The organism is Segniliparus rotundus DSM 44985, from assembly GCF_000092825.1.
Taxonomy (GTDB): Bacteria; Actinomycetota; Actinomycetes; order Mycobacteriales; family Mycobacteriaceae; genus Segniliparus; species Segniliparus rotundus.
Window position 1 is genome coordinate 1,851,209 of the sequence record NC_014168.1, and the last position, 57,306, is coordinate 1,908,514.

At 66.7% G+C, this 57,306-nt stretch carries 49 protein-coding genes, 1 tRNA gene and 1 riboswitch (2 of these 51 only partly in view); of the genes, 12 read left to right on the forward strand and 38 right to left on the reverse strand.

Going from position 1 to position 57,306, the window contains the following annotated elements:
• From SROT_RS09205 to SROT_RS09230, 6 genes are all read right to left on the reverse strand, one after another.
• Positions 1-487, reverse strand: the beginning of a protein-coding gene (locus SROT_RS09205) for a hypothetical protein (RefSeq protein ID WP_013138752.1). It extends 896 nt beyond the left edge of the window; only the first 487 of its 1,383 coding nucleotides appear in the window; the start codon lies at positions 485-487; its stop codon lies beyond the left edge, outside the window.
• Positions 488-769: 282 nt separating this feature from the next.
• Positions 770-4,285: a chromosome segregation protein SMC gene (gene smc / locus SROT_RS09210; RefSeq protein WP_013138753.1), complete on the reverse strand. Its 3,516-nt coding sequence runs from the start codon at positions 4,283-4,285 to the stop codon at positions 770-772.
• A gap of 143 nt (positions 4,286-4,428) precedes the next feature.
• Positions 4,429-5,655: a lipase family protein gene (locus SROT_RS09215; RefSeq protein ID WP_013138754.1), complete on the reverse strand. Its 1,227-nt coding sequence runs from the start codon at positions 5,653-5,655 to the stop codon at positions 4,429-4,431.
• Positions 5,636-6,997 carry an NAD(P)(+) transhydrogenase (Re/Si-specific) subunit beta gene (locus tag SROT_RS09220; RefSeq protein ID WP_049773422.1) on the reverse strand — a complete coding sequence of 454 codons (1,362 nt, stop codon included), beginning with the start codon at positions 6,995-6,997 and terminating at the stop codon, positions 5,636-5,638. Before SROT_RS09220 ends, SROT_RS09215 begins: the two co-directional genes overlap by 20 nt.
• An 81-nt stretch (positions 6,998-7,078) precedes the next feature.
• Entirely contained in the window at positions 7,079-7,396 is a 318-nt protein-coding gene (locus tag SROT_RS09225; protein ID WP_013138756.1) for an NAD(P) transhydrogenase subunit alpha part 2, read from the reverse strand.
• Positions 7,397-7,406: 10 nt separating this feature from the next.
• Complete coding sequence (locus tag SROT_RS09230) at positions 7,407-8,546, reverse strand: NAD(P) transhydrogenase subunit alpha (RefSeq protein WP_013138757.1); 1,140 nt, start codon at positions 8,544-8,546, stop codon at positions 7,407-7,409.
• A gap of 206 nt (positions 8,547-8,752) precedes the next feature.
• Between SROT_RS09230 and SROT_RS09235 the strand changes: the two genes are divergently transcribed.
• Both SROT_RS09235 and SROT_RS09240 read left to right on the forward strand, forming a co-directional pair.
• Positions 8,753-9,409, forward strand: a complete 657-nt coding sequence (locus SROT_RS09235; RefSeq protein WP_013138758.1) for a hypothetical protein — start codon at positions 8,753-8,755, stop codon at positions 9,407-9,409.
• Between the two features lie 7 nt (positions 9,410-9,416).
• A complete protein-coding gene (locus SROT_RS09240; protein WP_013138759.1) occupies positions 9,417-9,866 on the forward strand; it encodes an HIT family protein in 450 nt (149 codons plus the stop codon).
• Between the two features lie 89 nt (positions 9,867-9,955).
• Here SROT_RS09240 and SROT_RS09245 read toward each other — a convergent pair whose 3' ends face one another.
• The 4 genes from SROT_RS09245 to nusA all read right to left on the reverse strand — a co-directional run bounded on the left by SROT_RS09245 (position 9,956) and on the right by nusA (position 14,689).
• Entirely contained in the window at positions 9,956-10,393 is a 438-nt protein-coding gene (locus SROT_RS09245) for a ribosome-binding factor A (RefSeq protein ID WP_013138760.1), read from the reverse strand.
• 11 nt (positions 10,394-10,404) lie between these two features.
• Positions 10,405-13,146, reverse strand: coding sequence for a translation initiation factor IF-2 (gene infB / locus SROT_RS09250; protein WP_013138761.1), 2,742 nt, complete (start codon positions 13,144-13,146; stop codon positions 10,405-10,407).
• 146 nt (positions 13,147-13,292) lie between these two features.
• The gene (locus SROT_RS09255; RefSeq protein WP_342626112.1) at positions 13,293-13,736 is read right to left on the reverse strand and encodes a YlxR family protein; all 444 of its coding nucleotides are present in this window, start codon (positions 13,734-13,736) and stop codon (positions 13,293-13,295) included.
• Positions 13,661-14,689 (reverse strand): transcription termination factor NusA, encoded by a 1,029-nt coding sequence (gene nusA / locus SROT_RS09260; RefSeq protein ID WP_013138763.1) that lies wholly within the window; start codon positions 14,687-14,689, stop codon positions 13,661-13,663. The genes SROT_RS09255 and nusA overlap by 76 nt, the downstream gene beginning before the upstream one ends.
• Positions 14,690-14,810: 121 nt before the next feature.
• Here nusA and SROT_RS09265 point away from each other — a divergent pair, with 121 nt between their 5' ends.
• Positions 14,811-15,323: a hypothetical protein gene (locus SROT_RS09265; protein WP_013138764.1), complete on the forward strand. Its 513-nt coding sequence runs from the start codon at positions 14,811-14,813 to the stop codon at positions 15,321-15,323.
• Complete coding sequence (locus SROT_RS09270; RefSeq protein ID WP_013138765.1) at positions 15,320-15,766, forward strand: DUF4439 domain-containing protein; 447 nt, start codon at positions 15,320-15,322, stop codon at positions 15,764-15,766. The genes SROT_RS09265 and SROT_RS09270 overlap by 4 nt, the downstream gene beginning before the upstream one ends.
• Here the strand turns inward: SROT_RS09270 and SROT_RS09275 are convergent.
• The 12 genes from SROT_RS09275 to mqo all read right to left on the reverse strand — a co-directional run bounded on the left by SROT_RS09275 (position 15,763) and on the right by mqo (position 27,371).
• Positions 15,763-16,194, reverse strand: coding sequence for a CD225/dispanin family protein (locus SROT_RS09275; protein ID WP_013138766.1), 432 nt, complete (start codon positions 16,192-16,194; stop codon positions 15,763-15,765). The genes SROT_RS09270 and SROT_RS09275 overlap by 4 nt on opposite strands.
• 21 nt (positions 16,195-16,215) lie before the next feature.
• Positions 16,216-16,677 carry a CD225/dispanin family protein gene (locus SROT_RS09280; protein WP_013138767.1) on the reverse strand — a complete coding sequence of 154 codons (462 nt, stop codon included), beginning with the start codon at positions 16,675-16,677 and terminating at the stop codon, positions 16,216-16,218.
• A gap of 157 nt (positions 16,678-16,834) precedes the next feature.
• On the reverse strand, positions 16,835-17,227 hold the full coding sequence (locus SROT_RS09285; RefSeq protein WP_148223406.1) for a DUF2752 domain-containing protein: 393 nt from the start codon (positions 17,225-17,227) through the stop codon (positions 16,835-16,837).
• A 70-nt stretch (positions 17,228-17,297) separates the two neighbouring features.
• Positions 17,298-17,825, reverse strand: a complete 528-nt coding sequence (locus tag SROT_RS09290) for a DUF4190 domain-containing protein (protein ID WP_013138769.1) — start codon at positions 17,823-17,825, stop codon at positions 17,298-17,300.
• A gap of 82 nt (positions 17,826-17,907) precedes the next feature.
• On the reverse strand, positions 17,908-18,396 hold the full coding sequence (locus SROT_RS16500; RefSeq protein ID WP_148223407.1) for a DUF4190 domain-containing protein: 489 nt from the start codon (positions 18,394-18,396) through the stop codon (positions 17,908-17,910).
• Positions 18,291-18,632, reverse strand: coding sequence for a hypothetical protein (locus SROT_RS09295; RefSeq protein WP_013138771.1), 342 nt, complete (start codon positions 18,630-18,632; stop codon positions 18,291-18,293). The genes SROT_RS16500 and SROT_RS09295 overlap by 106 nt, the downstream gene beginning before the upstream one ends.
• A 47-nt stretch (positions 18,633-18,679) precedes the next feature.
• Positions 18,680-19,378 carry an O-methyltransferase gene (locus SROT_RS09300; RefSeq protein WP_013138772.1) on the reverse strand — a complete coding sequence of 233 codons (699 nt, stop codon included), beginning with the start codon at positions 19,376-19,378 and terminating at the stop codon, positions 18,680-18,682.
• Between the two features lie 28 nt (positions 19,379-19,406).
• The gene (locus SROT_RS09305) at positions 19,407-21,206 is read right to left on the reverse strand and encodes a proline--tRNA ligase (RefSeq protein ID WP_013138773.1); all 1,800 of its coding nucleotides are present in this window, start codon (positions 21,204-21,206) and stop codon (positions 19,407-19,409) included.
• A 46-nt stretch (positions 21,207-21,252) separates the two neighbouring features.
• Entirely contained in the window at positions 21,253-22,764 is a 1,512-nt protein-coding gene (locus SROT_RS09310; RefSeq protein WP_013138774.1) for a flavin-containing monooxygenase, read from the reverse strand.
• 139 nt (positions 22,765-22,903) lie between these two features.
• Positions 22,904-24,613, reverse strand: a complete 1,710-nt coding sequence (locus SROT_RS09315) for an MFS transporter (RefSeq protein ID WP_013138775.1) — start codon at positions 24,611-24,613, stop codon at positions 22,904-22,906.
• A gap of 11 nt (positions 24,614-24,624) precedes the next feature.
• Complete coding sequence (gene cobA / locus SROT_RS09320; RefSeq protein ID WP_013138776.1) at positions 24,625-25,857, reverse strand: uroporphyrinogen-III C-methyltransferase; 1,233 nt, start codon at positions 25,855-25,857, stop codon at positions 24,625-24,627.
• On the reverse strand, positions 25,854-27,371 hold the full coding sequence (mqo, locus tag SROT_RS09325; protein WP_013138777.1) for a malate dehydrogenase (quinone): 1,518 nt from the start codon (positions 27,369-27,371) through the stop codon (positions 25,854-25,856). Before mqo ends, cobA begins: the two co-directional genes overlap by 4 nt.
• Before the next feature lie 60 nt (positions 27,372-27,431).
• Here mqo and SROT_RS09330 point away from each other — a divergent pair, with 60 nt between their 5' ends.
• Together SROT_RS09330 and SROT_RS09335 are read left to right on the forward strand one after the other, a co-directional pair.
• Positions 27,432-28,448 carry an alpha/beta hydrolase gene (locus SROT_RS09330; RefSeq protein WP_013138778.1) on the forward strand — a complete coding sequence of 339 codons (1,017 nt, stop codon included), beginning with the start codon at positions 27,432-27,434 and terminating at the stop codon, positions 28,446-28,448.
• The gene (locus SROT_RS09335) at positions 28,445-28,732 is read left to right on the forward strand and encodes a hypothetical protein (RefSeq protein WP_041407144.1); all 288 of its coding nucleotides are present in this window, start codon (positions 28,445-28,447) and stop codon (positions 28,730-28,732) included. Before SROT_RS09330 ends, SROT_RS09335 begins: the two co-directional genes overlap by 4 nt.
• A 37-nt stretch (positions 28,733-28,769) precedes the next feature.
• Here the strand turns inward: SROT_RS09335 and hisG are convergent, their stop codons facing one another.
• Complete coding sequence (gene hisG, locus SROT_RS09340; RefSeq protein WP_013138780.1) at positions 28,770-29,624, reverse strand: ATP phosphoribosyltransferase; 855 nt, start codon at positions 29,622-29,624, stop codon at positions 28,770-28,772.
• A complete protein-coding gene (locus tag SROT_RS09345; RefSeq protein WP_013138781.1) occupies positions 29,624-29,896 on the reverse strand; it encodes a phosphoribosyl-ATP diphosphatase in 273 nt (90 codons plus the stop codon). The genes hisG and SROT_RS09345 overlap by 1 nt, the downstream gene beginning before the upstream one ends.
• A gap of 63 nt (positions 29,897-29,959) precedes the next feature.
• Between SROT_RS09345 and SROT_RS09350 the strand changes: the two genes are divergently transcribed.
• The 3 genes from SROT_RS09350 (at position 29,960) to SROT_RS09360 (ending at position 34,973) form a co-directional block, all read left to right on the forward strand.
• The gene (locus SROT_RS09350; RefSeq protein WP_013138782.1) at positions 29,960-32,248 is read left to right on the forward strand and encodes an FdhF/YdeP family oxidoreductase; all 2,289 of its coding nucleotides are present in this window, start codon (positions 29,960-29,962) and stop codon (positions 32,246-32,248) included.
• On the forward strand, positions 32,248-33,090 hold the full coding sequence (fdhD, locus tag SROT_RS09355; protein WP_013138783.1) for a formate dehydrogenase accessory sulfurtransferase FdhD: 843 nt from the start codon (positions 32,248-32,250) through the stop codon (positions 33,088-33,090). The genes SROT_RS09350 and fdhD overlap by 1 nt, the downstream gene beginning before the upstream one ends.
• 119 nt (positions 33,091-33,209) lie before the next feature.
• Positions 33,210-34,973, forward strand: a complete 1,764-nt coding sequence (locus SROT_RS09360) for an N-acyl-D-amino-acid deacylase family protein (protein WP_013138784.1) — start codon at positions 33,210-33,212, stop codon at positions 34,971-34,973.
• 395 nt (positions 34,974-35,368) lie between these two features.
• On the opposite strand, the gene aroQ is transcribed toward SROT_RS09360, so the two are convergent.
• The 11 genes from aroQ to SROT_RS09415 form a co-directional block, all read right to left on the reverse strand.
• On the reverse strand, positions 35,369-35,824 hold the full coding sequence (gene aroQ / locus SROT_RS09365; protein ID WP_013138786.1) for a type II 3-dehydroquinate dehydratase: 456 nt from the start codon (positions 35,822-35,824) through the stop codon (positions 35,369-35,371).
• A gap of 22 nt (positions 35,825-35,846) precedes the next feature.
• Entirely contained in the window at positions 35,847-37,127 is a 1,281-nt protein-coding gene (gene clpX, locus SROT_RS09370; protein ID WP_013138787.1) for an ATP-dependent Clp protease ATP-binding subunit ClpX, read from the reverse strand.
• Between the two features lie 92 nt (positions 37,128-37,219).
• Positions 37,220-37,852, reverse strand: coding sequence for an ATP-dependent Clp protease proteolytic subunit (locus SROT_RS09375; RefSeq protein ID WP_013138788.1), 633 nt, complete (start codon positions 37,850-37,852; stop codon positions 37,220-37,222).
• A 30-nt stretch (positions 37,853-37,882) separates the two neighbouring features.
• The gene (locus SROT_RS09380) at positions 37,883-38,485 is read right to left on the reverse strand and encodes an ATP-dependent Clp protease proteolytic subunit (RefSeq protein WP_013138789.1); all 603 of its coding nucleotides are present in this window, start codon (positions 38,483-38,485) and stop codon (positions 37,883-37,885) included.
• A gap of 119 nt (positions 38,486-38,604) precedes the next feature.
• Complete coding sequence (gene tig / locus SROT_RS09385) at positions 38,605-39,972, reverse strand: trigger factor (protein ID WP_013138790.1); 1,368 nt, start codon at positions 39,970-39,972, stop codon at positions 38,605-38,607.
• A 118-nt stretch (positions 39,973-40,090) separates the two neighbouring features.
• A tRNA-Pro gene (locus tag SROT_RS09390) sits at positions 40,091-40,164 on the reverse strand.
• A 161-nt stretch (positions 40,165-40,325) separates the two neighbouring features.
• On the reverse strand, positions 40,326-41,156 hold the full coding sequence (locus tag SROT_RS09395) for an acyl-CoA thioesterase (RefSeq protein WP_013138791.1): 831 nt from the start codon (positions 41,154-41,156) through the stop codon (positions 40,326-40,328).
• Positions 41,153-44,017 (reverse strand): excinuclease ABC subunit UvrA, encoded by a 2,865-nt coding sequence (uvrA, locus tag SROT_RS09400; RefSeq protein ID WP_013138792.1) that lies wholly within the window; start codon positions 44,015-44,017, stop codon positions 41,153-41,155. The genes SROT_RS09395 and uvrA overlap by 4 nt, the downstream gene beginning before the upstream one ends.
• 65 nt (positions 44,018-44,082) lie before the next feature.
• Entirely contained in the window at positions 44,083-44,772 is a 690-nt protein-coding gene (locus SROT_RS09405) for a DUF8185 domain-containing protein (protein ID WP_013138793.1), read from the reverse strand.
• On the reverse strand, positions 44,765-45,625 hold the full coding sequence (locus SROT_RS09410) for a cytochrome c biogenesis CcdA family protein (RefSeq protein ID WP_013138794.1): 861 nt from the start codon (positions 45,623-45,625) through the stop codon (positions 44,765-44,767). The genes SROT_RS09405 and SROT_RS09410 overlap by 8 nt, the downstream gene beginning before the upstream one ends.
• Positions 45,626-45,643: 18 nt before the next feature.
• Positions 45,644-46,837 (reverse strand): NAD-dependent formate dehydrogenase, encoded by a 1,194-nt coding sequence (locus SROT_RS09415; protein ID WP_013138795.1) that lies wholly within the window; start codon positions 46,835-46,837, stop codon positions 45,644-45,646.
• Between the two features lie 192 nt (positions 46,838-47,029).
• Between SROT_RS09415 and SROT_RS09420 the strand changes: the two genes are divergently transcribed.
• On the forward strand, positions 47,030-47,917 hold the full coding sequence (locus SROT_RS09420; RefSeq protein WP_041407873.1) for a LysR family transcriptional regulator: 888 nt from the start codon (positions 47,030-47,032) through the stop codon (positions 47,915-47,917).
• 144 nt (positions 47,918-48,061) lie between these two features.
• On the opposite strand, the gene SROT_RS09425 is transcribed toward SROT_RS09420, so the two are convergent.
• The 3 genes from SROT_RS09425 to SROT_RS09435 form a co-directional block, all read right to left on the reverse strand.
• Positions 48,062-49,066, reverse strand: a complete 1,005-nt coding sequence (locus SROT_RS09425; RefSeq protein WP_013138797.1) for an adenosine deaminase — start codon at positions 49,064-49,066, stop codon at positions 48,062-48,064.
• Between the two features lie 131 nt (positions 49,067-49,197).
• A complete protein-coding gene (locus SROT_RS09430) occupies positions 49,198-53,940 on the reverse strand; it encodes an NAD-glutamate dehydrogenase (RefSeq protein ID WP_013138798.1) in 4,743 nt (1,580 codons plus the stop codon).
• A 105-nt stretch (positions 53,941-54,045) separates the two neighbouring features.
• Positions 54,046-55,263, reverse strand: a complete 1,218-nt coding sequence (locus SROT_RS09435; RefSeq protein WP_013138799.1) for an NADP-dependent isocitrate dehydrogenase — start codon at positions 55,261-55,263, stop codon at positions 54,046-54,048.
• Positions 55,264-55,401: 138 nt separating this feature from the next.
• Positions 55,402-55,519, forward strand: a riboswitch (SAM riboswitch).
• A gap of 114 nt (positions 55,520-55,633) precedes the next feature.
• Between SROT_RS09435 and SROT_RS09440 the strand changes: the two genes are divergently transcribed.
• Together SROT_RS09440 and metX are read left to right on the forward strand one after the other, a co-directional pair.
• Complete coding sequence (locus tag SROT_RS09440; protein ID WP_013138800.1) at positions 55,634-56,938, forward strand: bifunctional o-acetylhomoserine/o-acetylserine sulfhydrylase; 1,305 nt, start codon at positions 55,634-55,636, stop codon at positions 56,936-56,938.
• Positions 56,939-57,032: 94 nt separating this feature from the next.
• On the forward strand, positions 57,033-57,306 hold the start of the coding sequence (gene metX, locus SROT_RS09445) for a homoserine O-acetyltransferase MetX (RefSeq protein WP_013138801.1). It continues 869 nt past the right edge of the window; 274 of the gene's 1,143 nt are visible here — the first part of the coding sequence; it begins with the start codon at positions 57,033-57,035; its stop codon lies beyond the right edge, outside the window.

The window sequence follows — 57,306 nt, forward strand, 5'->3', positions numbered from 1 at the left end:
GCTGCGCGCCTTGCATACCTGACTGCATGGCCTGTTGCGCCCCGCCCATGCCGCCGCCTGATCCGCCGCCGGAGCCTTGCGAGGCGGAGGATTGGGCCGTCTTCTTGTCAGCGCTTCTGGCCGTGTCCTCAGCGTGCTTGGCAGCGTCCTCGTCGACTGCTTTGTCGATGTGCTTGCCCGAATCCTCGTCCTGGTCGAAAAGCTTCTGCGCGCCGCCGCGGAGGAGCTTCTTGTAGCTCTCAATCGTCTTCTTCTGCTCTTCGGCGCTCTTTTTCAGCCCGTCCGCGTTGCTCCCCGAGGTCGTGTACTCGTGCAGGTCTTGCGCCATCTTGCTGCCGTCCGGGCTCGAACCCCACCCGCTGGACTGACTGGCCCCCGCCAAAGCGTCCACATCGCTGTCGATCTTGCTCAAGTGATTGCTCAACTCGTCGCACGCTGCGATGACCCGTCTGACCGCTTCTTCGTTGACATCGGTTCTCTCCGCCATGGAAGCGCTCCTTTCTCCGTGTGGCATGGCCGCTCCCGCAAGAGCTTTCCGATGAGCGCCTCGCCGTGCCCCGTTTGTTTCTCGCAACCAGGACATGCGCTCGCCTGTTTAGACGCTTCCCAACACGATTTGGTTCCCTCGCGTTGGTTTCCTCGCGCCGCGCTGCGCGAGTCCCGTATTCAGGGTTTTCAGAGGCGCCACTCAAGTCACGTCCGGGGAAGTGTACCGCACACGCGCTGCCCGCCAGTATCGGAACCGAGGCCGCAGCAGCCCGCAGCAGCGTTAGGAAGCGGTTTTCTGGGAGACGACGTGGGTCACCCCGTCCCCTTGCATGCTCATGCCGTACAGCGCGTCGGCGATCTCCATCGTCGGACGTTGGTGGGTGATGATGATGAGCTGGGCAGAACGCGCGAGATCTTCGAGGATCACGAGCAGACGGCGCAAATTCACCTCGTCGAGCGCGGCCTCCACTTCGTCCAGGATGTAAAAGGGCGAAGGCCGGGCGCGGAAAATCGAGACCAGCACGGCGAGCGCGGTGAGCGATTGCTCCCCGCCGGAGAGCAAGGACAACCGCTGCACCTTTTTCCCCGCAGGCCGGGCTTTGACCTCGATCCCGGTGGCCAGCAGATCGTGCGGCTCGGTCAGCTCCAACGAACCCTCGCCGCCGGGGAAGAGCGTCCGGAAGACTTCGCCGAACTCGCGCGACACGTCCTCATACGCCTCGCGGATCACCTGCACCACGAGGTCGTCCACCTCCTTGACCACATCGAGAAGGTCTTTCCTCGCCTTCGTGAGGTCGTCCAGCTGCGCGGTGAGGAACGCGTGCCGCTCTTCGAGCGCCGCGAACTCCTCGAGCGCGAGCGGGTTCACCTGGCCGATTGCCGCGATCTCGCGTTCGGCCAGCCGCACATCGTGCGCGAGCTGGTCCTGGTCGAAGCCGGCGGGGTCTTCTTCGGCGAATTCCGCCACGAGGTCGGCGGGTGTCATGCCGAACCGCTCGATCACTTCGGTCTCAGCCGCCTTGGACCGCTCCTCGGCGGTGGTCGCGGCGAGCTCGGCGGCATGCGCCGCCCGCTCCGCCGCCGCCAGCCGGTCCCTGGCCGCCGCGACCTGCGATTGCCCTTCACGCATGCTTTCGATCTGTTCGGCGACCCTGCGCCGCAGACGCTCGTGGCGGGCCTGCGCCGCTTCGCAGACCGTTTGCGCGCGGTCGCCGAGCCGAACCGCCACAGCATGCGCGGCGGCGGCTCGCAGCCGGGCCCGCTCCTGGCGCAACGCCTCCTCCTGCGCGGCCTTGAGCCGTTGCTCCCGAGCTTCGAGCTCCGCGTTTCTGGCCTTCGCCGCCACGGCGCGCTCGCGCAGAGCGGCATGCTCCGACTCAGCCGCCCCGCGGCGAGCCTGGAGCTCCTCCAAGGCCGCGCTCGTCTGCTGGCCCAGCACGGACTCCTGCTCCACACGGGCGGCGAGCTCCTCCGCGTCGCGCTGCGCCTGCTGATAGGCCGCCTCGGCCTGTTCGATGGCCTCGTGGAGGTCCTGCGCCTGCTGGGCCAATGCCTCAGCTCGGGCCGCTGTCCTGCGCGACTCCATCTCGAGGGTCTCCACCTGCGTGGCCGACCGGGCAAGGGACTCGCCCGCGACCGCGCGGTCAGCGGCTGCCCCCGTCAGCTCGGCGCGCGCCTGGACGCTGGCCTGACGCGCTGCGGCCAGCTCCGCACGGAGATGCTCGGCCGCCTGCTGGGCTTCGCCGAGTTGGCGCTCCGCGTCGGCGAGCTCGTCGCGCGCCCGGACGATCTGCGCCCGCACATCGAGCACGCCCGTGCTGCGGCCCACTCCGGCGAGCGTCCAGCCGAGGCCGATCAGATCGCCGGACTTGGTCACCACCTTGGCGCGCGGGTGCTGGGCGAGCACAGCCCGCGCCTCTTGGGGGGCGTCCACCACGACCACGCCCGCAAGGAGGGCGAACAGGGCGGGAGCGAGTTCGTCGTCGGCTTCGACCAAGGCGAGCAGCATGCGCGCGCCCTTCGGGAGCGAGCCGTCGAACTCGGCTCGTCCTGGGGATGCGGCCGAGCGCTCCCCCGCCTTCGTGTGCGCCTGCCCTGGTGGGAACACCAGCGCGGCTTGGCCTTCGCCAGCCTCGCCGAGCGCCGCGGCGGCCGCGAGCGCGGCCTCCGACGAGTCCATGACGACTGCTTCCGCGAACGCCCCGAGCGCCGCCGAAAGCGCCCGCTCGTATCCGGCGGTCGGGGCGAGGCGTTCGGCCAGGACGCCCGTCGGCTTGGCCGACGCGTGCGCGAAGAGCCACGCGGCCCCGTCCGCCGGGGCCACGGTCGACTCCAGCGCCTCGATCCGCGCGGCGAGCGCCGCCGTCGTGCCTTTGAGCCCGGCAGCCGCGGCGGTCGCCGCCTCCGCCCGCTCGACAAGCAGGGACTCGGTCCGGCTGGCCTCATCCGCGCGCAACTGGGCTCCTTGCCAGGCGAGATCGCGTTCTTCTTGCTCCGCCCGCAACCCGGAGGCGTCTGCCCGCGCGCGCTCGGCGCGCCCATGCGCTTCCGCGCTGGCGTGCCTGGCGTGATCGGCCTCCGCGAGCAGCGCCTGCGATTTCCCCGCCAAACTCGCCGCCTGCCCCGAAGCCTTGGCCGCTTGCGCCCGCAACTGCTGCAGCTTCTGCTCCTGCTCCCGCTGCCGCTGCGCCACCTGGCTCGCTTCGGCTTTCGCGGCGCGCTCCGCCCCCCGCGCGGCCTCCAGCTCCGCCGCCGAAACCGCCAATTGGCCCTCCAACTGCGCGTGTGCGGCGATCAGCTCGGCCCGCTGGTCGGTCAGATCTTCTTCGAATTGCGGGGCGGCGGCGTGTTTGGCGAGCTGCCGGGCGCGTTCATGCGCCACCCGAGCGGTCGCGCGCACCCGTTCGACGACGAGGCCTAATTGCTCCGCTTGTTCGCGCGCCTTCCCGGCAGCGGCCCGGACAACACGAAGCGCCTCCTCGTCAGCGCTGGTCAAGGACAGCTTCGCGTCAAGCTCCCGCTGTGCGGCTTCTTTGCGCGCCGCTGTTTCCCGCGCCGCAACCCCGGTGGCGGCTGCGGCCTGGTTCGTGCGCGCGATCTTGGCGACCGCGAGACGACGGCGCGCGTCGCGGAGCTTCGCTCCTGCCGCGTGGGCCTTTTTGGCCGCCTCCGCCTGCCTGCCGAGGGGCTTGAGCTGTCTGCGCAGCTCGCCGACCAAGTCGCCGACCCTGGTCATATCCGCGCTGGTGGTCTCCAGTTTGCGCAAAGCGCGATCTTTGCGTTTGCGGTGCTTGTGCACCCCGGCGGCCTCTTCGATGAGCTCGCGCCACTGGTGCGGCCGGGCTCCGAGCATCGTCGCAAGGCGGTTTTGGCCGACGATCACATGCATTTGCGAACCGATGCCCGAGTCGGACAAGAGCTCCTGGACATCCATCAGCCTGCACGAATCGCCATTGATGAGATATTCCCCGCCGCCGTCGCGGTACATTCGCCGGGTGATCGCCACTTCGGTGTAATCGATCGGGAGAGCGCCGTCAGTGTTGTCGATGACGAGGGTGACTTCGGCCCGGCCGAGCGCGGGGCGCTTGCTGGTGCCCGCGAAGATGACGTCGTCCATCTTCGCCCCGCGCAGAGACTTCGCGCCTTGCTCCCCCATCACCCAGGACAACGCGTCCGCGATATTGGACTTGCCCGACCCGTTCTGGCCCACGACGGCAGTGACCCCCGGCTCGAAAACAAGCGTGGTGGGAGCGGCAAAGGATTTGAAGCCTTTCAGGGTGAGGCTCCGCAGGTGCATAGGTGTTCAGGCTACCGCGCGCCGTGATGAGATCCAAGGCGGCCAGGCGCGGAGCACGCTGCTCGAACAGGAAATCGACCTGTGTTCGGGCTTCCCGGTCTCAGCGCGCAAGGGGCTGGCGGCAGCCGTCGCCGTTCGCATGCTCAGCGCCGTCCGGCGAACCTGTCCCCGATCCATGCGATGGCCTCGGCGGAGTCGTCGAACTCGTGATGCAATCCGCCGTCTTGGACGACCAAGCGCATTGGAGCCGACCGTCGCGCCTCCTCTTCGGAGGCAGCTCGGCGGACGGAGCTGATCGGCACAACCTCGTCCTGCGCCGAAGCAGCGACGAAAAACGGGACTGGCGCGGGCTCCGCCCCAGACGGGGCCGTCTCGGGCAGAGGCAGCCGCCAATCGGCCAGCCATGCTGTGAGTTGTCGCGCCTGCTGCGGGGACAGCGCCGTGTCGTTCGGCCGCAGCCGGCGGGCGATCGCGACGACTTCGTCGCCGCTCTGGGCGAAGCACCGAAAGAGCACGTCCTGGTTCGCCTTGTCCGCCAGCGGGCCGCGCACGTATTGGTCGAGCGCGAGCTCCGGACGCACCACCTGGAGCCCGCGCAGCAAACGCAGATACGAGATCTGCTCGCCCTGGCTCAGAACGCCTGCGGCTGCTCCGTCCACGAGCCAGGTGAAATCAGTCGGCGGCTTCTCCGCTGCCACGCCGACCAAACGCAGCCCCGCACCGCCAGCGCTGGCGGCCAGGTCGCCCGCCGCCCAGGCCGCCTCCCCGCCCTGCGACTCGCCGTAGGCGGCCCATGCGCCCGAGGCGGCAATGCCGAGCTTGTCCAGGAGCGCTTTGGCGGCGTGGGCCGCGTCGATCATGTTGTGGCCGAGAGTCTTCGGCTCACGGAACGGATGGCCGCCGCTTCCCTGGTGCTCTGCGCCCGCGCCAAGGCCTTGATAGTCGGGGACGGCGACGACGTAGCCGGAGTCGAGCAGCGCGCCGACACGAGGCGCGTCGTCCGGGCCGAGGTCCTTCGTGGCCGTCGGCCCGCAAGCTGGGTCGAAACCGACCGCGCCGTGCCCGTAGGAGACAAGCGGGTAGCCCCCGGGCGGCGGGGCGGCGTGCGGGATGAGCACCCTCGCGCTCACTTCGACAGTTTCGTCGCGCGCCGCGGATGTGGAGCCGAACCTGATGAACCGGGCGTCCGCCTTGGCTCCGAGCGCCGCGCTGGCCCCGGCGAGCTGGAACGGAGCGTCCTGGACCAGCGCGCCCGGCGTGAGCGCGGACCGGGCGTGCTCATTCGAGCAGCCGGAAAGCAGCGCTCCCGCCAGGATCAGTGCCGCCGCGGGCGCCGCGCGCAGAGTTTTTTCAGAGCGCTTTGAGCTCATCGATCAGCTCGCCGACCACTTTCTTCGCGTCGCCGAAGAGCATGGTGGTGTTGGGAGCGTAGAACAAGGGGTTGTCGATCCCGGCGAAACCCGAGCTCATACCGCGCTTGACCACGATGACCGACTTGGCCTCGTCCACATTGAGCACGGGCATGCCGTGGATCGGCGAGCTCGGGTCGTTGCGCGCCGCCGGGTTGGTGACGTCGTTGGCCCCGAGGACGATCGCGACGTCGGTCCGTTTGAACTCGTCGTTGATCTCGTCCATCTCTTTGAGGGCCTCGTACGGCACATCCGCCTCGGCGAGAAGCACGTTCATATGCCCTGGCATACGGCCCGCCACCGGGTGGATGGCGTATTTGACCTCGACGCCTTTGCTCTCCAGGATCTTCGCCATGTCCTTCACGGCGTGCTGCGCCTGCGCGACAGCCAGACCGTAGCCGGGGACGACGATGACCTGGTTCGCGTACGAAAGCAAAATCGCCGCGTCCGAGGGGTTGGTGGCCTTGGCCTGCTTGTCGCTGTTGTCGCCGCCCGCTGCCCCGGCAACGCCGCCACCGCCGCCGAAACCGCCCGCCACGATGGAGGGGATCGAACGGTTCATAGCCTTGGCCATGAGGTTGGTGAGGATAGTGCCCGAGGCTCCGACGATCATGCCCGCGACCACCAACGCGATGTTGTCCAACGCAAGGCCCGCAGCTGCGGCGGAGAGGCCGGTGAGCGCGTTGAGCAGCGAAATCACCACAGGCATGTCCGCGCCGCCGATGGGAAGCACGACGAACACGCCGAGCGCGCCCGCAGCCACGAGCAGCACGATGATCCACCACCAGTCCGCTCCGCCCGAGCTCGTCTTGAGGCCGATGACCACAGCGGCGGCGATGGCGACCAAGAACAGCGCCAGGTTGAGCGGTTGCTGGAGCTTGCCGATGGTGATGGGACGGCCTGAGAGGATCTCTTGCAGCTTCGCGTAGGCGATGATCGAGCCCCAGAAGGAGACCGAGCCAATGATCGCGCCGAAAAGCGAGCCGCCGATCTGCGCGGCGCCGGACCCGGAGTCCGAGAAACCTTCGCTCGTGATGAACTCCGACCACGCGATGAGCGCGACGGTGCCGCCGCCCATGCCGTTGAAGAAAGCCACCAGCTGCGGCATCGCCGTCATCTTGGTTTTCAGCGCGGACGGCACGCCGCCCGCGACCCCCACGACAGCCCCTGCCGCGATCACGACCCAGGCGAGCTTGGTCGCGGTCGGGTAGATCTTGACCAGCGTGGCCACCACAGCGAGGACCATGCCGACCGCCGCGATGTAGTTGCCGCGCACAGCGGTCTTCGGTCCTGTCAGACCCATGAGGCCGTAGATGAACAGGGCGAAGGCGACAATATACAAAGCGTCGACCACCAGGTCGAGCGTCGTCACGTTCGTCACGGGTCAGGCCTCCTTCGAAGGGGTCTTGGACTTGCCTTTGAACATGCCCAGCATTCGGTCGGTGACCACGAAGCCGCCGACCACGTTGAGCGTGCCGAAGACCAAGGCGAGGAAAGCGATCACCCACACCCCGACAGGCGTGTCGTCCTTCAGGTCGCCCAGGACGACCAGCGCGCCGAGCACCACAATGCCGTGGATGGCGTTGGTGCCGGACATGAGCGGGGTGTGCAGGGTGTTGGGCACCTTCGAAATGACGGAGAAGCCAACAAAGCCAGCGAGGACCAGCACCGCAATGCTGTCCAGCAAATGTTGCGTGTTCAACGTTGCCGCCTTATGCAGAAATGGACGCAGCAGCGGGCGCGCCCGCCACAATGGACTTGGCCAAAACTTCGTCGGAGAAGTCGGGGTCGAGGCGCAGCGCCCCGTCCTCGGACTTCTTGACGAGCAGTTCGAGCAGTGCCGAGATGTTGCGGGAGTACAGCTCGCTCGCGTGCTCGGGCATGGTGGCCGGGAGGTTCAGCGGCGACGCGATCGTCACCTCGTGCTTGACCACGGTCTGGCCTGGCTCCGTGAGCTCGCAGTTGCCGCCGGTCTCCCCAGCCAGGTCCACGACCACGCTGCCGGGGCGCATCCCTTCGACAGCCGCCGCGGTGACCAGGCGCGGAGCCGGACGGCCCGGCACCAGCGCGGTCGTGATCACCACGTCAAAGCCCTTGATCGCGTCCTCCAGCGCTTGTTGCTGTTGCGCCTTCTCCGCATCGGTGAGCTCGCGGGCGTAGCCGCCCTCGCCCGCCGCCTCGATGCCGAGGTCCAGCCACTGCGCGCCGACGGAGCGGACTTGGTCGGCCACCTCCGGGCGCACGTCGTAGCCGGTGGTTCGGGCTCCGAGGCGCTTCGCGGTGGCCAGGGCCTGCAAACCAGCGACGCCGACCCCGAGCACCAGGACCGTTGCGGGCTTCACGGTGCCCGCGGCGGTGGTGAGCATCGGGTAGAACCGGGTGAGCAGGGACGCGCCGAGCAGCACAGCTTTATAGCCTGAGACGTTGGCCTGGGACGAAAGCCCGTCCATGACCTGCGCGCGCGAGATACGGGGAATCGCCTCGATCGCGTAGGCGCGCACGCCCTGAGCGTCGAGCTTGGCGATGTTCTCTGTCGCGGTGCGCGGCGCCAGGAAACCGATAAAAGTCGATCCGCTTCTCAGTTTCGCGATCTCCTCGGGGGTCGGCGGGGCCACCTTCACGACGACGTCGGCGGACCAAGGGTCGCCGATCTCGGCGCCGGCTTCGGTGTAGAGCGCGTCCGGGATGAGCGATCCGAGTCCAGCCCCAGGCTCGACGACGACGTTGAGGCCCTTGGCAGTCCAAATGCTCGCGATCTTCGGCACGAGTGCCACTCTGCGCTCGTCGTGCCCGGTCTCTCGGACGACGCCGAGCGTCAGGCGGGACGCTCCGTCAGATAGAGCTTGCGCCATGCGGAAACTCACCTTCCTCTTGATTTCGCGCCACCAAACGGGCGATGGCGTTAGAGTATGTCAGACGGGTTATCGCGGGTTTCACACCGGGGCGTGCTAGCCTTGACGCGCCCAATCGGGTGATGACCCGCCCGATCATGGTGTTATCGATCAAGAGTGAAGGATTATGACGACAGAGAATTTCTACGGCCGATCAGGAGGCGGGCATGCCTGATATCCAATTCGGCGGAGAAGGGTTCCAAGTCGACATAGAGCCGAACCCCTGGCAATCGGAGCTCGCTCCCGAGCACGCGGCTCTGGTCGGCAAGCCCCTCCCGGAGCTGCGGTTGCCGAGCACGGAGACCACCGACGTCCTTTTGCCGCTGCACCAGCTCGGCCGCTCGCGCATCATGATTATCACCTTGCCGCAAGTCGCGACGGAGAAACACCCGCTTCCGGAGCACTTGGCGGACAACCCCTTGGCCCAGGGCGGCACGCTGGTGCATCAGGGCCTGCACGACAATTACGAGAACTTGGCGAGCATCGGTTTCTACTACACCTTTGTGGTGACGACCCAGAGCGTCGAAGAGCTGCGGGAGATCATCCGACCGGAGCCGCGACAACAGTTCCCCGGGCTCTCGGACCCCGATCTGAAACTCGCGGACCTGCTGAACCTGCCGACGTTCACCGTGGAGGGCAAGCGGTACTACGAGCCCTTCGCCATGATCCTCTGGGACAGCTTGGTCGAGAGGGTGGTGTATCCGATCACGGATTGCGCCGGCTACGCGAGGTGGGCTTTCAACTGGGCCCGGCTTCGCCGCCCCGACCTCGACTTCCTGAACTACAACCTGGACCGGGGCGCCTACACCCGACGGAACCGCTGAGCGCCCCATGCCCGCGAACACGTCGGCCGAGAACTGCGTGTTCTGCGCGATTGTGGCCGGAGTCAGCCCGGCGTACCGGGTCTACGAGGACGACGACATCGTGGCGTTCCTCGACATCCGCCCGGTGAGCCGGGGCCACACGTTAGTGATCCCGAAGCCGCACAGCCTCTACCTGGAGGATCTGGACCCAGGCAACGGGGCGAAGGTCTTCCAAGCAGCTCAGCGTATCGCCCGAGGCATCCGGCGCAGCGATCTCGGGGCCGCTGGCGTGCATCTGGTCGTCAACGACGGCAGAGCCGCCATGCAGACCGTCTTCCACACGCACCTGCATGTGATCCCCCGTCGCAAAGGCGACAAGCTCAGTCTGTCCTTCCTCTTCGGCGCGCTCTGGCGAAAACTCGCCGACCCCGAACGAACTGCCGAAGCGATCCGCGAAGGCCTGCGCAGACTGGGCTGAGCTGTGCCGAACGCTCGAACAGAGCCATCTCGTCCGGGTGTTTGAGGTGGGCCGCTTTCTGCGCGGTCAACTCGCGCTGAGGCTGGAGGTCAGACCTCGCCCAAGTCCTTGTACGGGTTCGCGTCCCCGGCGGGACGGGCTTGCGCGGCGACCTTGCGGGCCGCCTCGTCCGCCTCGCGGGACTTGCGGACCAGTTCCTCCATCTGCGCGACCGAGTCGGGCACCTTGTCCAACGTGAACTTCAAGCTCGGGGTGAATTTCACCCCGAGCTGGGCGCCGACAAGGCCTCGGAGCCTGCCGGCGAACTCGACGAACGCCTCGGCGGCGCCTGCCACATCCGGCTCGTCGGCGATGCTCGCGCCCCGAACCGTGTAGAACAGGGTGACTTCTCGCAAATCGGCAGTCATCTTCGCGTCGGTGAAAGTGACCAGTTCCAACCTGGGGTCCGGAATCTCATGCTCGACCGCGTTCGCGATCAAGGTCCGGACCCGTTTCGCGAGCCGTCGGGCTCGCGCTGGGTCAGCCATGAGTTCCCTGCTCAGGCACGCGGCTTCTCCTGAAGTTCGTACGCTTCGATGACATCGCCCACCTTGAAGTCGCCGTACGTGAGGGTCAGACCGCATTCGTAGCCCTCGCGGACTTCGGTCGCGTCGTCTTTCTCCCGTCGCAGCGAGGAGATCGTGAGCTCTTCGACGATGACGGAGGAGTCCCGCACCAGGCGCGCTTTCGCATTGCGGCGCACCACGCCCGAGGTGACCATGCAACCCGCGATGAGGCCGGCCTTCGACGATTTGAACAGCGCCCGGACTTCGGCGGAACCGAGCGAGACCTCTTCGTAGATCGGCTTGAGCATGCCGGTGAGCGCCTTGGTGATCTCGTCGATGGCCTGGTAGATGACGGTGTAGTACCGGACCTCCACGCCTTCTCGGCTCGCGAGCTCGGTGGCCTTGCCCTCGGCGCGCACGTTGAACCCGATGATGATCGCGTTCGACGCGGCGGCAAGGTTGACGTTGGTCTCGGTGACCCCGCCGACGCCTCGGTCGATGACCCGAAGCTCGACCTCTTCGCCGACGTCGATCCCGATGAGCGCTTCTTCAAGCGCCTCCACGGTGCCGGAGTTGTCGCCCTTGAGGATGAGGTTGAGCTGGCTGGTCTCTTTGAGCATCGAGTCGAGGTCTTCGAGGCTGATCCGACGACGGCCCTTCGCCGCGAGCTCGTTGCGCCGCATGGCTGCGCGGCGGTCGGCGATCTGCCGGGCGATGCGGTCCTCGTCGACCACGAGGAGGCTGTCGCCCGCCCTGGGCACCGAGGTGAAGCCGATGACCTGCACGGGACGGGACGGCAGCGCCTCGGGCACGTCGTCCCCATGCTCGTCCACCATCTTGCGCACGCGGCCATAGGCGTCACCGGCGACGACGGAGTCGCCGACCCGCAGCGTGCCGCGTTGGATGAGCACGGTCGCCACCGGGCCGCGGCCGCGGTCGAGGTGCGCTTCGATGGACACGCCCTGCGCCTCACGGTCCGGGTTTGCCCGCAGGTCCAGTGCCGCGTCCGCGGTCAGAAGGATCGCCTCGAGCAGCCGGTCGATGTTCGTGCCGTTGCGAGCGGAGATGTCGACGAACATGGTGTCGCCGCCGTACTCCTCAGCGACCAAGCCGAACTCGGTGAGCTGGCCCCGGACCTTCGCCGGGTCGGCTCCCTCTTTGTCGATCTTGTTGACCGCCACCACGATGGGCACATCCGCCGACTTCGCGTGGTTGATCGCCTCGACGGTCTGCGGCATGACGCCGTCGTCGGCGGCGACGACCAGGACCGCGATGTCCGTGACTTTCGCGCCGCGGGCACGCATAGCGGTGAAGGCCTCGTGACCGGGGGTGTCGATGAAGGTGACGATCCGCTCTTCGCCGTCCAACGACGTCGTCACCTGGTACGCGCCGATGTGCTGGGTGATGCCGCCATGCTCGCCGCCGCGGACGTTCGCCTGGCGGATCGTGTCCAAAAGACGGGTCTTGCCGTGGTCGACGTGGCCCATGACCGTGACGACCGGAGGCCGGACCACCAGGTCTTCCTCTTCGTCGTCGTCATCGCCGTAGGTGAGGTCGAAGGAGTCGAGCAGCTCGCGGTCCTCGTCCTCCGGGCTGACGACGTGGACCTTGAAGTTCAGCTCCTCACCGAGCAGCTGCAGGGTCTCGTCGCCGACCGACTGTGTGGCCGTGACCATTTCGCCGAGGTTGAACAAAGCTTGGACCAACGAAGCCGGGTTCGCGTCGATCTTCTCCGCGAAGTCGGAGAGCGAAGCGCCCCTGGCGAGACGGATGACTTCGCCGTTGCCTCTTGGCAGCCGCACGCCATCGACAACGGGAGCCTGCATGCTGTCGTATTCCTGGCGCTTTTGCCGTTTCGATTTGCGGCCACGCTTGACCGGGCCGCCCGCTCGGCCGAACGCGCCCGCGGTTCCGCCGCCGCGGCCGCGGCCGCCAGGACCGCCCGGACGACCGGGACCGCCGGGGCCTGAGGGACCGCCCGGACCGCCCGGACCGCCACGGCCCGGAGCTCCCGTCTGAGCCCCACCGGGGCCACGCCCGCCGGGACCGCCCGGACGTGGTCCTGGACCTGGGCGAGGACCTCGGGGAGGCATCGAGCCGGGGCTCGGGCCACGCCCTGCGGGACGGGGTCCACCAGAAGAAGCAGCGGGCCTCGGCATCCCTGGAACAGGCGGACGCGAGCCGGAAGGCCCAGGTCGGGGCCCCATTGGACGAGGCACGCCGGGCACGGACGACGGAGAGGGGGCTCCGGGACGAGGGCCTGGCGTGGCCCCCCTGCCCGGCTGCGGCGCAGGAGCGGCCGCAGGAGGCGGAGTGGAAGAGAACGGGTTGTTGCCGATCCGGGGCGGACGCGGCGTGGGGGCCTGAGGACGCGGCGCAACAGCGGCGTCCTGAGGTTGCTGCCCGGCTGCCGCCGCTGGCGCGGCGGGGGTCGCGGGCTGCTGCGGACGTGGGCCGGGGCGAGGCGCGGCCTCTGATTTCACGGCCGTTTCTTTGGGCTGCGGGTTCGGCTGTTCGCCCGCGGCCGGAGCCGCCTGCTTCGCCGCGGGGGCCTTGCGCCCGTCCGCGCCAGCAGAGGCGGCGAAATGATCCCTCAGCCGCCGCGCGACCGGCGGCTCGATCGTCGACGAAGCCGACTTGACGAACTCCCCCTGGTCTTTGAGCCTCGCAAGAAGATCCTTGCTGCTGACTCCTAGTTCTTTGGCCAACTCGTGCACTCGAGTCTTGCCTGCCACTGGCGCTCTCCTCATCTGTCGAGGCCAAGCGTCCGGCGTGCTCACGACGAGCAGGCGGCCGACCTCGAACTATGTCCGATCAGTATTCATCGTTGATGCTTCACAACGTGCTCATTTGTGTTGGGTGCCTTTCGTATTCGGCCCAATCATTTCGTTTGCTCCTCAATCGCGGCGACCTCGTCCAGCACAGCCGAACAATCGACAGTTCCGGGGTGGCGCAATGCTCTTGCGAAGGCCTTTTTCCGCCCAGCCGCCAACACGCACGCCGACTTCGGGCAAACCCAGGCTCCTCGTCCGCCCAAGCGCCTGCTGAAATCCAACACGAGGACCTCAGAGGCTTCTTGCCGCACGATGGCAGTCCTCAGCAAAGCCGAGGCAGGCATCCGCTGCCGACACCCCACGCATGTGCGTATGGGCACATGCGGCGCTGACGGACCAGGACGGTCGAAGAACCGAGAATTCATCATACTCCTCTTCGGTCCGATTGAAAAGTTGGTTCGGCCGCTCGGGAGTGTCACGAAACGCTGCGGTCCGCTGCGGCCTTTCTCGCGACTTCCGGGTCCTGCTCGCTGCGGATGTCGATCCGCCATCCAGTGAGCCGCGCGGCCAGCCGGGCGTTCTGGCCCTCCTTGCCGATCGCGAGGGAGAGCTGGGAGTCCGGAACGACCACTCGAACCGCCTTCACGACCGGGTCGAGCACACGCGTGAGGAGCGCCCTCGCGGGCGAGAGCGCATTGCCGACAAAAGTCGCGGGGTCCTCGTCGAAGTCGATGAGGTCGATTTTCTCGCCGGCTAGCTCGCTCATCACGTTGCGCACGCGTTGGCCGTTCTGCCCGATGCACGCGCCCTTGGCGTTCAAGCCGGGCACGGTGGACTTCACCGCGATCTTCGAGCGGTGCCCGGCCTCCCTGGCCACAGCCACGATCTGCACAGCCCCATCGCCGATCTCCGGCACTTCGAGGGCGAAAAGTTTGCGGACCAGGTTCGGGTGGGTCCGCGAAAGCGTGATCTGCGGCCCGCGCCTGCCCGGTTTGACGCTGACGACATAGCACTTGACCCTGTCTCCGTGCACGAGCGACTCCCCCGGCACCTGCTCCGCCACGGGGAGGACGCCCTCGTAGCTTTTCAGCTCGGAACCCATCCGCACGATCTGCAGGCCACGCTCATTCGCCCTGGCGTCGCGCTGCACCACGCCCGCGACGATGTCGCCCTCCTTGACGGGGAGGTCGGCAAAGCCCTGATCGCCCTCCGCGTCGCGCAGCCGCTGGAGGATGACCTGCCGCGCTGTCATGGTGGCGATGCGGCCGAAGTCGTCCGGGGTGTCGTCGTATTCGCCGAGAAGGTTGCCGTCCTCGTCACGCTCTGCCACAAGGACTCGGACCGCTCCGTGCTTGCGGTCGATGTCGACGCGGGCGTCGGACTGGTGCCCGTCGGTGTGTTTGTATGCGGTGAGCAAAGCCGACGCTATCGCATCGATGATCTTTTCGCTCGAAAGGCCTTTCTCAGCCTCAATCGCACGCAGGGTCTGAACATCAATATGCATCGGACGTCCCGCTCCTCGTTTTGACTTGTTCACCCGGCCCGCTTGCGCGCCAAGCCTTCCTCATTGAGGGTAGTGTAGCGCGTTTCCCGATCAAACGCAGCCCATGGCAGGATGGTGAACCGTGCATGCCGACCGATCTTCGCCGGTGAACCGGCGGACAACGCTGCTCGCCGCAGCGTGGGGAATTCTCGTCTGCGCAGCTGGCTGCGCCCAAGGCGAACGCAGGCCCGCCGATCTGAAGACCGAGCAGTTGCTCACCGCGCTGCGAGAGCAATCGGGCCGCGCTTGGATTGAGACCAGGCAGGCGGAGCTGCTCGCACAACAGGACCCCGACCGGGCCGCCGCGCTGCGGGAAGTCGCGGATATCCGCCGGGCCCACGCCGAAGCGTTCGACGCGCGCACGGTGGCATTGGCCCCGAAGACGAGCGCGTCGCCAGCCGCCTCTGCGGACCCGTCGAAGCATCTCCCCGAACCGGTGTCATTGGCCCGATGCAAAGCCTCCCTCGTCGAGTCGCAACGCCTCGCGGGCGAACTCGCCAAAGGCTCCTCGGGCGAGCAGGCGGGCTTGGCCGCGTCGGTCGCCGCGGCGATCCGAACACTCCTGAGTGTCACGCTCGTGGAGGCGGCCCAATGACCGGGCTGCCTCGCGCGGACGCCGCCGCGCTGGCTGACGCGTTGGCGGCGGAGCACGCAGCCGTGTACGCGTACGGCGTGGTGCAAGCCTGGGTGCGCCACCAGGCAACCGCCCAGCTCGCCGCAGACATCATCACCGAACACCGAGCGCATCGGGACGCGGCAGAGTCACGGCTCGCGCGCGCGGGCGCGGCCGTCCCGACCGCCGCCCCCGCCTACACCCTGCCGATCACGGTGACTGACGGGCCTGCAGCCGCGCGGCTCGCAGCGCAGATCGAGCATGAGACCGCGCAGGCGTGGCGCGCGCTCGTCGAGCGCGCCACGCTGCCAGAGGTCCGAGAAGAAGGCGTGCGGCACCTGGGAGACTGCGCAGTGCGCCTCGCGCAATGGCGGGAGAACTTGGATCTGCGCCCCGTCGCCAGCCCGTTCCCCGGGGAAGGCTAGGAGCCCGCCGATCCCGCCCCGACTGCGCCGAGACCGCACAGGCTCACGCCGAACAGCAAGGGGACCACGCACGCGATGACGCAACTGAGCGCGTAGAACGCCAGCGAGACGTACAAGGTCCACTGACCGATCTTCTTGGTGTTCTCCGAAGCGCGCTGTGCCGCCGCGACATCGCCGCGCCGCCAACACTCATCGACCTTGTTCGACTCCAGAAGGGCGAAAATGCCGGTCGGGAGGAACAGCAGGAACGCGGCGACGACCCAACCGATGTGCTTGTCCGGTATGCGCACGATCTGGCCAGGAACCGGATACTGCCCGTACTGCGGATACTGTCCGTAAGCAGGCTGGTGCCCGTAACCAGGCTGCTGCCCGTACTGCGGGTATTGGCCATGTCCAGGCTGCTGGCACGGGTCAGACGGATCGGTCACGACTGCCCGCCGCTGCTCATCCTAAAGAGCACCTGCGGAACCCCCGACAGCCCCCGTGGCCAAGAGGACGCAGCAGCAAATCAGCGTCAGCGAGTTCAATCCGATGCACACCCACAGGGAGATTTTGCCCCACTTCTTCGCTTCTTCGGAAGCTCGCTGCGCACCGGCGAAATCGCCTTGCTGCCACAAGGGCACAACTTTCCCAGAGGCGCTGAAAGCGGCGAAGCACAACGGCCAGAACAGGAAAATCGCGGCGATGGCCCAGCCTTTGTTGTCCGGCGGTGGACCACCGGCCCCGAAGGGGGCGCCCCCCGAAAGCGGGCCGTACGGATTGCCGGGCGGCGGGCCGTACGGGGAAGCGCTCGGCGGCGGAGCGTACGGGGAGCCACCAGCGGGCGGCGGGGCGTACGGGGAGCCGTAGGGCGAACCCGGCTGCTGGTTCGGGTCAGAGCCCGGGAATGGCTGATTCGGTGGGTACGTCACCGCGTGTTCCGCCTTTCATAGCGTCCGCGCCGAAGCGCGTCCTCTGTTTTGTGGCGCCCGCGGCCCCGAAACGAACAATGATCTGCGAAGAGACTAACCTATGGCGCACACCGTGTCGCTTGGGGCCTTCTCCCTCACTTCTCACACATGCAACCGCTCACACATGCAACATTGTGAACGGGACGAATGGAAGGTTTCGGATGACGAACCACAAAGGGATCACAGCGCAGAAAGCCAGCCCGGCCCAAAGTTTGTCATGCCAAGTCGGCAGTTTCACCCCGCGCCACCGCTGCATGAGCCAGGTGAACCAGGCGTACGCGAGCGCCAAGACGATCACCAAAGCGACCGCGTTGTAATGCAGGGCCTGCGGCACGTCGCCGTGCATGAAGTACCACATCATCCGAGAGCCGCCGCAACCTGGGCAATCGATTCCGAAAAGCTGCCGAAGCGGGCATGGCGGTATCGGCCCGCCAGGCGTCTCCGGGTGCGCGAACCACATGCCGACGCAGGCGGCCAGACCGAGCGCTCCGACTGCGACCGGCGCGGCCATGCCACGCGTGAAAAGGGCCGAGCAGGCGCGACCTGCCTCCTCCAACACTGGCCTGTCTGCCGAAGCGGTCCTATGCTCGCACATGAAAATCCTCTAAGCTGAACGCGGAGCCAAATCCGTTTTGCGCACCGGCGAAATGAAAAGCCAGGAAGGCGATCAGCGCGATCATCGCGATGATCAGACCGATGCCGCCGAGCACGGCCGCCCCGATCGACAGTCCCGGGCCCCGCTGTTCTCGCTTGGCCTTCTGGATGCCCAGAATGCCGAGGACGAGGGCGATAAGGCTCAACAGAACGCCAAACACGGCGGTGAAGACGCAGCAGCAGTCCAAGAGTATCCCGGCAATCCCCAGAATCAAGCCGATGACGCCGAACGTGTCGGTGCCGGCCCCTTGCTGGGGAGCGCTGTAGCCGCCAGCTCCGCCGTACGGCTGTTGGCCGTACGGGTTCGGGGGCTGCCCGCCATACGGTGGCTGTGCGCCGTACACAGGCTGCCCGCCGTACGCCGGCTGGTCCCCGTAGGGCGTTTGACCGCCGTACGGCGATTGGCCCCCGTGCGGGGGCTGCCCATAGGGATTCTGCCCCGGCGGGTACGTCATCGCGCGAACTCCTCGTCAATCCACCGGCGTGTCCACCGGCTTCCTCCACTTTCTCACAACCCGCCCCACTGGCCTTCGGAGGCTAGTGCTGATTGGGCAAGTCTTCGAATCCCCCAGCGAGACCAAAGGCGAGAATCGAGCCATAGACCAAGACGGCGAGCACGCCGAGCGCAGTGGACACCACGCCAAGCCAGAAGCCAACTTGGGCAAGAGACCTGTTCTCGGGCAGGTTTTTCTTCATATACGCCCTACCGCAGATCATTGCGGGGACACCAGTGAAGCAGCTACAACCGGTCAGCGAAAGAATGCCTAAGACGAGCGCGGCGACTGCGAGTGTGCTCGGCTCCGCCTGCGCGGGCGGATAGTACGGGTGGGAATACGGTCCCGCGCCCGGCGGGAGACCGGGCGCGGGACCGTAAGCGCTTGCAGGCGGGTACGGCTCTTCATGCCTTTCCCCTGGACCCGTCAAGGCGCCGTGGTGCTCGCGTTGAAACCGAGGTCCAGCATGCCCGTGAGGCTCAGAATCACACCAAGGACGCCCCAGGCGATCGCGATGCCGATGGCGATCCAACCGAACTTCTTCTGCTGCTGGTTGCCTTTGGCGGTCGCCACCGCGACAATGCCGAGAATCAAACCGATCGCGCAGATGTCGAACAGCGCGGCGAACACGATCGCGAGGATGCCGAGGGTGTTCTTTTGCTCCGCGGGCGGCTGCTGCGCGGGAAAACCTTGGAAGGGAGGCTGCTGTCCTGGCGCGCCAGGCTGCCCGGCCTCGCTGTACGGGTTCGGTTCGGATGGATAGGTCATGTCACAAACTCCTCTTCAGTCCCCCGGCGCAGAACCGGATGCGATCACTATCTCACAACAGCAATCGCCATTCCGTCCCAGCCCTTCGATGACACGAGTTGCAGAGCGGTGGCTTCCAATTTGGGATGCGACCCCAACAGTTCGAGCACCTCGCGCGTTCCTCGGGTGTCCGCGTCCCCGTGCTCAGGGTCCAAAGCGTTCGGGTCGATCAGCGCCCCCGCGCGCACCACGTTGTCCACCACGATCACCGTGCCCGGATGGGCGAGGTCCACAGAGAGGCGCACGTAATTCGCGTTGTTGCGTTTGTCGGCGTCGACAAAAACCAGGTCGAACGGCTGGACCCCTTCGGCTTTGAACGCGAGCAGCGAGTCCATGGCCGGTCCCACCACGATCTCCACCAGGTCGGCGACCCCGGCGAGGACATGGTTCTCCCTGGCCACCTCGGCGTAGTGGGGATTGATCTCCAGCGTCACGACTTTCCCGTCAGGCGGCAAAGCCTTGGCGAACCAAGTGGAGCTGTACCCCCCGAGCGTGCCGATCTCAAGGACGCGCCTCGCCCCGGCGATCTTGGCGAGCAGACACAAGAATTTCCCCGCGTTCGGGACGACGTCGATGGGCGGCAGACCGCCCGCCTTGTTGCGGCGATAGATCGAGTCCGTGTCTTCCTCGGTCGCAGACAACAAGGTCTGCGACAGCCATTCGTCAACGGCGACCCAGGACGGATCTGGGTGGAAAGCACGAGTCATAGGACCACCGTACTCGCCGCCAGCCGGCTCAGCGGACGGTCTTGCCAGCCGCCTGACCGGAGCCCTGGGCGACGATAGCCGCGGCCTTGGCGAGCGCAGCGACAGCGGAGGGGACCACGACGCTGACGTCCACGAGGCCGGATGCGCCGCTGAAGCGCTCTTTGAGTTCGACTTTGCCCTCGCCCGCCCAGTCACGGCCGACGACCACGACCACCGGTGCTCCGAGCAGCTCCGCGTCGGCGAATTTCACACCGGGGGAAGCTTTGCGATCGTCCAAAAGCACTCGCAGGCCGTGCGATTCGAGCTCGGCCGCGTACCGCTCTGCCGCCTCGGCCTCCGCCCCGCCCTTCCCCGTGGAGAGGACGTGCACCTGGAACGGCGCGACCTGCGGCGGCCAGCGCAAGCCCTTCTCGTCGAGCCACTGCTCGGCGATGACGCCCACCAGACGGGAGACCCCGATGCCGTAGGAGCCCATGATGAGGCGCGCCGGTTTGCCGTTCTCGCCGAGGACGTCGACCGAGAACGCGTCGGTGTATTTGGTGCCGAGCGCGAAGACGTGGCCGATCTCGATGCCGCGCGCGGCGACGAGCGGGCCCCTGCCGTCCGGGGACGGGTCGCCTTCCCGGACCTCGGCGGCGTCGATGGTCCCGTCCGCGGTGAAGTCCCGTCCGTGCACGAGGTCGACGACGTGCTTGCCGTGCTCGTCGGCCCCGGTGATCCATCGCGTGCCGATCCCGACCCTGGGGTCGAGCAGGTAGCGCACCCCGTTGGCGCGCAGCGCGCCCGGACCGATGTAACCGCGCACGAGGAACGGGTTCGCGGCGAAGTCCTCCTCGGCCACCAGCGCCACTTCGGCGGGCTCCAGCTGGGCTTCGAGGCGTTTGAAGTCCACCTCGCGGTCCCCGGGGAGGCCGATCGCGAGCAGCTCCCACTGCCCGCCCGGCTCTCTCGTCTTGACGAGGATGTTCTTGAGGGTGTCCGCACCGGTCACCTCTCGCCCGAGCGCCTGGTTGGCCCATGCCACCAGCGTCGCGATGGTCGGGGTGTCGCCGGTGTCGTGGATTTGGGCCGCGGGCGCGTCCGAGAAGTCCACCGGTTCCGCTGGCGGCGTGGCGACGGCTTCGACGTTCGCCGCGTAACCAGACTCCAGGCAACGCACATAGGTGTCCTCGCCGATGGCGCTCTCGGCGAGGAATTCTTCGCTGGCCGAGCCGCCCATCGCGCCGGAGGTGGCGGCGACGATGACGTAGGAGACGCCGAGCCGGTCGAAAATCCGCTGGTAGGCGTCGCGATGGGCGTGGTAGGCGGCCTTGTTGCCCGCCTCGTCCACGTCGAAGGAATACGCGTCCTTCATCACGAACTCCCGGCCGCGCAGGATGCCTGCGCGCGGGCGCTCCTCGTCGCGGTATTTGGTCTGGATTTGGTACAAGATGACCGGCAGGTCTTTGTAGGAGGTGTACTCGCCCTTCACGATGAGCGCGAAAAGCTCTTCATGGGTCGGCGCGAGCAGGTAGTCGCCCCCCTTGCGGTCCTTGAGGCGGAAAAGATTGTCGCCGTACTCCGTCCACCGGTTCGACGTCTCGTAGGGCTGGCGCGGCGCGAGCGCGGGCAGCAGGATCTCCTGGGCGCCGATGGCGTCCATCTCCTCGCGCACAACGGCCTCGACCTGGCGCAGAACCTTCAGCCCGAGCGGGAGCCAGGTGAACACCCCGGGGGAAACCCTGCGGACATAGCCGCCGCGCACGAGCAGTTTGTGGTTGGCGACTTCGGCGTCCGCCGGGTCCTCCCGCAAAGTGCGGACGAACAATTCAGAAAGTCTTGTCGGCATAGCGCATCAGCTTATGCGGTGCCACCGCCGATCGAGAAATACACGGTCACGCTGATGTCGTGGGCGGGTTCTTGACGAGGACGAACTCATGCTCGGCGATGTCCGCGAGCATCTCCTCGTGCGCCCACGGGGTCCATGGCCACAATTCGGGCAGACCGTCTTTGCCGAGGTACCAGCTGTTGCAGCCGGAGTTCCAGATGGTGCTCTTGGATGCCTCTTTGATTTCCGCGTTGTAGGCGTCGGTCACCGACTGTTTCGGCGCAGCGGTGTCGAACTGCCCTTCCCGCCAGCGGTCGATCCACCGCATGATGTACTTCGCCTGCGTCTCGGCGACCGCGACGAGGGAGAAGTTCCCGACCGGGCTGTGCGGCCCCATGATGAAGAAGAAATTCGGGAAACCTGGCAGGGCGACAGTCCGGTACGCGCGGGGCCCGCCGGAAGCCTGCCATGTCTGGCTCAAGGTGCGCCCGTCCTCGCCGACGAGGTCCACCGGCTGCACGAATGCTTGCGGGTCGAAGCCCGTGCACATGGCGATCACATCGGCTTCGTGCAGCTCGCCGTCTTTGGTGACCACGCCCCGCTGTTCGATGTGGTCGACGCCCTCGGTCACCAGGCGCACGTTCGGCTGCTGCATCCTCCGGTAGAAGCTCGGGTGCATGACCATTCTCTTGCACATCGGCTTGTCCGGCGGAGTCAGTTTGGCCCGCAGCTGCTTGTCGCGCACAGTGCGCAGATTCCACCTGCACATGGTGTCGATGAGCTTGTACTTCCAACTGTCCGGTTGGATCGTCGCTTGTGCGAAGATGCCGAAAAATTGGCGCATCGTCCAATAAAAGACATTGTCGAGCAAGGGGACCTTGCGCAGCAAGAGTCGCACCACCGGGCCGGTGGGCGGATTCGGCAACGGCATGACCCATTGCGGTGTGCGCTGGAAGAGCGTCACATCGATCCCGCGTTTTTGCAGGGCGGAGACGATCTGCACACCGGTGGAGCCGGTGCCGACCACGGCCACCCGCTTGCCGTCGAGCGGAACCGAGTGGTCCCACCGGGCGGAGTGGAACAGCGCGCCTTCGAACTTGTCGATCCCTGGGATGTCGGCCATCCTCGGCTTGTGCAGCACACCGGACGCGGCGACGAGGAAGTCCGCCGTGTACTCCCCCTTGCTGGTCTTGACCCGCCAGGCGGTTCCTTCGAAGACCGCTTCGAGGACTTCTTCGCCGAAGCGGATGTGCGGAACGATCCCGAACCGCTCGGCCGCGCCCGAGAAGTAGCTTTCGATCTCGGGCTGAGGCGAGAACAAGTGCGACCACTCGGAGTTCTTGTCGAAAGTGTATTGGTACAGGTGCGAAGGGACGTCGCAGGTGAGACCGGGGTATGTGTTCTCGCGCCAGGTGCCGCCGACGCTCGCCCCTTTCTCCAGGATGATGAAGTCCTCGATCCCGGCCTGCTTGAGCTTGACGCCCATGCAGACGCCCGACATGCCAGCTCCGATGACGACCACGGAAGGCGCGCGGAGGCCTCTTGTCGCGGAGGCTGTTCTGTTGATCGCCAACGTCATTGCCACTCCTTGCGGTTGCATGTTCCACTAGTGTCAATAACACTACTATGACGGCGTTATCGCACCCTCGGCGGGGCAGCGCCTATGCCATGAGCGGCACGCGTCCCGTCCTCGCCTGCAGAACACACCATGGACCGCGTCATACCGGTTGCGGGAGTTCGCCCGTTCCGGCGTCCGCCGCGGCCTTGGCCTCCTGCGCCTCTGCGATCTCTTCCCGGGTGTACCCGATGAAAAAGCCGGTCACAGCAGCGACCAAAGCGACTCCGGCAAGGATCAACAGGCCGAAGGTGTAACCAGAGGAAAGCTGCGCGAGCTGCTCCGGGGACATGCCAGCCGAGTTGCTGTGCCCGACTTCGAGTTTTTGACCGGTGAACAACACGGCCCCCATCACCGAGAGGCCAATGGGCCCGCCCAGCTCCTGCGCGACAAGCGCAATAGCCGCGAGCGCGCCGACCTCTTCATCAGGAATGCCCACCAGCGCGCAGAGCGGCAACGGGACGAGCACCACGCCGACGCCGAAACCAATGAGCAGGATCGGGGCGAGCAAATCGTGCGTGTACGAGGCCGAGGGAGTGAGCGTCGAACCGTCCAGAAAACCGGCGAGCACGAAGACCAAGCCGACCCCGGCCGTCCACCGCGGGGCGATCTTCTTCAAGAGCAACACCGCGACCTGGCTGCCGATCCCGAGCGCGACGGCGAAGGGAATGAACGAGAGGCCGGTCTTCAGCGGCGAGTAGTGCAGCACATCCTGGAAGAAGAGCACCACGTAGATCGTCAAACACATCAGGATCGCGCCAGAGAGGATGATCGTCCCGAACGTTGCGATCTTGTCTTTGTTCGCGAACAGGCGCAGGGGCAGCAGCGGATTGGGCGAGCGCAGCTCGATCACGAAAAAAGCCACCAGCAACACCGCGCCGAGCGCCAAGGGGGCGACGATCCACGGACTGTCCCACCCCCAAATCGGCCCTTGGGTGAAGCCGAAGACGAACGCGAAAACCGCCCCTGCGGACGCGGCTGCGCCGGGGAGGTCCAGCTTCGTGCTGTTCGGGGCGACGTTCGGGATCGTCAGCGCGGTGAGGACCAAAATGCCGATTCCGACCGGGACGTTGACCGCGAAGATCAACTGCCAGTCGAGCCCGGATATCCCGACGTGATCGCCAATGAACCTGCCGAGTTCCGTGAGCGCGCCGCCGAAGATCAGCCCGGCGATCGAGCCGATCCCCAGCATGCCGCCATAGATGGCCACCGCCATGTTCCGCGCTGTGCCGGGCTTGTAGAGCGTGGCCACGAGCGCGAGCCCAGTCGGCGACGCCAAAGCGGCTCCGGAGCCTTGGAAGGCGCGGAACACCAGCAGCGAAGCCTCGTCCCACGACAACGAGCACAGCAACGAGCCCAACGTGAAAATGCCGACCCCGAGCAAAAAGGCCCGTTTGCGCCCGATCAGGTCGCCGATCCTCCCGCCGATCAGCATCAAGCCGCCGAACGCGAGCACATAGGAGGTGATGACCCACGACCGACCCGGCCCGGAGAGGCGCAGCGCCTCACCGATCCGGTACAGGGCGATGTTCGCGACCGTGCCGTCGAGCGTCGCCATGAACTGCATGCCGCCAAGAGCCAGAATCGCGAGGCCGAACGCGCTCGCGCGTTGTTCGTGGTTGTGCCGTCCTCGGAGGAATTCGTTCCAGCGGTCCTTCACGAACGCGACGGCGAGCCCGGCCAGCCCCGGTTTGGGCTCAGAGAGCGCGGCGGGCGGGGGCGCTTGCCCACCAGGGCCGGCCGCGCCGGAAAAGCCTGCGTCTCGCGTGGGCGCGGGGTCGTCAAACGCGGTGTCGTCAGTGGTCCTGCTCATAGACCGCCAGCCTACCTTGCGGCCGCCGCCGATTCCTCCAAGAGCGACACCACTGCGCCGACGACCACGACTGCCGGTGGGCCGACCTGTTCCCGCTGAGACAGCTCCGCCACCTGGTCGAGCCGGGACTTGAGCACGCGCTGCCCGCGCTGGCTCGCGTCTTCGACCACAGCGGCAGGCGTGGCGGGGTCCCGGCCCCCGGCGATGAGCGCCTCGCTGATCGCGCGCAACTGCCCGATAGCCATGAGCAGGACCAACGTGCCTTTGAGCCGGCCAAGGCTCGGCCAATCGACCAGCGATTCGGGAGCGTCCGGCGCGAGGTGGCCGCTCACGATGACCGCCTCGTGCGTCACCCCCCGGTGGGTGACCGGGATCTCGGCAAGGGCCGGAGCCGCGATCGCGCTGCTCACCCCCGGCACCACAGTCACCGGGACGCCCGCCTCAAGGCAGGCGAGGTACTCCTCGAAACCCCGCCCGAACACGTACGGGTCGCCGCCTTTCAGGCGGACCACGAACTTTCCGGCCCGCGCGTGCTCGATCAACGTCCGGTTGATCTCCCCCTGGCCCATCGCGCGACCGCCCGGCACTTTCGCCGCGTCCACCACCAAAGCCCTCAGACCCAACTCTGCCAAGAGTTCGGGCGAGCCGAGCCGGTCCGCGACAACGACGTCCGCCTGGGCCAAAAGCCGTTTGCCTCGCACGGTGATGAGCTCGGGATCTCCAGGACCGGCCCCGACCAACGCCACCCCAGGAGCGGCGGACCCGGCCAACGGCTCCTCGACGTCCAGGCTGCCGTCCTCGATGGCCGCCTGGATCGCGGAGCGCGCGGCGGCGGATCGACGGTGGTCGCCGCCCGCGAGGACGCCGACCGTGAGCGAGCCGGAACGCCCGGTCGCGGGAGTGACCGCCGATCCGCTCCTGGCCTGGTCCGCACGGACGCAGAAGATTCGCAGCCGGTCTGCCTCCGCGACGACGCTGGCATTGACCTCGGCATTGTCGGTGCAGGCGAGGGCGTACCAACATCCTTCGAGATCGCCCTCGCGGTACTCGCGAAGCACCACCGTCACGCCTCGAGTCGCCTCAATGGCTGTGGTCACCTCTGGCGCGACAACGGTCACCCGCGCCCCGGCCCGCACCAAACCCACGACCCGGCGGCGGGCCACCGCTCCCCCGCCGACCACCACAACCGGCTTGTCCGCGAGGTTCAGGCCTGCGAGATACGGTTCGGGCGAATTCGGGCTCAAGAGGCCGGGGTCAGCTCGAGCGCTTTCGCAGATTCTTCGAACAGGCGCTGGTGGAGCTGCGGATTGTCCGAAAGCTTCGTCCCATACGACGGCACGAGCTCTTTGAGCTTCCCGCTCCAGCGCTCATGGTCCTTCGGGAAGCAGCGCTCCAGGAGGGAGAGCATCGCGGACGCGCACACGGACGCTCCGGGCGAGGCCCCGAGCAACCCGGCCACCGTTCCGTCCGGCGTGGCCTCCACGGCGGTGCCGAACTCCAACGCGCCCTTCGCGCCCTTGCCGCGGATGATCTGCACCCGCTGCCCCGCGAAATACAGGTCCCAATCGGAGGCCTCGGCGGAGGGGACGAAGTCCTGCAACGCCGCGATCCGGTCCGACGACGATTGCAGCAGCTGGCTGACGAGGTATTTCACCAGGCCGAATTCGGTGAGGCCCACCGAAAGGTACGGCAGGATGTTCATCGGGCGCAGAGAAGCGACGAGGTCCGTGAGACGGCCTTCTTTCAAGTACTTCGGGGACCAGCCCGCGTATGGGCCGAAGAGAATGCTGCGCTTCCCGTCGATCACCCTGGTGTCCAAGTGCGGCACGGACATCGGCGGGGCGGACCCTTTGGCCTTGGCGTAGACCTTGGCCTGGTGCTGGGCGACGATGTCCGGGTTCGTGCAACGCAGGAAGGCCCCGGAGATCGGGAATCCGCCCATGCCCTTGACCGAGGGCACGCCCGCGGACTGCAAGAGCGGCAGTGCGTAGCCGCCGGCGCCGACGAACACGAACTTCGCCCTGGCCGTGGTCTTTTCCCCGGTGCGCAGGTTCTTCACCGACAACTTCCAACGCTCGCCGTCGCGTTTCAGGCTCGTCACCTCGTGCTCGAACAGGAGCGGTCCCGCGCCCGCGACGTGCGCGAGGAGCTGACGGGTCAACTCGCCGAAGTTCACATCGGTGCCGTCGTCCTCCCATGTGATCGCGAACGGTTCGGAGAAGTCGCGGCCTCGGGCCATGAGCGGCAGACGCTTGGCGAATTCGCCGGGGTCGGTCGAGAAGCCCATGTTCGAGAAGAGCGGATGCCGCACAAGCGCCTCGTGCCGGGCTTTGAGGTAATCGGCGTCCTCCTGGCCGGTCACCCAGCTCATGTGCGAAATCGGGTTGATGAACTGCTTCGGCTCGCTCAGGTGCCCCGCCTGGACCAGGCTCGACCAGAACTGCCGCGACACCTGGAATTGCTCATTGATCGCCACGGCTTTCGTGATGTCCACGGAGCCGTCCGGTTGCAACGGGGTGTAATTGAGCTCGCAGAGCGCCGAGTGGCCGGTGCCCGCGTTGTTCCACGGCGAGCTGGACTCTTGCGCCGCGCCCGGAAGGCGCTCGAAGACCGCGATGGACCAATCCGGCTGCACCTGGCGCAGGAGGGAGCCGAGCGTTGCGCTCACAATTCCCGCCCCGATCAGGGCCACGTCCGTCTCCAGAATGGCGGAACCAGTCTTTTTGGTGGATAGCGCAGGGGCTGTGTGCTCGGGCATACAGAGAATCTTACGTCTGACCTGCTCCCGCTTGTCACCCAGGATGTCTATGATGCCCGCGTGAGCATCGCCGAAGAAACATCGCCTGTTTGGTCGTCTGACGAGTTGGGGGACGATTTTCGCCAACTGGCCATTCCGCTCGGGGACGATCCCGACGGCGAAGGAGAGATTTTCGCCACGCTCGTCAAACACGATCCGCCGCGCGCAGCGGGCGCTGCGCGCGGCGCCGTTCTGCATCTGCACGGCTACAACGATTACTTTTTCCAACGCGAGCTGGCCGAACACTGCGCCGCGCGCGGGCTCCGGTTCTACGCCTTGGACCTGCGCAAGTGCGGCCGCTCTCGACGCGACTGGCTCACCCCGCACGCCAGCTCTGATTTCGCGCAGTACGACGAGGATCTGCGCGCCGCGCTCGCCGTGATCCGGGAGGAGCTCGGCGAAGTCCCGCTTTTCGTGCACGGGCATTCCACCGGCGGGCTCATCGCCCCGCTGTCCGTCGCGCGGTTGCGGCTCGACCCGTCCTGCGATGTGTCGCGGATGGTGCGCGGCCTGGTGCTCAACAGCCCGTTCGTCGAGCTGCCCACGCCAGCCCCGGTCCGGTTCGTCGCCAAGGGGCTCGCGGCGACGCTCGGGCGGATCGCGCCCGCCGCGGCGCTCCCGCAGAGCGAGCTGGCCGCGTACGGCGAGAGCATCCACAAAAATTACCGGGGCGAATGGGACTACAACCTCCAACGCAAACCCCTCCTCGGGCCGCCCCTGCGGCTCGGCTGGTTGCTCGCGGTCGTCAACGCGCAACGGGAGCTGCGCAACAGCGCGAACATCGCCGTCCCGGCCCTGGTGCTGCACTCCGACCGTTCGTATCTCGCCGGTTCCGACCCTGAGCGGACAGACACCGCCGACGCCGTCCTCCAGGTGGCCCATATCAAGCGCTGGGCCGGCCGGGCCGGTCCGCTCGCCACTGCGGCGGAAATCGCCGGAGCGCGCCACGACGTCTTCCTCTCCCGGCTCGAAGCCCGCACACGCGCCTACACGGCGCTGGACGAGTGGCTGGAAAGTTTCGAGCAGACGCCTGTGTGAATATCTCCTGGGCGACCGCACACCGGGGCGCTGCTGAAGCCGAGAGCGCGCGAGCGGCCTTGCGCGAAGAACGCGCTTTCGCTCCGGCACAACGACTGCGCGACAAAAGACAGGGCAAAGGCGACACCAGTCACGACGGCCAGTTTGGCGAGACGCATATTTTTCATGGCGCACAATCCTCTCCGCAATGGCTGAAACTGCCAGCAACCCGGCATGTCGCCGATGTCGCGAAACAAATATCAGCACAGAGAACCCGGGCGGAGGACGCCGGGAAACCGTGGTGACCCGCTGACAGAGAACTGACCATCAGACTGGCAGCATTCAGAAGCGGCAGTGCCGAACGTCCGAAGCCAGAATTGCTTTCGCCCCGAGCTCTTCGAGCTTGTCCATGACCGCGTTGACTTCGGCGCGCGGCGTGAGGGCGCGCACCGCCACCCAATCGGGGTTGGCGAGATCCGCGATGGTCGGGGACTCCAAGCCCGGAGTGACGGCCACTGCTTCGCTGAGCACAGTCTTCGGGCAGTCGTAATCGAGCATGAGGTACTTCTGCGCGAACACCACGCCTTGCAGGCGGGCGGTGAGCTGTGCTTTCGCCTTCTCTTTCTCGGGGTCGCCCGGCCCGTCGCGCTCGAAGAGCACGGCCTCCGAGACGCAGATCGGCTCCCCGAACGGGGCGAGGCCGTGCTGGCTGAGGGTCTGGCCGGAGTCGACCACGTCGGCCACCACGTCGGCGACGCCGAGCTGCACGGAGATCTCCACCGCGCCGTCCAACTGCACCACGGTCGCGTCCACCCCGTGTTTGCTCAGGTGTGCGCGCATGAGGTTCGGCAGCGACGTGGCGATCCTTTTGCCGTTCAGATCCGCCAGCGCCCAAGTGCGGCCGACCGGGGCGGCGAGGCGGAATTTCGAGCCCGCGAAGCCCAGCGGGAGGCGTTCGCGGACCAGCGCGCCCGCGTCGAGGGCCAAATCCCTGCCGGTGATGCCCAAGTCGAGCTCCCCGGAGCCCACATAGACAGCGATGTCGCGCGGACGGAGGAAGAAGAATTCGACGTCGTTCGCGGCGTCGAGCACCGAAAGGTCCTTGCTGTCGCGGCGGCGGCGGTACCCGGCCTCGGACAACAGATCGGCGGCCGGAGCCGAAATCATGCCCTTGTTGGGCACTGCGACCCGCAACATCAGAGCCTCCCGTAGATGTCGTCGAGGGAGATCCCGCGCGCGAGGGCGACCACTTGCGCCCAATACAGCAGTTGGGAAAGCTCCAAAGCCAGAGCTTCGTCGTCCTCGTGCTCGGCGGCCATCCACACCTCGGCGGCCTCTTCGATGATCTTCTTGCCGATGAAATGCACGCCCTTGCCGAGCGCGGTCACGGTCGAGCTGTCGGTGTCGCCGCTCTCGGCGCGGGCCTTGAGCTCTGCGAAGAGGGATTCGAATGTTTTCTGGGCGGCCATAGCCCTGACAGTCTCTCATGCGCCTAGTTGCCGCCTCGTCACAGGAGGGAGCACACTAGAAGGATGCGACCCAAAGCACGTCCCGAGGAAGTCGACGAGGCCGACCTCGCCGTCACGGCGCCCGAGGACCACGCCGCCGGGGTCAAAGCGGTCATGGTTTCGATGGTCCGGGCCTTGCCGCAAATGAAACCGGCCCGCACCGCGAAGGCCTTCGCGCGCCTGAACCAAGACCACGGTTTCGACTGCCCGAGCTGCGCCTGGCCGGACCCGCAGGGGCGTCGGCGGGTGGCCGAATTCTGCGAGAACGGCGCGAAGGCCGTGTCCGACGAGGCCACCAAGGCGAAGGCCGGTCCTGACTTCTTCGCCCGGCACTCGCTCGCCGACCTGGACGGGCGCACCAACTATTGGCTCGGCCAACAGGGCAGGCTCACCCACCCCATGGTGGCCCGGCCCGGTGCGACGCATTACGAGCCGATCTCATGGGACGAGGCCTACCGGCTCATCGCTGACGAGCTCACCGCGCTGCACAGCCCGAACGAGGCGGTCTTTTACACCTCGGGGCGCACGAGCAACGAGGCCGCGTTCTGCTACCAGCTGTTTGCGCGCTGCTTCGGCACCAACAACCTGCCGGACTGCTCCAATATGTGCCACGAGTCCTCCGGCGCCGCGCTCGCGGCCTCTATCGGGATCGGCAAGGGCTCGGTCTCGCTCGACGACGTCCACCACGCGGACCTCATCATCATCGCTGGCCAGAACCCCGGCACCAACCACCCGAGAATGCTCACCGCGCTCGACAAAGCCAAAAGCAACGGGGCGCGGATCGTCGCGATGAACCCCCTGCCCGAGGCGGGCCTGATCCGGTTCAAAGACCCGCAAACCGTGCGGGGCGTGCTCGGCAACGGCACAAAGCTCGCGGACCACTACCTGCGCGTGCGCCTGGGCGGAGACCAGGCCGTGTTCCAAGGGCTGGGGAAACTTCTGGTGGAGAGCGGCAGCGTCGACCGCGATTTCATCGAACGGCACACCCACGGGTTCGCGCAATACGAGCGGCATGTGCGAGCCGTGGACCTCGCCGTGGTCGAGGAGGCGAGCGGCATCCGCGAAACCCAGCTGCGCGAGATCGCGGCACTGCTGGCCCGCTCGCAACGCACGATCATCTGCTGGGCCATGGGTCTGACGCAACATGTCCACGGGGTGGCGACCATCCAAGACGCGACCAGCGTGCTGCTCCTGCGCGGCATGATCGGCAAACCCGGAGCCGGGGTCTGCCCCGTGCGCGGGCATTCCAACGTGCAGGGCGACCGGACCATGGGCATCTGGGAGAAAATGCCCGAAAGCTTCCTCGCCGCCCTCGACAAGGAGTTCGGGATCACAAGCCCGCGCGAGCACGGCGCGGACGTGGTCGACTCGATCCGTCTCATGCGCGACGGCAAGGCGAAAGTCTTTTTCGGCATGGGCGGGAACTTCGTCCAGGCCGCCCCGGACACGGACCTGCTGGAAGCGGCCCTGCGCGGCTGCTCGCTCACCGTGCAGGTCTCGACCAAACTCAACCGGGCCCACGTCGTGCGCGGCAAAACCGCCCTGATCCTGCCCACTCTGGGGCGCACCGACAAAGACGTCCAAGCCGGCGGCAAGCAGGTGGTGTCCGTGGAGGATTCCATGTCCATGGTGCATTTGTCCCGAGGCAACCTCGCGCCAGCGAGCGATCAGCTGCGCAGCGAGGTCGCCATCGTCTGCGAGCTCGCAGCGCGCCTGTTCGGCCCCGAGCACCCGGTGCCGTGGCAGTCGTTCCGCGACGACTACGACCGCATTCGCGACTCGATCAGCCGTGTCGTGCCGGGCTTTGAGCATTTCAACGAACGGGTTCGGGAGAAGGACGGCTTCCTGCTCCCCCATCCGCCCCGTGATTCGCGGGAGTTCGAGACGGCCACCGGCAAAGCGAATTTCTTCGCGAACCCGCTGGAATGGACCCCGGTCCCCGAGGGCAGGCTGATCCTGCAGACCTTGCGCAGCCACGACCAGTTCAACACCACGATCTACGGTCTCTCCGACCGTTACCGGGGGGTGGCGGGCGGGCGGCGCGTGGTGTTCGTGAACCCGGAGGACATCCACGAGCTGGGCCTGCGCGACGGGATGCATGTGGACATCGTCTCGGAGTGGGACGACGGCGGCACACAGCAGCAACGCCTCGCGCCGAACTTCCGCGTGGTGGCCTACGACACGCCCAAGGGCAACGCGGCGGCCTACTACCCCGAGACCAACTCGCTGCTGCCGCTGGACCATGTGGCAAAAGGGTCCAACACACCAGTCGCGAAGGCGATCACGGTGCAATTGAAACCGGTCGGCGCCTGATGGGCCGGGTGACGGTGCGCAAACCGGTCCTGCGGGTGAACGGAGCCACCCAGACCGACAGGCTCGACTCGCTCGCCGTGGAAGAGCCGTTGGAAATCCGCCTCGGCGGCAAAGCCCTCGCCCTCACGATGCGCACCCCCGGCGACGACGTGGACCTCGTGCACGGCTTCCTGCACGCTGAAGGAATCGCGCGCAGCAGGGACGACGTGTCCAGCGTCCGCTACTGCGAGGGCACAGACCCCGAAACAGGCCTGCAAACCTACAACGTCGTCGACGTGGCGTTGCGCGAAGCGGCGCGGGCTCGGGCAACGGGCCTCGGCCGCTCCTTCACGGTCTCCTCGGCCTGCGGGGTGTGCGGGAAGACTTCGCTGGACCAAGTGGTGTCCGCGAGCGCGTATCAGCTCCGCGACGACACATCCTCGTTCTCCTCGGCCATGCTCGCGGCCGCGCCGGACACGTTGCGCTCCGCGCAGCGCGTCTTCCAGGCGACGGGGGGCCTGCACGCGGCGGCGGTCATGGAACCGGACGGCGCGGTGCTCGCCGTGCGCGAAGACGTGGGCCGGCACAACGCGGTGGACAAAGTCATCGGCCATTTCCTGCGCGAAGACAAACTGCCCCTTGCGGGGCACGCGCTCATCGTCTCAGGCCGCGCTTCCTTCGAGCTGGTGCAAAAAGCCGTGCTCGCGGGGATTCCGTTGCTCGCGGCGGTGTCGGCTCCCTCCTCGTTGGCGGTGGATCTGGCTCTCTCGGCCGGGCTCACCCTGGTCGGATTTCTGCGCGGGGAGACGATGAACGTCTACGCCCACCCGGACCGCGTCGTCGCCGCGCCGCTCTGCGTCTGAGCGGAACGCCGTCGCGGCGAGAATCCAAACCCGCCAGCCCTGGAAAATTTCTCAGGCTTCACGCGGCTACACTCAAATGTGAAAAGCGACACGTTTCCACCGTTTCCCAAGGAGGGACCATGCCCAGCTTCGACCTTGTCATCCGCAACGGCCTGGTGTTCGACGGCAGCGGAGCGCCCGGCGTGCGTTGCGACGTCGGAGTGAAAGACGGCAACATCGCCGCGCTGTCTGTCGAACCGCTTGCCGCAGCCGGAGCGCGAACCGTCGACGCGACGGGCAAATGGGTGCTCCCCGGCTTCATCGACGTGCACACCCACTACGACGCGGAGGTGTTCGCGGGCACCGGACTTGGCGAATCGGTCCGCCACGGCGTCACCACCGTGCTCTACGGGAACTGCTCGATGTCTGCGGTGTATGTGGAGCCCGACGACGCGGCCGACCTGTTCGCGCGGGTGGAGGCGCTGCCGTGGGACGCGGTGCACGGCCTGCTCAAGGAGCACAAAGACTGGACCGGGCCGAAGTCCTACCGGCGGGCGGTCGAGCGGCTGCCGCTCGGCTGCAACGTCGCGACGATGATCGGGCACTCCGACATCCGCGCCGCCGTGCTGGGACTCGGCCGCGCCACCGACCCGGAATACCGGCCGACCAAGGCGGAACTCGACCGAATGCGGGCCATGGTCGCCGAAGCGCTCGACGCGGGGTTCGCGGGGCTGTCCACCGACCGGCTGCGCTTCTCCAAGCTCGCGGGCACCCGCTTCGCCGGGGCGCAGCTGCCTTCCACCTATGCGACGTGGAAGGAGTACGAACTGCTCTACGACGTGGTGCGCGAGCGCGGCGGGGTCGTCCAATCCAACCTGGACGTGTCGAACCGCTTGGAGACGATCCAGCATTTCTTGCACAGCGCGGGCGGGTTGCTGGGCCGAGTGCGCGGCCGCAAACCCTTGAAAACCAGCCTTTTGGCGGCGCTCGACCTCAAATCCGACCGCAACGTGATCCGCCTGCTCAAGCTCGTCACCGGCCTGGTGAACCCGCTGCTCGGCTCGGACGTCTCCTTCCAGCTCCTCACCGCGCCGTTCCATCTGTATTCGGACGGCGTCGACCTGGTCATCTTTGAGGAGTTCGCCTCCGGGACCGCCGCGCTGGACATCCGCGACCAGGTGCGACGCGGCGCAATGATGCAGAGCGAGGAGTACCGCCGCGCGTTCCGCAAGGACATGGCGAAGAAGTTCGGCGTGAACGCCTGGAACAGAGACTTCTACGACACCGAGATCGTGAGCTGCCCAGAGGAGGCCGCGGTCGGGAAGTCTTTCGGCCAGATCGCGGACGAGCGCGGCCTGCAGCCGGTGGACGTCTTCCTCGACCTCGTCTCGCTCTACCCCGGCGAGGTGCGCTGGCACACCACTGTCGCCAACGACCGCCCGGATGTGCTGGGCGAGGCCATGGCCCACAAGTGGTTCCAGTTCGGGAATAACGACTCGGGAGCGCACCTGCGCAACTTCAGCTTTTACAACGCGCCGCTGCGGGCGCTCAAACTCGTCAACGACGCGCACAAGGCCAAAAAACCCTTCATGAGCCTCGAAACCGCTGTGCGCCGGCTGACGGGCGAGCTCGGCGAGTGGTACGGCCTGGACGCGGGCCGTTTGCGGCCGGGCGACCGCGCCGACATCGCGGTCGTCGATCCGGCCGGGCTCGATGATTCCCTTGCCGAGTACCACGAGGAACTCGCACCGGCGTTCGGGGTCTCCCGCCAGGTCAACCGCAACGACAACGCTGTGGCCGCCACTGTCGTCGGCGGCAGGCTCGTCTACAGCTACGGGGTGTTCGCCAGCGGCTTCGGGGAATCGCTGCATGCCGGGCAGTTCCTTCCCGGCGCGGCAGGGTAGCCAGTCACGTTCAAGAACCACGGTCCGGCTGCGTCTCATGCGCGCCCATCGTCCGCGCTGGCCCCCGGTGCGGGCGCGCCCATCGTCCGCGCCCGCATCGGGGTCGCCGAAATGCAAGGAGCCCGCTTCGAACCCTGGATCCACTTCGGCTGGGCTTCGGTCAGCGCGAACATCCTGCTCCGACGTGGTCTCGACAAAATCCCCGGCGCGAAATGGCGGATGCGGCGGCGTAAGGCCTGCGCGGCGCCCTGCGCCCACCACGGCAGCACCGTGGGCGGCGCGGCCGAACCCTCCCCCGCTTCGGAGCCCCATGGGCTACGAAACGCCCCTCTGAACCGGACCGGGGAGCACCGCGCGCACCGGCAGCTGGGCCGCGTGGAGAACACAAAAAGCGCTTACGCGTGCGCCCTCGTCTTCGCCACGAGCCTGCCCAGGTGCTCGACCGCGAGCACATAGCCGTCGACGCCGAGCCCTGCGATGACTCCAGTCACCACGGGCGCGAGGTACGAATGGTGGCGGAACTCCTCACGCCTGTGCACATTGCTGATATGCACCTCGACCACAGGCACCGCGAGAGCGGCGATGGCGTCGCGCAGCACAATCGAGGTGTGCGCGAGCCCGCCCGGATTAATCACGACCCCGACCCGGTCCGGATCGGGCTCGTGGACCCAGTCGATGAGCTGGCCCTCGTGGTTGGACTGCTTGGCGAGAACTTCCAGATGGAACTTCGCAGCGGCAGACGCGGCTTTTCGCTCCACATCGGCAAGGGTCTCCTTGCCGTACATTGACGGCTCGCGCCTGCCCAACTCGCCGAGATTCGGGCCGTTGAGCAATAAAACCCGTTGAGGCATCGGTCTTTGGCCAAACGCTCCGCTACGCGCTCTTCTCGCGCCGCTCGTTGCGCGGAGGTTTGCGCGGCACGATGGTCGGGAGCACGTTCTCGCGGACGGTCTCCTCCGTGATGACCACTTTCGCGACATCGTCCCGGCTCGGGATGTCGTACATGACCGGCAGCAGGACTTCCTCCATGATGGCCCGCAAGCCACGGGCCCCGGTGCCGCGCAAGAGGGCCTGGTCGGCCACCGCCTCCACCGCCTCCTTGGAGAACTCCAACTCCACGTTGTCCATCTCGAAGAGACGCTGGTACTGCTTGACCAGAGCGTTCTTCGGCTCGGTGAGGATGGTGACCAAGGCTTCCTTGTCCAGGTTCGCGACCGAGGCGATGACCGGCAAACGCCCGATGAACTCGGGGATCAAGCCGAACTTGATGAGATCTTCCGGCATGACCTCGGCGAAGTAATCACGGGTCTCCACATCCTCACGAGTGCGGATCTGCGCGCCGAAACCGAGGCCGCGCTTGCCGACGCGCTCGCCGATGATCTTCTCAAGGCCCGCGAACGCGCCCGCGACGATGAACAAGACGTTCGTCGTGTCGATCTGGATGAACTCCTGGTGCGGGTGCTTGCGCCCGCCCTGAGGGGGCACCGACGCCTGGGTGCCCTCAAGGATTTTGAGCAATGCCTGCTGCACGCCCTCGCCCGAAACGTCCCTGGTGATCGAAGGGTTCTCGGACTTGCGGGCGATTTTGTCGACCTCGTCGATGTAGATGATGCCGGTCTCGGCGCGCTTCACGTCGTAGTCCGCCGCCTGGATCAATTTGAGGAGGATGTTCTCCACGTCCTCGCCGACGTAGCCGGCCTCGGTCAACGCGGTGGCGTCCGCGATCGCGAACGGCACATTGAGCATCTTCGCCAAAGTCTGCGCGAGGTAGGTCTTGCCGCAACCGGTCGGCCCGAGCATGAGGATGTTCGACTTCGCGAGCTCGACCGAGGCCTTGCCGTCCCGGCCCGGCTTGTCACCCGCCTGGATGCGCTTGTAGTGGTTGTACACCGCCACCGCGAGCGTCCGCTTCGCGGGGTCCTGGCCGACCACATAGCTTTCGAGGAATTCTCGGATTTCCGCGGGCTTCGGCAATTCGTCGAGTTTGACCTCGCCCGCCTCAGCAAGCTCTTCCTCGATGATTTCGTTGCACAAATCAATGCATTCATCGCAGATGTACACACCTGGACCAGCGATAAGCTTCTTGACTTGTTTTTGGCTCTTTCCGCAGAAAGAGCATTTCAACAGGTCTGTCCCATCTCCGATGCGTGCCATCTCGTGCTGCGCCTTCTCTCGTCGTCCAGGTGACTGACCGTCACATACCCGACATTACCTGCCTCAGACAGTTTTTGGGGGCAAGAAGCGGATTAGTTTTTCGCGGACTTCTTGCGATACGGGTAGACCGAGTCGATGATGCCGTAGTCTTTGGCCTCTTGAGCGGTGAGGATCTTGTCCCGGTCGGTGTCCTTGCGGACCTCGTCGGCGGTTTTGCCCGTGTGGCGCGAAAGCGTCTCCTCCATCAGCCGGCGCATGCGCTCGATCTCAGCGGCCTGGATCTCGAGGTCGGTCGCCTGGCCCCGGATCGCGCCGCCCTCGATCCTCGGCTGATGGATGAGCACCCGCGCGTTCGGCAACGCGGCCCGCTTGCCAGGAGTGCCCGCAGCGAGCAGCACCGCCGCGGCGGAGGCCGCCTGGCCCAAGCAGACCGTCGCGATGTCGCAGTGCACGAACTGCATCGTGTCGTAGATGGCCATCAACGAGGTGAACGAGCCGCCGGGCGAGTTGATGTAGATCGTGATGTCGCGATCCGGGTCGAGCGACTCAAGGACCAGCAGCTGGGCCATGATGTCGTTCGCCGAAGTGTCGTCCACCTGGGTGCCGAGGAAGATGATGCGCTCTTCGAAAAGCTTGGTGTACGGGTTGGTCTCTTTGACGCCGGTCGAGGTGTGCTCGATGAAGCTCGGGACAATGTACCGGGAGCTCGGTTGGATGGGGTTCATGATGTCAATCCGTTCTTCTCGTCGCGAGGCTTAGTTGCTGCCGATCTTGGCCGCACGGGTGATGACGTGGTCGACGAAGCCGTATTCCTTGGCCTCTGCGGCGGTGAACCAACGGTCGCGCTCGGAATCCTCATGGATCTTCTCCACCGTCTGGCCGGTGAATTCGGCGTTGAGGCGGGTCATCTCCTTCTTGGTCGCGGCGAGCTGCTCGGCCTGGATGGCGATGTCCGCGGCCGCGCCGTAAATGCCAGCCGAAGGCTGGTGCATCATGATCCGCGCGTGCGGCAAGGCGTAACGCTTCCCCTTCGCGCCCGCGGCCAAGAGGAACTGCCCCATCGAAGCGGCCATGCCCATGGCGTAGGTCGCGATGTCGCACTCGGACAGCTGCATGGTGTCGTAAATCGCCATGCCCGCGCTGATCGAACCGCCAGGCGAGTTGATGTACAACGAGATGTCCTTGCTCGGGTCCTCTGCCGTGAGCAGGAGGACCTGGGCGCACAGCCGGTTGGCGATGTCGTCGTCAACTTCCGAACCGAGGAAGATGATGCGCTCGCGCAGGAGCCGCTCGAACACTGAGTCCGTCAGGTTCAGGCCCGAAAGTTCGGAGCGCATGCTCGGATAGTGCTTGCTCATAGAAAGCCTGCCTCCTTGAAGTGTCGGTTGCTGATCGGCCGGTCGCCGTCTGGGAATGACCTTAGCGGCCCTCGCGGCTGAAGTGGGCCGGCGGCAGCGGTTCTTCGCGCAGAGCGGAACTACGCGTCCTGCGGGTCCTGCTCCGCGTGGTCCTCGGATTCCTGGGCCTGTTGGGCGGTTTGCTCGAACAGCTCCGCGACGTCGACGACAGCGCCGCCCGTCTCAGTGATCTTCGCCGCGTCGATCACCTGGCGCAAGGCCTGGTTGCGGCGGACCTCTTCCAACATCCTCGCGTACTGCTCGATCTGCTGGCGCTGCTCGCTCGCCTTCTTGCCGCTGAACTGGGACACGCGCGCGCGCAGCGCGTCCACCTGCTCCAGCTCGGCGGTCGCGAGGCCCTCTTTGTCCGCAATCGCGTCAAGGATGAGCTGCAGCCCGAGCTCGCGCTTGGCGGCTTCGGCGAACTGCTCCTCCAGATCCGACACCGTCTTGCCCTGGATCTGAAGGAACTGCTCGAACTGCTCGGGGCTGAGCCCGGTGCGCTGGGCCAATTGCCCGATCTGGCCGCGAACCCTGGCCTGCAGCACCGCTTCCGGGATCGGCGGCTCGACCTTGGCGAGGAGGGAGTCGACCACCCGCTCACGGATCTGGTTCAACCTGCCGCGGCGGCGCTCTTCCTCGATTTCCTTGCGGGTCGCGTCCTGCAACTGCGCAACGGTGTCATGGCTCGACGCGGTCTGGACGAACTCCTCGTCCAGCTCAGGCAGTTTGACCTCCTTGACTGCGGTGACGGTGATCTCAAGGCTGCGCTTCGCGCCCTCGACGGAGGTCGCGAACTCGACATTGCCCTTCTGCCCCTCCTTGAGGCCGATGACGGCTTCTTTCAGGTTCTTCGGGGTGTTCTCGCCGCCGAGGTCGATGGGCTGGTCAGTCTCCTTGGTCTCCTCAACCGGCTCGCCGTCCACGAGTTCCACCACATCGACCGTCACCACGTCGCCCTCCTTGGCCTTGCGGGTGACCGGCGAAAGCTCGCGGAAGCGCTGGCGCAACAGTTCGATCCGCTCGGCGACGTCCTCATCGGTGACGGTGAGCGGGTCGACGGTGGCCTCGATGGCGTCGAAATCGGGAATGTCCAGATCAGGACGAACATCGACTTCGGCGCTGAAATTGATCGGCTCCCCGAAGACGGGCTTGTCTTTGCCGAGATCGAACTTCGGCTGGCCGAGCGGCTGGAGCTTCGCCTCAGCGACCGCCTCGTTGTAGCGGGCGGGGACGGCCTCTTCGATCAACTGGCTGAGGATGGCCTCCTCGCCGACCCGAGCGCGGATCAACTGCGCGGGAGCTTTGCCGGGGCGGAAACCGGGAATACGGACATGGTGCGCAAGAACACGCACTGCTTGGTCAAGCTCGGGCTTGAGCTCCTCGAACGGGACCTCGACGTCCAGTCGGACCCGCGTCGGGCTCAATCGCTCCACTGTGCTGCGCACTACCCAGTCTCCTTTTGCTCTGTGAACTCGTCGTCGTCTTCTGTCGGGGTGACAGGATGTGCGGGGCGCAGCAGGTTCGAAATCCTGCCTCACTCGCCAATCCTGCCGATCGACTCTGTCGGGGCGACAGGATTTGAACCTGCGACCCTCCGCTCCCAAAGCGGATGCGCTACCAAGCTGCGCCACGCCCCGGACATCGCCTTAACTGAGGCTGCAAAAGCTTACTACAGACTCCGCGCACGCCGCACACCGCGCGACATCCGCCCCCACAGGCGGGCGCGCGCTCCCGACAGCCCAGGGGCAGACGCGGCGGCCTGTGGCAGAACGTTTCAGGATGTGAGCACGGCCAAATCCTAGGAGCCGTCCCGGACGAGCTTCATACCGCCTTCCTGCGCCACACAGGCAACCAGGCTGCCCGCCTGGTTGAACAGCTTCCCCTGCGTCAAAGCCCGACCGCCTTGCGCAGAAGGGGACACCTGGTCGTACAAGAGCCACTCGTCCACGCGGAACGGGCGCATGATCCACATGGCGTGGTCGAGCGAGGCCACTTTGACCGGAATATGCCGGTGCGGAGCCCGAGCAGACATGAGAAGCGTCATATCGCTCAAGTACGCCAACCCGCACACATGCAGCGCCGGAACGTCGGGCATGGCGCCGCTGTACCGAATCCACACCCGCTGGCGCGCCACCGCGCCATCGAGCGGCACCGCGTCGCGATGGACCCGGCGCACATCCCAGCTCGACCACAAATTAGAGAAATACGCCCAGCTCTTGGGCGTGACAGACTCGTCAGGCCCCGGAGTCGGAGGAATCGGCTCCTGGTGTTCGAGCCCTTCCTCGTAGACGTGAAAGGACGCGGTCATCGCGAAGATCGTCTCACCGTCCTGGATGGCGTGCACCTCCCTGGTGCTGAACGATCCGCCGTCTCGAATCCGGCTCACCGTGTACACCGTGGGCTTCTGCGGCTGGCCGGGGCGCAGGAAGTACCCGTGCAGCGAATGGACCGAGCGGGACGGATCGACCGTCATCACGGCGGCCATCAGGGCCTGGCCTGCCACTTGTCCGCCGAACGTGCGCTGGATCGGGCTCGGCACCACCGGACCCCGGAAGATGTCCCGGTCGATGGGGTCCAAGGTGAGCACCTCTTCGATCGGCATCACCCGCTGCGGCGCGGCGCTTGTCATCCAACTGCCTCCAATTGCCCAATCTTCAACACATCGCGCAGGAACCTGCCGGTGTGGCTGCCCGCGGAGCGGGCGACGTCTTCCGGGGTGCCCTCCGCGACGACGGTCCCGCCGCCGGAGCCGCCCTCGGGCCCGAGGTCGACGATCCAATCCGCCGCTTTTATCACGTCGAGGTTGTGCTCGATGACGATCACTGTGTTGCCCTTGTCCACGAGGCCGTTGATGATGGCCAAAAGCTTGCGGATGTCCTCGAAATGCAGACCGGTCGTCGGCTCGTCAAGAATGTACACCGTCTTACCGGTAGAACGTTTCTGCAGTTCAGAAGCAAGTTTCACGCGTTGGGCCTCGCCTCCGGAGAGCGTGGTGGCCGGTTGGCCGAGGCGCACGTAGCCCAAGCCGACGTCCACGAGGGTGTCGAGGTACCGGCTGATCGAGGAGATCGGCTTGAAGAACTCGGCGGCCTCTTCAATGGGGAGGTGCAAAATCTCGGAAATGTTCTTCCCTTTGTACCGCACTTCCAAGGTCTCCCGGTTGTACCGGTCGCCCTTGCAGACTTCGCACGGCACGTACACGTCCGGCAGGAAGTTCATCTCGATCTTGACCGTGCCGTCGCCCTGACAGGCCTCACAGCGCCCGCCTTTGACGTTGAACGAGAACCGGCCCGGCGCGTAGCCGCGGACTTTTGCCTCCTGGGTGGCGGCGAAAAGACTGCGGATCTTGTCGAAGACCCCGGTGTAGGTGGCAGGATTCGAACGAGGCGTGCGCCCAATGGGGGTCTGGTCCACTTGGACCAGCTTGTCGAGCTGATCGAGACCGGTGACTCGGGTGTGGCGCCCGACCGGCTGCCTGGCGCTATTGAGCTTGTTCGCGAGCACCCTTGCCAAAATGTCGTTGACCAAGGTGGATTTGCCCGAGCCGGAGACGCCGGTCACCGAGACCAGCACGCCGATCGGCAAGGAGACGGTGAGGTCTTTGAGGTTGTGCTCGCGAGCCCCGACCACCGTGAGCTTGTGCTTCCACGGGCGGCGGGCGGCGGGGACGGGGATCTGCGCGCGGCCCGCCAAATACGCCCCGGTCAACGAATTCTTGTTCTTGAGCAGCGCTTTGTACGTCCCGCTGTGGACGACCTTGCCGCCGTGCTCCCCCGCGCCGGGGCCGATGTCCACGACCCAGTCGGAATTGCGGATCGTGTCCTCGTCGTGCTCGACCACGATGAGCGTGTTCCCGATGTCGCGCAGCCGGGTCAGCGTCTCGATGAGGCGATGGTTGTCGCGTTGGTGCAAGCCGATGGACGGCTCGTCCAGGACGTAGAGAACCCCGGTCAGGCCCGAGCCGATCTGCGTGGCGAGCCGGATCCGCTGCGCCTCGCCGCCGGAGAGCGAGCCCGCCGCGCGGTCGAGGGACAGATACTCCAAGCCGACGTCGAGGAGGAATTTCAGCCGGGCCTGGACCTCTTTGAGCACCCGGCCCGCGATCATCACGCCTTTCTCATCGAGGACAAGCTCGTTGAGGTACTTCGAGCAGTCCCCGACCGACAGGGCGCAGACCTGGGCGATGGACTTCCCGTCGGCGCCAAGGGTGACGGAGAGGATCTCCGGACGAAGGCGCGAGCCCTCGCAGTCGTGGCAGGGCACTTCGCGCATGAAGCCCTCGTACTTCTCGCGCATGAAGTCCGACTCCGTGTTGGCGAGCCTGCGGTGCAACCACGGGATGACGCCTTCGAACTCCACCGAGTAGGAGCGCTGCCTGCCATGGCGGTTTTTGTAGTTGACCTTGACTTTCGCCTCCGAGCCCTCGAGAACGACCCGTCGGGCGGCGGGCGGCAGGTCTTGCCAGGGGGCGGTGAAGTCGAACTCGAGTTCGTTGGCGACGCCCGCGAGCAGCTGCAAGAAGTAGTCCGAGTGCATGCCGCCCGCCCACGGCGCGACCGCGCCCTCCGCCAGGGAGAGCTCGGGGTCCGGGATCACCAGCTCGGGGTCCACCTCTTTGCGCACGCCGAGCCCGTCGCAGGTCGGGCAGGCCCCGTACGGGGAATTGAACGAGAACGAACGCGGCTCAAGGTCGTCCACCGCGATGGGGTGCCCGTTCGGGCAGGCCATCTTCTCGGAGAAGCGCCGCTCCCGGTTCGCGTCGTCCTCGGGCAGGTCGACGAAGTCGAGCACGACCACGCCGTCCGCCAGGCGCAACGCCGTCTCGACCGAGTCGGTGAGCCGCACCCGGGCGGAGCCCTTCACGACGAGCCGGTCCACAACCACCTCGATGTCGTGCTTCTCCTGTTTTTTCAAGGTCGGCGGCTCGGCGAGCGAATGCACCACACCGTCCACCCTGGCTCGGGCGTAGCCCTGGCTCTGCAACTGCGCGAAGAGGTCGGCGAACTCGCCCTTGCGGGTGCGCACCACCGGGGCGAGGACCTGGAACTTGGTGCCCTCCGCCATCGCGAGCACCTGGTCCACGATCTGCTGCGGGGTCTGCCTGGCGATGACCGACCCGCACTCCGGGCAGTGCGGGGTGCCTGCGCGCGCATAAAGAAGACGCAGGTAGTCGTACACTTCCGTGATGGTGCCGACCGTCGAGCGGGGGTTGCGGTTCGTGGCTTTCTGATCGATGGAGACAGCAGGGGACAAGCCTTCGATGAAGTCCACATCGGGCTTGTCCATCTGCCCGAGGAACTGGCGCGCGTACGCCGAGAGCGACTCGACGTAGCGGCGCTGCCCCTCGGCGAAAATAGTGTCGAAAGCGAGCGAGGATTTGCCGGATCCAGAAAGCCCGGTGAACACGATGAGGCTGTCTCGCGGCAGCTCCAAGTCCACGCCGCGCAGGTTGTGCTCCCGCGCGCCGCGAATGATGAGCTGATCTGTCATCGCACTATCGTAAACGCAAGCACTGACGTCCAGCGCCGGTGGCGGGAGGCGTGCGCCCAGCAGCCTCAGACGCTGAGCTTCAACCGCTGGTCGGCATGGCGCCAGTAGACCGATCCGAACCTGGTGTCCACACGCAGCCAGCTGGGGTGCGTGCGGATCCGCACCACTTCGTCGTCGCGGATGGCGAGCCGGTCCGTCGTCGCGCGGATCGGCCTGCCGGTGCGCGTGGTGATGAAGCCCATGGCCGTCAGCGCGAAGACGCAACGCAACGGCACCTGGGTGCCCGCTTCATCGGCCGCGCTCGCGGTCACCACGACCGAGTCCAAGAGCGACGGCGGCGGCCCCTGCGGGCCTGCGTGTTCTTCGATCAGGGCCATGCCGCGTTGGGCGAGTTCCACAAGCTCTCGAACCGGCACGTCGTCCACATGGGAGAACCCGTCCTCGGGAGGCAGCGAGCCTTTCCACGACGAGTCGAAGCTCCAACCGAGCGCGACCTCGCGCACGCCTTCGCGCGAGAGGGAGTCCCGCAGGCCGGCGGCGTCCACCACGATGTCCGACGGACGCACCTCACCGGACGTGGAACGCATCGCGAGCACGTCGAAGCCGGTCTGCGCCCACACCCCCACTCTGCCGTCCGCGCGGGCTTTGAGCCGGACCACAGCGGCGGCGTCCAAGCGCAACGCCGCCGCCGCGAACCTCGCCACATCAGCGGCCGCAAGAGGCTCTGCCAGCCGCAGAGCGCGCTCCTCAGCCACGCCGGCCCCGCAATCGCCGCACCCCGGCGGGGAGCACGGCGATGACCACCACGACGGCGATCACCCAGACGAACGGCCACGGCCCCAGCTCGCCAACGTGGCTTTGCAGCCACATCTGCACCGAAGCAGCACGCTCGACAACCGGATCGCGAGGACTGCCATGCGAGAAAAAGAGCTGCCGCTCGTAGTACCCGTAATACGTGACATACAGCCCGGTCAGCAGCACGACCGCGCCAGCGATCCTCGTGATGTGCGGCAACAAGCCGCGGATTCTGCCCGCGACCGACGAGCCGAGCAAGGCGACGGCGAGGGCGAGTGCCCCGACGGTGATGGCCATGCCGCCCGCGTAGACGAGAAAAGCGAGCACACCGGTCAGCCACGAACCCTTCTGGAAGGTCGCGCCGATCAGGGCGAGGAACGGCCCGGCGGTGCAGGACAACGACGCGGTCGCGTAGCCGACGCCATACCCGTACATCGAGCCCAACTGCGCCGTCGGCGCGCCGCCGCCCGGCCTCGGGAGCATCACGGCGATGTCGTTGCCCAAAAGCAACCACACGCCGGTGGCGATCAACAGAACACCGATCACCAGCGTCGCGTACGGCAAGTATTTCTGCGCGGAGGCGAGCAGCGGGGAGATCACCAGGCCGAAGAGGCCGAACACCGTGACAAAGCCCGCTGCCATCGCCACGGTCGCCGCCGCTGCCCTGGCGACGGCCGTCCTGCGCCCAACATCCTGGCTGCTGCCTGCGATGACGAGCCCGAGGCAACCGGGCAGGAACGCGAATCCGCACGGGTTCAGCGCGGCGACAAGCCCGGCTGCGAGAGCAAGGCCGAGGACGGCGTGCGTGTTCATCGCCGCCAGTCTACCGAGCTACAGCCCGGTCGATCCCGGGCTCGACCCGTTGCCGCTGGCGGTGTAGGAACGGGCGCCGGTCCCCGCGAGCTTGCCGCCGTCCACGATGAGGTACTCGTCCCGGATCGGCTTGCCCGCCAACCATGCCTCCAGGATCTCTCTGGCGCCTGCCGCGTAACGCGCCTGCGCCGAGAGCGTGGACCCGGCGACGTGCGCTGTCATCCCGTTGTGCGGCATCGTGCGCCACGGGTGGTCGGCGGGGGGCGGCTGCGGATACCAGACGTCGCCCGCGTACCCGGCGAGCTGGCCGGAATCAATCGCTCGGACGACCGCGCCCGTGTCCATGATCGCGCCGCGCGCGGTGTTCACGATGTACGAGCCGCGCCGCATCGTGCCGATGAGCTCTTCATTGAAGAGCTGGTAGGTCTCGGGCACGAGCGGGGCGTGGACGCAGAGCACGTCGACGTTCCTCGCCAATGCGGGGATGTCCGGGTAGAACTGCAGGCCCAGCTCCTCCTCGATGTCTGGAGCGAGGCGGTGCTTGTCCGTGTAGGCCAGTGTCACCTGGAAAGGCTTCAGCCTGCGCAGCACCGCCTGGCCTATGCGCCCAGCCGCGATCACGCCTGCGGTCAAGCCTTCGAGGTCGTACGCGCGAGAGACCGAGTCCGCGATGTTCCAGCCTTTTTTCGTGGTGACCCATTCGTGCGAGGGCAGATAATTGCGCACCAACGCGAGAACCTGCATAACCGTGTGCTCCGCGACGCTGATCGAGTTGCTCCAGGTCGCCTCTGCGACGGTGACGCCGTGCTTGATCGCGGCGTTGAGATCGACATGGTCCGAGCCAATGCCCGCCGTGATCGCGAGTTTGAGCTGAGGGGCCTTCGCTATCCGCTCCGCCGTGAGATACGCAGGCCAGAACGGCTGCGAGATCACGACGTCCGCGTCAGGCAGTTCGCGCTCGAATGCAGAATCTGGCCCGTCTTTGTCGCTGGTCACCACCAGGATGTGGCCCTGCGATTCGAGGAATGCGCGCAATCCGAGCTCGCCGGAGACACAGCCGAGCAGCTCACCGGGGGTGAAATCGACGGCTTCCGGCTTCGGCGCTGTCTGTCCGTCGGGGTAGCTGTCGATGACAGGAATGGAGTCCCGCGCGTACTTTGGAGGGTATCCGTCCACAGGGTCCGGATAGAGGACGGCAACGATTTTCGCCATGAGCTGTGCTCCTCAATATTGTTTTCTGCGTCATTCTTTTCTGCATTGTTTTCTGCGTCGATGTCCAGCCTCGTCCCGCTCTTTTCCCTCGTCCAATACCATCTTGCAAGTGCCTCATAGGCAACTCCGATGACTCGAGGTCACGGCGAAAAGAGGACACTGCGATACAAAGGCGCCAGGAAAGAGGACACCGTGCAGATACGCCAACTCGAATACTTCGTGGCGCTGGCCGCAGAGCGCCACTTCACCAAAGCGTCCGAGGTCTGCCACGTCTCCCAGCCCGCCTTCTCCGAAGCGCTCGGCAAATTAGAGCGCGAGCTCCGCGTCCCGCTCGTGCGCCGAGGGCACGCCTTCGAAGGCCTCACCCCGGAGGGCGAGCGGCTGCTCGTCTGGGCTCGCAGGCTCCTCGCCGACCACGAAGCGATGCGCGCTGAGGCGGACGCGCTGCGGGTGGGCGTGTCGGGGCGGGCGCGCATCGGCGCAGTGCCTGGGGCGGCGGCGGTCGCCGCGAAGCTCATTGCGCCGTTCTGCGCTCGGCATCCCCTCGCGACCGTGCAGCTCGCAACGCATCTGAGTTTCTCAGAAATCTTGCGCCAAGTGCGGGACTTCGAGTTGGACGCGGGCATCACATTCTTGGACGAAGGGACGGAGGGCCTGCCCTCGTTGCTCTTGTACGAGGAGCGCTACATGCTGCTCGCGTCCAAGAGGCTCCTCGCGGAGCGCGACGGCCCGGTCCCCTGGACGCAGGCGAGCGCTCTGCCGATGGCGGCGCTGGCCGCGGGGATGCGGGGCCGGGCATTGGTGGACGACGCGTGCGCCCAAGCTGGGGTCCAGGTCGATGTGCAGGTGCAGACGGATTCGATCGAGTCGCTGTGCGCGCTGGCGGGCACGGGACGCTGGGCGACGGTGGCGCCGTCGTCCTGGGTCCAGGCCTGGGAATTCAGCGGAGACATCGCCGCCGTGCCGATCATCGAGCCGGAGGTGGTGACCAGGATGGGGTTGGTGTTCACGGCCAGCACGCCCACGCCTGCGCTCACAACAGCTCTGTTCGACGTGGCGAGACGCCTCAAGCTCGGTTGACGCGGAGCGTCACGACGACGCGAGGTCGCGCGCGATGCGGATCTTCGCACATACTTTGGCGAACATTTCTCGATGAAGCCAGAGTGTTCGCTCTCGCGAGGAAATGCGTTCGGGGGTCTCATCAACCACGAGGCAAAGACGCTTTCACACTGGCTTTCCCGCTGAACACTGCGAGAGGGGAAATGCGTCCACCGCATCCTGCCAGCGCTTCTTTTCCCCGTCATCGATGAAACTGGCTTCGAAGGAGTTGCGGGCCAACTGGCGCAGGTCTTCGTCGGTGAGGCTGAGCGCGCTCCGCACTGCGGCGAAGTTGTCGTCCACATGCCCGCCGAAATAGGCCGGGTCGTCGCTGTTCACCGTCACCAGCAAGCCCGCGTCGAGCATGGCCTTGAGCGGATGCTCGCTGAGCGAGCTGACGCCTTTGAGGCAGAGATTGGACAACGGGCACACCGTGAGCGGGACGCGCTCCGCCCGCAAGCGGGCCACAAGTTCCGGGTCGGCCAGAGCGCGCACACCGTGGTCGATCCGTTCGACGCCGAGCACGTCGAGCGCCTCCCACACGTAGTCGGGACCGGCCTCCTCACCCGCGTGCGCGACCTTGTGCAAACCTTCGCCAGCGGCCATCTCGTAGACGCGCTTGAAGAGCCGGGGCGGGTGGCCGACCTCGGCCGAGTCGAGCCCGACCCCGATGAAGTGCTCCCGGAACGGCAGCGCCGCGCGCAGGGTCTCTTCGGCGGCTTCGGGGCCGAGGTCGCGCAAGAAGCACAGGATGAGGTCGGCTGCGATTGGCGCGTCCTGGGCGGCAGCGGAGAGGCCATTGACCATTGTCTCGAAGCCGATCCCGTTGTTCAGGTGCGTCTGCGGGTCGAAGAACACTTCGGCTCTGCGGACCCCGGCGGCGGCGGCGCGGCGCAAGTACGCGGCCATGAGGTCGTAGAAGTCCTCTTCGGCGCGCAGCACGGCAAGGTTCGCGTAGTAGACGTCGAGAAAGGACTGCAAATTCGTGAAATGGCGGTATCGCCCGGCCAGCGCCACCGGGTCGTATGTCGGCAACGCCACCCCGTTGCGCCGGGCGAGCGACACGAGGAGTTCGGCCTCCAACGTGCCTTCGACGTGGACGTGCAGCTCGGCGACAGGCAACGGGGTCATAGCCCAACTGTAACCCGACCAGTACCCCGCAGGGGTATCTCGCGCTTTCGTCCAGAGCGGACCGGGCAGAGCGTGCGCCCATGTCCGCCGCCGCAAGGGCGGGCGCCCTGGCCGGGGAATCGACCGGAAAACTAGTGCGAGCCCCGTGCCATGGACCGAACCCAACGGGTCGCCACCGAGATGGCGGCCAGGTCGGCGACCTGCGACGCGAACACCCCGGCGAGCGCGTCCTGCGCGCGGTTGACCCTGGCCGAGTTCCGCGCCCGCCAGTCGGCGATATGCTCCTCGGGCGACTCGGCGGGGTCGCTGTCCGCCATCACGTCCAAAGTCAACGAGCGCAGCGCCGCGTGCAGTTCCTCGCGAAGCGCAAGCCGGGCCTTGACCTGCCATTGGTCCTCGACCGGGAGGAGATTGGCGAGATTGAGCACCCGATCCACCCCGAGTTCGGAGCCGATCCGGAAATACAGCTCGCCCACCGGCGCGCAAGGACGCTCGACAAGCTCTGCGACATCGATGATGTCGAGCAGACGGAACTCGTAGACCAGCCGCGCCGCCCGCGCGGCCAACGCCTCCGGAGCCCCCAGCCGTGCCATCGAGTCGCGCAGCGCCGAGAAGCTGGCCACGTCGTCGCCGCGCAGCCAGGTGGGCAAAAGCTCCGTCAACTCCTTGACCTTCGGGGCGTACCGAGCGATCTCGGAGCGCATCGCGAGCGGTTGCGGCCGGTTCGTGACCAACCATCGGCACGAACGGTCCAGGAGCCTGCGGACCTGCGCGAGCACCCGGTCCGCTGCCGCGGCGGGCATCTCGTGCGGCCGTGTGGGACCGAGCGTCTGCGGCAGGTCGAAAATCTCCACCGCCGCCGAGAAGGACCGCGCCACGTCCGAGACGCACACCCCGGACTCCTCCGACATCCGGAAGGCGAACGTCGTCCCGCCGAGGTCGACGATCTCATTGGTGAGCAGTGTGGCGACGATCTGCCTGCGCAGGGCGTGCGAGCCAACGCCCGCCTTCGCCTCGGCCGGGAGTCCCGAAGGGAAGTAGGCGCGCAGCTTCGGCTCGTACATCTCGCTGTCGGGCACATCGCTTTCCAGCAGGTCGTGCTTGAGGCTGAGCTTCGCGTACGCCAGCAGCACCGAAAGCTCCGGCGAGCTCAAGCCCTCCCCCGCCTTGCCCCGCTCGCGCAAGGATTCGGGCTCGGGCAGGAACTCCACCTCGCGGTCCAGCCTGCCCGCCGAGACCAGCTCCTCGATCTGCCGCGCGTGCACGTCCACGAACTGCGCGGCGGTGCGCCTGGCGAAACCCAGCTCGTTGTTCTGCGCGATGTTGTCGGCGAGCACCAGCTCGGCGACCTCGTCGGTGAGCGACTCCAAGAGCAGCGCGCGCCGGTCCTGCGGGAGCTGTCCGGCGGCTTCGAGCTGGCTCAAGAGGATTTTGATGTTCACCTCGTGGTCCGAACAGTCCACCCCGGCGGAGTTGTCGATGGCGTCGGTGTTGATCCGCCCGCCCGCCCGGGCGTATTCGATCCGGCCCAATTGGGTCGCCCCGAGGTTCCCCCCTTCGCCGACCACTTTGGCCCGCACGTCCGAGCCGTCCACCCGCAGTTCGTCGTTGGTCTTGTCGCCCACCTCGGCGTCGGACTGGCCACTCGCTTTGATGTACGTCCCGATCCCGCCGTTCCACAGCAGGTCGACCGGAGCCTTGAGGATCGCTCGGATGAGCTCGGGGGGCGAGAGCTCGGCCACCTCGTCCGGCAGGCCGAGGGCGGCGCGGACCTGCGGGCTGAGCGGGACAGCTTTCACGCCGCGAGCCCACACGCCGCCACCAGCGCTGATGAGCGACGCGTCGTAGTCCGCCCATGAGGAGCGCGGGAGCTGGAAGAGGCGCTCGCGCTCGGCGAACGAGCGCGCCGCGTCCGGGTCGGGGTCGAGGAACACATGCCGGTGGTCGAACGCGGCGAGCAACCGGATGTGCGGACTGCGCAACATGCCGTTGCCGAACACGTCGCCCGACATGTCGCCGACGCCGACGACGGTGAAGTCGCTCGTCTGCGGATCGACGCCGAGCTCCCAGAAGTGCCGTCGCACGCTCTCCCACGCGCCGCGGGCGGTGATGCCCATGGCCTTGTGGTCGTAGCCGACCGAGCCGCCCGAGGCGAAGGCGTCGCCGAGCCAGAACCCGAAGCTCTTCGCGATCTCGTTCGCCGTGTCGGAGAACGTCGCGGTGCCTTTGTCCGCGGCGACCACCAAATACGGGTCGTCATTGTCGCGCCGCACCACATCAGGGGGGCCGACGACGGCCCTGGTCTGCGGGTCGATGTTGTCAGTCAGCTCCAACAGGGCGCCGATGAACAGTTTGTAACAGGCCAGGCCCTCGGCGCGCGACGCGTCCGGCGGGACTGGGCGTTTGACGACGAAACCGCCCTTCGCCCCGACCGGGACAATGACGGCGTTCTTCGTGGTCTGCGCCTTCGCGAGGCCCAGGATCTCGGTGCGGAAGTCGGAGACCCGGTCCGACCAGCGGATGCCGCCGCGCGCCACCGCGCCGAAGCGCAGATGCGTCCCCTGCACCCTCGGCGAGGAGACGAAGACCTCGAACTCCGGCACCGGCTTCGGCAAGTTCTTCAGGGAGCCAAGGACGAGCTTGCGGGGGGCGAGCTTCAGGGCGATCACGCCCCCGCCCGTCGGCGCGGAGCCATCGGCGCCCTCCGGCCGGAAGAAGTTCGTCCGCAACGTCGCCTCGATCAGATCGAGGTACGCCAGCAAAACCCGGTCCTCGTCCAAAGAGATCACCGAAGCGACTGCCTGACGCAATTCCTCCAGAATCCGGTCCCGTGCCGCGTTGGAGGCTTCTTGGGGATGGAACGTCGCGCGGAACAGGCGCACCAGAAGAACCGCCGTGTCCGCGTAGCGCAGGAGGACCCGGCTGATGTGGCTCGACGGGTACGGGAAGTCGATTTGTCGCAAGTACTGGGCGTAGACGCGCAGCAGCGAGACTTCCCGCCAGCTCAGGCCCGCCTGCAACGTGAGGACGCCGAGCTGGTCCGCCTCCGACTCTCCGTTCCAGAGCGCCTCCATCGCGTCGACCAGCTTCTCGCGGGTCCCCTGCTCCGACAAGGGGCCGGACCGTTCCTGGGCGCTGCGCTTCTCGGCCGCGACCCCGAACTGATAGATCCAGCACTGCTCCCCGTCAGCGCGGCGCAGCCCGTGCGGCCGCTCGAAGAGCACTGCGAGCCCCAGGCTCGTCATCAACGGCAGGACTTTGCTGATCGTGACCGGCTCCCCGCAGACGTACAGCACCAGGGCCGCGTCGGCGCCGTCCGTGTCGGCGGCGTCCTCCACCCGCACGCGCACGCCCCCTCGGCTGAGCCCTTGGAGAATGTTCACATCCTCGACCGCGCGCTGCGGGGTGAACGCCTCCTGGTACGAGAGCGGCAGGGCCTCGGCGTACCACTGGGCGGTCGCGGGGGTCAGCCCGGCCTCCTCCACAAGCCGGTCCGCCCATGTCCTGGACTCGGCGGCGAGCAGGGCCTGTATCCGGTCCTCGTTGGCCGAGGCGCAGTCCGGCTCCGACGCGAACGGGCCGCGAACCGTGAAAAACACCCACGCGGCAGATTCGGTCACTCTGGCGCTGTAGTCGATCGCAGCCGCCCCGAACTCGCGGAGCAAAACGTCCTGCATCGCGAGGCGCACCGCCGTGGTGTAGCGGTCTTGCGGCAGCCGCGCCCACGCCAGGACCCGCTCGCCGAGCGGGTCCTGGCGCAGGAAAAGCCGGAGCCCGCGCCGATCGGCGACGTCCAGCGCGCAGGACGCGATCTTCTGCAGCATGTCAAGGCCCATGCAGAACAGCTCGGGCCGAGGCAGCCCGGAAATCACCTCAAGAATCTGTTGGCCGGAGTAAGAGTCGAGCCGGACGCCGCAGGAAGCCACGACCTTGAGCGCCCGCTCCCCCACAACCGGGACGTCCAGAACGTTCCCGTGCACGGCGGACACAGGGAACATCCCGAGGAACCGGTGTTCTCGGCGCAGAGCCCCTTGGGCGTCGATTTCCCGCACCATGACCGTATAAGGATGGCGCGACGACCCGACGACGGACGGGCGGGGGCTCTGCGCCACGACGAGGACCGCCTCGCCCGGGACGGGCGCGGCGGACAGCGGGAGCAGCTGCGGCGCGCGCTCTCGAAGCACGCCGAGGCCGCTGGCCTCGTCCGGGCGCCACCGCCCGTCCCCGTCAGGCGCAAAGGACCGATAGCCCAAGAAGACGAAATGATCGTCGGCCAACCACCGCAACAGCCGGGAGGCGTTGGCAAGCTCCACGTCCGTCCCCTGGCCCGGCAGGTCGTCAGCGAGCTGCCGCAGACGGCCGAGGACGGCAGCGTGGTCCGCATGGGCGTGCCGCACGTCGCGCAGCACGCCGACGAGCCCCGCGTCGATCTCGGCGACGAGTTCGTCAGGGGTGTCCGGGGCGAGGGTGGCTTGGATCCACGACTCAGCGTGCGCGGCCCTGGGCTCTGTCTCGTCAAGGACCAGTTCGAGCAGATTTCCGCCGTCGTCTCTGCGCACCGCGAGAACGGGGTGCTCCAGGGCGGTGATGCGAGCGCCGAAGGATTCCACGAGGGAGGAGACGGACTGCACCAGGAGCGGGGCGTCGTCGGTGACGACGAAAACTGTGGGGACGCCGCGCAGCCGCGCCGCCCGCGCGCAATCCGCGCCAGGTCGGCGGACAGCGCCCAAGCTGATGTGGTCGAGCATGGCGTGCAGATCGGGGTCGGCCGAATCGGCGTAAACCCTCGCGAAGCCGTCGAGCCGTGACCGCTGCTCGGCGGAGAGCTCTCCGAGCGCCCGGCCCATGCCCGCCAGTTCAATCCTTGTGGCCATCGGCTGTCCCTTCTCGCTCTTTCCCGCAGCGCGCGAGCGCAAGGACCGAGGCGCGGCCCGGGGAGCCGACCGAGCCGGTCGGACGGCGGGGCCGCGGGCGGATGGTCATGCCAACTCGGCTTGCAAATTCTCGTCCAGGGCGGCGAGGAACTCCTCCGTGGTGAGCCAGCCTTGGCCGTCGCCCACCAAAAGCGCCAGGTCTTTGGTCATTTTCCCGTCTTCGATCGTGCGCACCACCACGTCTTCGAGTTTGTGGGCGAACGCCTCGACCGCTCGGGAGCCGTCGAGGCGGCCTCGGTGCGCGATACCTCTCGTCCAGGCGAAAATCGAGGCCACCGGGTTCGTGGAGGTGGGCTTGCCCTGCTGGTACTGGCGGTAGTGCCGAGTCACGGTGCCGTGCGCGGCTTCGGACTCGCAGATCTTGCCGTCGGGGGTGAGCAGTACCGACGTCATCAGGCCCAAGGAGCCGAAGCCTTGCGCCACGGTGTCCGACTGCACGTCGCCGTCGTAGTTCTTGCAGGCCCAGACATAGCCGCCCTCCCATTTGAGCGCGGAGGCCACCATGTCGTCGATCAAACGGTGCTCGTAGGTGAGCCCGGCCGCGTCGAACTCCGCCTTGAACTCCTGCTCGTAGACCTCTTGGAAGATGTCTTTGAACGCACCGTCGTACGCCTTGAGAATGGTGTTCTTCGTCGAAAGGTACACCGGGTAGTTCTGTTGCAGCCCGTAGTTCAAGGACGCGCGGGCGAAGTCGCGGATCGACTCGTTGAAGTTGTACATCCCCATGACGACGCCGCCCTCTTGCGGGAGCTTCACCACTTCGTGCTGGATCGGCTCACCGCCGTCCGCCGGGGTGTAGGTGATGGTGACCGTGCCCGCTCCGGACGCTTTGAAGTCGGTCGCGCGATACTGGTCGCCGAAGGCGTGGCGGCCGATGATGATCGGTTTGGTCCAGCCGGGGACGAGCCTGGGCACGCTGGCGATGATGATCGGCGCCCGGAAGATCGTCCCGCCGAGAATGTTGCGGATGGTGCCGTTCGGGGAGCGCCACATCTTCTTGAGGCCGAACTCCACCACGCGGGCCTCGTCCGGGGTGATCGTGGCGCACTTGACCCCGACCCCGTGGCGTTTGATCGCCTCGGCGGCTTCGACGGTCACTCGGTCGTCCGTCGCGTCGCGGTTCTCGATCCCCAGGTCGTAGTAGTCGAGTTCGATGTCAAGGTATGGATGGATGAGCTTGTCTTTGATGAACTTCCAGATGATCCGCGTCATCTCGTCGCCATCGAGTTCGACGACGACTCCCTCTACCTTGATTTTGGACATTCGGTGTCCGGCCCTCCTGGGATCGGCGTGCGTCAAATCCGCGCCGGGGTGTGGCGCCTGACCTTTTCCAACTTACCTCTTCGCCACGACTGTTCCGCAGCGCCATGACCTTCCCCTCGGTGCGTTATGATGTTCCCAGGTCAAGAGTCCTAGCAACAAGCCCCGGCTCGCTAGGCGGCAACCCCCGTACCGCGGCGGGGTGCTCCGGGTGAGGACCTGGTTTGCCTGCGAAACCCGCAGGCGGCAAGCGCGGGTCCCCGTTCGAGGGGCTCCTGGGAAAGCCGGTCGCCCGAGATCGGCCGACGCAACAAGGAGCCCGAGGGATGTGGTACCCCTCTCCAGACAAAACCCTCGACCCCTTGGAGCGACTGTGACCGACACTTCCACCGCACCCGAAACCTCGAACTGGAGCTTCGAGACCAAGCAGATCCACGCGGGCCAGTTCCCCGACTCGCAGACCTTCGCGAGGGCTCTGCCGATCTACCAGACGACCTCGTACGTCTTCCAAGACACAGAGCACGCGGCGGGGCTTTTCGACCTCTCCGTCGAAGGCAACGCGTACACCCGGCTCTCGAACCCGACGAACCTCGTCGTCGAAGAGCGGATCGCCGCCCTGGAAGGCGGCGTGGCCGCCCTCCTGTTGGGCTCGGGGCAGGCAGCGGAGTCGATCGCCCTGCTCAACCTCGCCGAAGCGGGCGACCACATCGTGTCCAGCCCCCGGCTCTACGGCGGCACCCAGAACTTGCTCCAGCACACCTTGCCCAAACTGGGCGTCCAGGTCACTTTCGTGGAAGACCCGGACAAGCTGGACCAATGGCGAGCGGCTGTGCAGCCGAACACGAAGGCGTTCTTCGGCGAGACCATCTCGAACCCGCTAGGCGACGTCTTCGACATCCCCGGAGTCGCCGACGTGGCGCACGAGCACGACATCGCCCTCGTCGTGGACAACACCGTCGCCACGCCGTACCTGCTCAACCCGATCCAACACGGGGCGGACATCGTGGTGCACTCCGCGACCAAATACCTCGGCGGACACGGCACGGCCATCGCGGGCGTGCTGGTCGACGGCGGAAACTTCGACTGGGCCAGCGGGCGCTACCCTCAGTACACCACCCCGGACGCGAGCTACCACGGCCTGGTGTGGGCCGAGCAGGGCCCACCAGCCTTCGCGCTGAAAGCCCGCACCCAATTCCTGCGCGATCTGGGCCCGGCGCTGTCCCCGTTCAACGCGTTCCTCTTGGCTCAGGGGCTGGAGACGCTGAGCCTGCGCGTGGAACGGCATGTCGCCAACGCCCGAAAAGTGGCCGAGTTCCTCGCCGGACACCCGCAGGTGCGCTCGGTGAACTATTCCGGCTTGCCCTCCTCGCCGTGGCACGAGCGCGCGAAACAGCTGCTGCCGAAGGGGCAAGGCGCTGTGTTGGCCTTCGAGATCGACGGCGGACTGGACGCGGGCAAGCGCTTCGTGAACGCCTTGCGCCTGCACAGCCATGTGGCGAATATCGGCGACGTCCGCTCGTTGGTCATCCATCCGGCTTCGACAACGCACTCCCAGCTCACGCCGCAAGCGCAACTGCAGGCCGGAGTCACCCCTGGCCTTGTGCGGCTCGCAGTCGGCCTCGAGGGCGTCGACGACATCATTGCCGACCTCGTGCTCGGATTCGAAGGGGCCCGATGAAGTCACCGGCTCCGCCCGCGGTCCTGTGCCAGTTGTCGGAACTCCGCCCGGCGGAACACAACATGCCGCCGGGGCGCTCTGAGGCAGCCTCGGCGTGACCGGCACCGAACTCGGCGACCGGCCCCGCCTCACCGACTGGGCGCGCTGCCCGGACGGCGAGCAGCAGCGCGTCCGGATCGGCTCGGTCCCGCTGGACCGGGGCGGGCAGCTCGTCGGCGTTGTGATGGCCTTCCGCCGCTGGGGCAAACCAACGCCCGGGCTGGACAACGTCGTCCTCGTGCTGCACGCGCTCACCGGCGACGACAACGTCGCCGGGGCCGACGAGCCGGACGGGCGCCGCTCTGGCTGGTGGGACGGGACAGTCGGGC

What these genes read in the sequence shown, in the direction of transcription:
- SROT_RS09345 (WP_013138781.1), bottom strand. Translation starts at nt 29,896, where the DNA reads ATGGCCGCCCAGAAAACATTCGAATCCCTCTTCGCAGAGCTCAAGGCC.
- SROT_RS09285 (WP_148223406.1), bottom strand. Translation starts at nt 17,227, where the DNA reads ATGGCCGCGCCGGTCGCAGTCGGAGCGCTCGGTCTGGCCGCCTGCGTC.
- smc (WP_013138753.1), bottom strand. Translation starts at nt 4,285, where the DNA reads ATGCACCTGCGGAGCCTCACCCTGAAAGGCTTCAAATCCTTTGCCGCT.
- uvrA (WP_013138792.1), bottom strand. Translation starts at nt 44,017, where the DNA reads ATGACAGATCAGCTCATCATTCGCGGCGCGCGGGAGCACAACCTGCGC.
- SROT_RS09215 (WP_013138754.1), bottom strand. Translation starts at nt 5,655, where the DNA reads ATGAGCTCAAAGCGCTCTGAAAAAACTCTGCGCGCGGCGCCCGCGGCG.
- SROT_RS09395 (WP_013138791.1), bottom strand. Translation starts at nt 41,156, where the DNA reads ATGACAAGCGCCGCGCCGCAGCGGGTGATGCCGATCGAAGAGGTGCTC.
- SROT_RS09435 (WP_013138799.1), bottom strand. Translation starts at nt 55,263, where the DNA reads ATGTCCAAAATCAAGGTAGAGGGAGTCGTCGTCGAACTCGATGGCGAC.
- SROT_RS09305 (WP_013138773.1), bottom strand. Translation starts at nt 21,206, where the DNA reads ATGCCGACAAGACTTTCTGAATTGTTCGTCCGCACTTTGCGGGAGGAC.
- clpX (WP_013138787.1), bottom strand. Translation starts at nt 37,127, where the DNA reads ATGGCACGCATCGGAGATGGGACAGACCTGTTGAAATGCTCTTTCTGC.
- aroQ (WP_013138786.1), bottom strand. Translation starts at nt 35,824, where the DNA reads ATGCCTCAACGGGTTTTATTGCTCAACGGCCCGAATCTCGGCGAGTTG.
- SROT_RS09375 (WP_013138788.1), bottom strand. Translation starts at nt 37,852, where the DNA reads ATGAACCCCATCCAACCGAGCTCCCGGTACATTGTCCCGAGCTTCATC.
- SROT_RS09380 (WP_013138789.1), bottom strand. Translation starts at nt 38,485, where the DNA reads ATGAGCAAGCACTATCCGAGCATGCGCTCCGAACTTTCGGGCCTGAAC.
- SROT_RS09300 (WP_013138772.1), bottom strand. Translation starts at nt 19,378, where the DNA reads ATGACTCGTGCTTTCCACCCAGATCCGTCCTGGGTCGCCGTTGACGAA.
- SROT_RS09255 (WP_342626112.1), bottom strand. Translation starts at nt 13,736, where the DNA reads ATGGCGGATCGACATCCGCAGCGAGCAGGACCCGGAAGTCGCGAGAAA.
- SROT_RS09220 (WP_049773422.1), bottom strand. Translation starts at nt 6,997, where the DNA reads ATGGGTCTGACAGGACCGAAGACCGCTGTGCGCGGCAACTACATCGCG.
- fdhD (WP_013138783.1), top strand. Translation starts at nt 32,248, where the DNA reads ATGGGCCGGGTGACGGTGCGCAAACCGGTCCTGCGGGTGAACGGAGCC.
- SROT_RS09430 (WP_013138798.1), bottom strand. Translation starts at nt 53,940, where the DNA reads ATGGCCACAAGGATTGAACTGGCGGGCATGGGCCGGGCGCTCGGAGAG.
- mqo (WP_013138777.1), bottom strand. Translation starts at nt 27,371, where the DNA reads ATGCCCGAGCACACAGCCCCTGCGCTATCCACCAAAAAGACTGGTTCC.
- SROT_RS09410 (WP_013138794.1), bottom strand. Translation starts at nt 45,625, where the DNA reads ATGAACACGCACGCCGTCCTCGGCCTTGCTCTCGCAGCCGGGCTTGTC.
- SROT_RS09290 (WP_013138769.1), bottom strand. Translation starts at nt 17,825, where the DNA reads ATGACGTACCCGCCGGGGCAGAATCCCTATGGGCAGCCCCCGCACGGG.
- nusA (WP_013138763.1), bottom strand. Translation starts at nt 14,689, where the DNA reads ATGCATATTGATGTTCAGACCCTGCGTGCGATTGAGGCTGAGAAAGGC.
- SROT_RS09310 (WP_013138774.1), bottom strand. Translation starts at nt 22,764, where the DNA reads ATGACGTTGGCGATCAACAGAACAGCCTCCGCGACAAGAGGCCTCCGC.
- SROT_RS09240 (WP_013138759.1), top strand. Translation starts at nt 9,417, where the DNA reads ATGCCCGCGAACACGTCGGCCGAGAACTGCGTGTTCTGCGCGATTGTG.
- SROT_RS09270 (WP_013138765.1), top strand. Translation starts at nt 15,320, where the DNA reads ATGACCGGGCTGCCTCGCGCGGACGCCGCCGCGCTGGCTGACGCGTTG.
- SROT_RS09350 (WP_013138782.1), top strand. Translation starts at nt 29,960, where the DNA reads ATGCGACCCAAAGCACGTCCCGAGGAAGTCGACGAGGCCGACCTCGCC.
- SROT_RS09315 (WP_013138775.1), bottom strand. Translation starts at nt 24,613, where the DNA reads ATGAGCAGGACCACTGACGACACCGCGTTTGACGACCCCGCGCCCACG.
- SROT_RS09245 (WP_013138760.1), bottom strand. Translation starts at nt 10,393, where the DNA reads ATGGCTGACCCAGCGCGAGCCCGACGGCTCGCGAAACGGGTCCGGACC.
- hisG (WP_013138780.1), bottom strand. Translation starts at nt 29,624, where the DNA reads ATGTTGCGGGTCGCAGTGCCCAACAAGGGCATGATTTCGGCTCCGGCC.
- SROT_RS09295 (WP_013138771.1), bottom strand. Translation starts at nt 18,632, where the DNA reads ATGACCTATCCATCCGAACCGAACCCGTACAGCGAGGCCGGGCAGCCT.
- SROT_RS09360 (WP_013138784.1), top strand. Translation starts at nt 33,210, where the DNA reads ATGCCCAGCTTCGACCTTGTCATCCGCAACGGCCTGGTGTTCGACGGC.
- SROT_RS09230 (WP_013138757.1), bottom strand. Translation starts at nt 8,546, where the DNA reads ATGGCGCAAGCTCTATCTGACGGAGCGTCCCGCCTGACGCTCGGCGTC.
- SROT_RS09415 (WP_013138795.1), bottom strand. Translation starts at nt 46,837, where the DNA reads ATGGCGAAAATCGTTGCCGTCCTCTATCCGGACCCTGTGGACGGATAC.
- SROT_RS09235 (WP_013138758.1), top strand. Translation starts at nt 8,753, where the DNA reads ATGCCTGATATCCAATTCGGCGGAGAAGGGTTCCAAGTCGACATAGAG.
- SROT_RS09425 (WP_013138797.1), bottom strand. Translation starts at nt 49,066, where the DNA reads ATGACCCCGTTGCCTGTCGCCGAGCTGCACGTCCACGTCGAAGGCACG.